This is a genomic window from Streptomyces sp. NPDC002446 (genome assembly GCF_053595675.1).
On the sequence record NZ_JBSFYC010000020.1, the window covers coordinates 1 to 57,671 of the forward strand.

At 71.4% G+C, this 57,671-nt stretch carries 35 protein-coding genes (1 of these 35 running past the window's edge); 9 read left to right on the plus strand and 26 right to left on the minus strand.

The genetic code is table 11. From position 1 onward, the window contains the following. Positions 1–270: 270 nt before the first annotated feature. Positions 271–471, minus strand: a complete 201-nt coding sequence (locus ACWD6P_RS14170) for an acyl-CoA carboxylase subunit epsilon (protein ID WP_451444349.1) — start codon at positions 469–471, stop codon at positions 271–273. Between the two features lie 493 nt (positions 472–964). On the opposite strand from ACWD6P_RS14170, the gene ACWD6P_RS14175 reads away from it, so the two are divergent. The 3 genes from ACWD6P_RS14175 (at position 965) to ACWD6P_RS14185 (ending at position 4,682) form a co-directional block, all read left to right on the plus strand. Beyond that, positions 965–1,666 (plus strand): ScbR family autoregulator-binding transcription factor, encoded by a 702-nt coding sequence (locus tag ACWD6P_RS14175; protein WP_451444350.1) that lies wholly within the window; start codon positions 965–967, stop codon positions 1,664–1,666. 393 nt (positions 1,667–2,059) lie between these two features. Further along, positions 2,060–3,820: an acyl-CoA dehydrogenase gene (locus ACWD6P_RS14180; RefSeq protein WP_451444351.1), complete on the plus strand. Its 1,761-nt coding sequence runs from the start codon at positions 2,060–2,062 to the stop codon at positions 3,818–3,820. A gap of 70 nt (positions 3,821–3,890) precedes the next feature. Continuing rightward, complete coding sequence (locus tag ACWD6P_RS14185) at positions 3,891–4,682, plus strand: 4'-phosphopantetheinyl transferase family protein (protein WP_451444352.1); 792 nt, start codon at positions 3,891–3,893, stop codon at positions 4,680–4,682. Positions 4,683–4,752: 70 nt separating this feature from the next. On the opposite strand, the gene ACWD6P_RS14190 is transcribed toward ACWD6P_RS14185, so the two are convergent. The 9 genes from ACWD6P_RS14190 to pqqA form a co-directional block, all read right to left on the minus strand. Further along, positions 4,753–8,622: an amino acid adenylation domain-containing protein gene (locus ACWD6P_RS14190; protein WP_451444353.1), complete on the minus strand. Its 3,870-nt coding sequence runs from the start codon at positions 8,620–8,622 to the stop codon at positions 4,753–4,755. 28 nt (positions 8,623–8,650) lie between these two features. Then, positions 8,651–9,556: an EamA family transporter gene (locus ACWD6P_RS14195; RefSeq protein WP_451444354.1), complete on the minus strand. Its 906-nt coding sequence runs from the start codon at positions 9,554–9,556 to the stop codon at positions 8,651–8,653. Positions 9,557–9,847: 291 nt separating this feature from the next. Further along, complete coding sequence (locus tag ACWD6P_RS14200) at positions 9,848–11,128, minus strand: SGNH/GDSL hydrolase family protein (RefSeq protein WP_451444355.1); 1,281 nt, start codon at positions 11,126–11,128, stop codon at positions 9,848–9,850. Between the two features lie 268 nt (positions 11,129–11,396). Continuing rightward, the gene (locus ACWD6P_RS14205; RefSeq protein ID WP_451444356.1) at positions 11,397–12,383 is read right to left on the minus strand and encodes a helix-turn-helix domain-containing protein; all 987 of its coding nucleotides are present in this window, start codon (positions 12,381–12,383) and stop codon (positions 11,397–11,399) included. 234 nt (positions 12,384–12,617) lie between these two features. Continuing rightward, positions 12,618–13,514 (minus strand): pyrroloquinoline quinone biosynthesis protein PqqB, encoded by an 897-nt coding sequence (pqqB, locus tag ACWD6P_RS14210; RefSeq protein WP_451444357.1) that lies wholly within the window; start codon positions 13,512–13,514, stop codon positions 12,618–12,620. Next, positions 13,511–14,605 carry a pyrroloquinoline quinone biosynthesis protein PqqE gene (pqqE, locus tag ACWD6P_RS14215; protein WP_451444358.1) on the minus strand — a complete coding sequence of 365 codons (1,095 nt, stop codon included), beginning with the start codon at positions 14,603–14,605 and terminating at the stop codon, positions 13,511–13,513. Before pqqE ends, pqqB begins: the two co-directional genes overlap by 4 nt. Further along, positions 14,598–14,870: a pyrroloquinoline quinone biosynthesis peptide chaperone PqqD gene (pqqD, locus tag ACWD6P_RS14220; RefSeq protein WP_451444359.1), complete on the minus strand. Its 273-nt coding sequence runs from the start codon at positions 14,868–14,870 to the stop codon at positions 14,598–14,600. The genes pqqE and pqqD overlap by 8 nt, the downstream gene beginning before the upstream one ends. Continuing rightward, positions 14,867–15,583 carry a pyrroloquinoline-quinone synthase PqqC gene (gene pqqC / locus ACWD6P_RS14225; RefSeq protein ID WP_451444360.1) on the minus strand — a complete coding sequence of 239 codons (717 nt, stop codon included), beginning with the start codon at positions 15,581–15,583 and terminating at the stop codon, positions 14,867–14,869. Before pqqC ends, pqqD begins: the two co-directional genes overlap by 4 nt. A 39-nt stretch (positions 15,584–15,622) precedes the next feature. Next, on the minus strand, positions 15,623–15,727 hold the full coding sequence (gene pqqA, locus ACWD6P_RS14230) for a pyrroloquinoline quinone precursor peptide PqqA (protein ID WP_451444361.1): 105 nt from the start codon (positions 15,725–15,727) through the stop codon (positions 15,623–15,625). A gap of 514 nt (positions 15,728–16,241) precedes the next feature. Here pqqA and abc-f point away from each other — a divergent pair. Together abc-f and ACWD6P_RS14240 are read left to right on the plus strand one after the other, a co-directional pair. Beyond that, positions 16,242–17,879, plus strand: a complete 1,638-nt coding sequence (gene abc-f, locus ACWD6P_RS14235; protein WP_451444362.1) for a ribosomal protection-like ABC-F family protein — start codon at positions 16,242–16,244, stop codon at positions 17,877–17,879. Then, complete coding sequence (locus ACWD6P_RS14240) at positions 17,872–19,581, plus strand: ABC-F family ATP-binding cassette domain-containing protein (protein ID WP_451444363.1); 1,710 nt, start codon at positions 17,872–17,874, stop codon at positions 19,579–19,581. Before abc-f ends, ACWD6P_RS14240 begins: the two co-directional genes overlap by 8 nt. Before the next feature lie 40 nt (positions 19,582–19,621). Here ACWD6P_RS14240 and ACWD6P_RS14245 read toward each other — a convergent pair whose 3' ends face one another. From ACWD6P_RS14245 to ACWD6P_RS14280, 8 genes are all read right to left on the minus strand, one after another. Continuing rightward, positions 19,622–20,176, minus strand: a complete 555-nt coding sequence (locus ACWD6P_RS14245; RefSeq protein WP_451444364.1) for a hydrolase — start codon at positions 20,174–20,176, stop codon at positions 19,622–19,624. Positions 20,177–20,237: 61 nt separating this feature from the next. Then, positions 20,238–23,075 carry an alpha/beta fold hydrolase gene (locus tag ACWD6P_RS14250; RefSeq protein WP_451444365.1) on the minus strand — a complete coding sequence of 946 codons (2,838 nt, stop codon included), beginning with the start codon at positions 23,073–23,075 and terminating at the stop codon, positions 20,238–20,240. A gap of 27 nt (positions 23,076–23,102) precedes the next feature. Further along, positions 23,103–30,155, minus strand: coding sequence for an SDR family NAD(P)-dependent oxidoreductase (locus ACWD6P_RS14255; protein ID WP_451444366.1), 7,053 nt, complete (start codon positions 30,153–30,155; stop codon positions 23,103–23,105). Positions 30,156–30,261: 106 nt separating this feature from the next. Further along, positions 30,262–31,572 (minus strand): FAD-dependent oxidoreductase, encoded by a 1,311-nt coding sequence (locus ACWD6P_RS14260; protein WP_451444367.1) that lies wholly within the window; start codon positions 31,570–31,572, stop codon positions 30,262–30,264. 5 nt (positions 31,573–31,577) lie between these two features. Next, positions 31,578–32,459 carry an ACP S-malonyltransferase gene (locus ACWD6P_RS14265; protein ID WP_451444368.1) on the minus strand — a complete coding sequence of 294 codons (882 nt, stop codon included), beginning with the start codon at positions 32,457–32,459 and terminating at the stop codon, positions 31,578–31,580. A gap of 11 nt (positions 32,460–32,470) precedes the next feature. Continuing rightward, positions 32,471–38,047 (minus strand): beta-ketoacyl synthase N-terminal-like domain-containing protein, encoded by a 5,577-nt coding sequence (locus tag ACWD6P_RS14270; protein ID WP_451444400.1) that lies wholly within the window; start codon positions 38,045–38,047, stop codon positions 32,471–32,473. Positions 38,048–38,165: 118 nt separating this feature from the next. Beyond that, positions 38,166–39,008, minus strand: a complete 843-nt coding sequence (locus ACWD6P_RS14275) for a polyketide synthase dehydratase domain-containing protein (protein WP_451444369.1) — start codon at positions 39,006–39,008, stop codon at positions 38,166–38,168. Next, a complete protein-coding gene (locus ACWD6P_RS14280) occupies positions 39,005–43,876 on the minus strand; it encodes a beta-ketoacyl synthase N-terminal-like domain-containing protein (protein WP_451444370.1) in 4,872 nt (1,623 codons plus the stop codon). The genes ACWD6P_RS14275 and ACWD6P_RS14280 overlap by 4 nt, the downstream gene beginning before the upstream one ends. Positions 43,877–44,183: 307 nt before the next feature. On the opposite strand from ACWD6P_RS14280, the gene ACWD6P_RS14285 reads away from it, so the two are divergent. Further along, entirely contained in the window at positions 44,184–45,680 is a 1,497-nt protein-coding gene (locus ACWD6P_RS14285; protein WP_451444371.1) for an SDR family NAD(P)-dependent oxidoreductase, read from the plus strand. A gap of 74 nt (positions 45,681–45,754) precedes the next feature. Here ACWD6P_RS14285 and ACWD6P_RS14290 read toward each other — a convergent pair whose 3' ends face one another. Next, positions 45,755–47,026, minus strand: coding sequence for an MFS transporter (locus tag ACWD6P_RS14290; RefSeq protein ID WP_451444372.1), 1,272 nt, complete (start codon positions 47,024–47,026; stop codon positions 45,755–45,757). A gap of 362 nt (positions 47,027–47,388) precedes the next feature. Here ACWD6P_RS14290 and ACWD6P_RS14295 point away from each other — a divergent pair, with 362 nt between their 5' ends. From ACWD6P_RS14295 to ACWD6P_RS14305, 3 genes are all read left to right on the plus strand, one after another. Beyond that, a complete protein-coding gene (locus ACWD6P_RS14295) occupies positions 47,389–47,688 on the plus strand; it encodes an acyl carrier protein (protein ID WP_451444373.1) in 300 nt (99 codons plus the stop codon). Continuing rightward, positions 47,685–49,307 carry an HAD-IIIC family phosphatase gene (locus ACWD6P_RS14300; protein ID WP_451444374.1) on the plus strand — a complete coding sequence of 541 codons (1,623 nt, stop codon included), beginning with the start codon at positions 47,685–47,687 and terminating at the stop codon, positions 49,305–49,307. The genes ACWD6P_RS14295 and ACWD6P_RS14300 overlap by 4 nt, the downstream gene beginning before the upstream one ends. A gap of 157 nt (positions 49,308–49,464) precedes the next feature. After that, on the plus strand, positions 49,465–51,096 hold the full coding sequence (locus ACWD6P_RS14305; protein WP_451444375.1) for an outer membrane protein assembly factor BamB family protein: 1,632 nt from the start codon (positions 49,465–49,467) through the stop codon (positions 51,094–51,096). Between the two features lie 71 nt (positions 51,097–51,167). On the opposite strand, the gene rfbB is transcribed toward ACWD6P_RS14305, so the two are convergent. The 7 genes in view from rfbB to ACWD6P_RS14340 are tightly spaced (at most 54 nt apart) and all read right to left on the minus strand, a layout consistent with a single transcriptional unit that may run on beyond the window. Further along, positions 51,168–52,154 (minus strand): dTDP-glucose 4,6-dehydratase, encoded by a 987-nt coding sequence (rfbB, locus tag ACWD6P_RS14310; protein ID WP_451444376.1) that lies wholly within the window; start codon positions 52,152–52,154, stop codon positions 51,168–51,170. A gap of 14 nt (positions 52,155–52,168) precedes the next feature. Further along, positions 52,169–52,951 (minus strand): thioesterase II family protein, encoded by a 783-nt coding sequence (locus ACWD6P_RS14315; protein ID WP_451444377.1) that lies wholly within the window; start codon positions 52,949–52,951, stop codon positions 52,169–52,171. Next, positions 52,948–54,168: a cytochrome P450 family protein gene (locus tag ACWD6P_RS14320; protein ID WP_451444378.1), complete on the minus strand. Its 1,221-nt coding sequence runs from the start codon at positions 54,166–54,168 to the stop codon at positions 52,948–52,950. Before ACWD6P_RS14320 ends, ACWD6P_RS14315 begins: the two co-directional genes overlap by 4 nt. Before the next feature lie 32 nt (positions 54,169–54,200). Next, positions 54,201–55,436 carry a class I SAM-dependent methyltransferase gene (locus ACWD6P_RS14325; protein ID WP_451444379.1) on the minus strand — a complete coding sequence of 412 codons (1,236 nt, stop codon included), beginning with the start codon at positions 55,434–55,436 and terminating at the stop codon, positions 54,201–54,203. A 14-nt stretch (positions 55,437–55,450) separates the two neighbouring features. Further along, positions 55,451–56,263, minus strand: coding sequence for a class I SAM-dependent methyltransferase (locus ACWD6P_RS14330; RefSeq protein WP_451444380.1), 813 nt, complete (start codon positions 56,261–56,263; stop codon positions 55,451–55,453). A 54-nt stretch (positions 56,264–56,317) separates the two neighbouring features. Next, positions 56,318–57,325: an aldo/keto reductase gene (locus ACWD6P_RS14335; RefSeq protein ID WP_451444381.1), complete on the minus strand. Its 1,008-nt coding sequence runs from the start codon at positions 57,323–57,325 to the stop codon at positions 56,318–56,320. After that, a protein-coding gene (locus ACWD6P_RS14340) for a glycoside hydrolase family 3 C-terminal domain-containing protein (protein WP_451444382.1) crosses the window boundary here: on the minus strand, positions 57,322–57,671 show its final stretch. The gene runs 1,975 nt beyond the window's last position; only the last 350 of its 2,325 coding nucleotides appear in the window; its start codon lies off the right edge, out of view; it ends in the stop codon at positions 57,322–57,324. Before ACWD6P_RS14340 ends, ACWD6P_RS14335 begins: the two co-directional genes overlap by 4 nt.

The following is a 57,671-nucleotide window of genomic DNA, read 5'->3' on the forward strand; positions in this document are numbered from 1 at the left end:
TCGCGCGCCGTCAGCTTGCCCTTCGCACGCTGCGCCTCGGTCGCCCGCTCACTGGGCCCTCGCCGGACCTGCTCACGGATGGCGTGCAGCTCGGCCAGCCGGTCGCGCATGCCCTCCCGATGCTCCACGGCCGGAGCGGGGGCGGCGGCTGGGTTCGGTACGTCTGCGAGCTCCGTCACGTTCAAGTCCTAGGTCATTTCGGCAAAGTGGTGAAAGTGCCACGAGGGGTGGCGGACGCCCTTCGCCTGCGCTCGGGATCCCGCGAGAGCGTCACTGCCAGCTGTGCGGAGACCGGAAAGCGGTCCGGCGGTCGGGACGGGACCACCGCGCAGCGGAGCGCTCTTCGCCCACCACGGTGGCCGAGTCGGCGCCGGCGCGCACGCGAGAGAGCAACACGGCCGATACGGCGGCCAGTTCCTCGCGGTCGGGGCACCCGCGCTCCACACGGATCAACGCGTCGTCATCGTGCATGGTCAAGAGTCCTCATCTCCCCTGCGGCCACGTCCGGGCGGGCGCCACGCTGTGCAGGCGATGCTCGTCCGCGCCGCTCAAGCACGCCTGGACTGCCCGTGGAACGGGCAGGCACCGGTCTCCGGCACACCGGCCGTCGCGTCGGACGTGCGCAGCGGTTGTCCCAAACCGAAGTGCCGGTTTATTGCCTCCCCGGCCGCCACGCAGGACGGGCAGCTCCTTGCCGCCCAGCCCGCACAACCCCGAAAAGGCAGCCATATGGCCTCACTTCGGCTCTCCTTCAGCCGTCCACGTCACACGCTCGCGCTCGACTCCTGACGGAATTTTCAAGCCGAAATATGCGCCAATCGGTCACCAGCCTAGAAAAGAAACCAGCGAGTTGGTTTGATGCCGTCATGATGCCGCGCTACACTCCACCTCTCCCCGCATCCGGCGTGCTCGCCGCTGCTCGGCTCGGACCGTCCTGGATGGCGATCCGCGGCGGGGGTCACCGATGACGATGCAAGACAGGGCCAGAGCCACTCGTCATGCTCTGATTCGCTCTGCGGCTCAGACCTTCGACCACCACGGCTACGCCCAGGCGAAGCTCTCGGGTATCAGCTCCGGCGCCGGCGTGAGCCCTGGGGCGCTGCACTTTCATTTCGACACCAAGTCCGCGATGGCGGCGGCCGTCGAAGCCGAAGCGGCAAGTACGCTGCGCGGCCTGGCCCGCAACATTCCGCGCAGAGGGACGTCGGCCCTTCAGGTCCTGATCGATGTCACCCATGCGTTCGCGCAGCAGATCCGCTGGGACGTCGTGGTCCGGGCGGGCCTGCGCCTGAACTGCGACGCCTCCCATGCCACCGACGTGAACCTCAACGGAATGTGGTCCACGTGTGTGCAGGAGATCATCGCGGATGCGGCGAACGAGGGCGCGGTGCTCTCCGGCGTCTCCCATGAAGACATGACGGCCACGGTTGTGGCGGCGACCATCGGGGTCGAAACGCTCGGCCTGCAGAACCCGGACTGGTTGTCGCGGCCCTCTCTCACCGGCCTCTGGCGGATGCTGCTGCCCGGTCTGGCCGCGCCGGCGCTGCTCGATCAGCTCAACCCCGCCGGAACCGAATCAATGATCAACGTCGATGGGGGCGTCATCGGCCCGGACCCGGCTCCCGTGAAGCCGGTTCCCCGGCCACGGCGGACTCCGTCCGGCTGAGGCTCGTACCGCAGGCCCTGAAAGCGAAAGAGAGCTGCCGCCGTCCGACCGTGAGGCCGGACTGCGGCAGCTCTGTGCTGTCCCGGGCTGAGGACGGGGCGGGCAGCGTTTCGCCTCCTGTCGAGTGGTTCTCGATCGGCTGTCGCCTGAGGGTGAGCTGACGGTCCAGTGCCGCTCAGCGGCTGGATCACGCAGCCCGGCCGGGGGCGAACGGGCTGGTCACCGGCGGCAGCGGGCCGCACCGGGGATCCGCTGCGGTGTCCTTGGGCGGCGCGGCCGCGGTCCGGCCACAGGGGATGCCGGACCGCGACGCGAGCGTCGCCCGACCCGTTCTCAAGCGGCCGGCGGAACAGTCAGCTCCACCCCGTACGGAGGGAGCCGACCATCACAGCTGTGACCGCCGCCGCCACGCGCCCTGCCCGGCAGAACGCCGACGAGTGCGGCCGGGACGAGGCCGCCGCCCTACTCCGGGCGACCCGTCTCGACGAGCTCCTGGGTGACCCGTACGACCCCGCCAACCCCCATGGGCTCAAGTCCGTCTTCGCCGCCGACGAACGCCGGCAGCCGCCCTCGGAGACGGAACTCCTGCTGCGCGACTTCGGGCTGGGGGCCGAGTTCGTCCCCGCCGAGCTGGGCGGCCGGCTCACCCGGGCCGATCTGCTGGCCCGGGTGCTGCGGCCGGTCTTCCGCCGCGATGTCGCCCTGGGCTTCAGTTCCGGCATCACCTCGCTGTTCGCCACCGCCGCGGTCTGGTCCGCAGGCGACGAACGCCAGCGCGCGGCCACGGCCGAGCTGCTGCTCAGCGGCGGCCGGGCCTCGATCGTGCACCACGAACTCGCCCACGCCAACGCCATTCTGCGGGGCGAGTTCACCGCCCGCCCGGTGCCGGGCGGCGGCTTCTCCATGAGCGGGCGCAAGGACGTCATCCTGAACGCGGCGCGGGCCGACGCCTATGTCGTCTACGCCCGCACCGCGCAGGACCGTGGCCCGCGCAGCCATTCGGTGCTGCTCGTCGATCCCGCCGAGGTGCCCTCCGGTACCTGGAGCCGCCTGCCCCGCGTCACCACCACGGGCATGCGCGGCGGTCTCTTCTCCGGCCTGGAGTTCACCGCGTCCCCGGTTCCGGGGGACGCTCTGGTGGGACGGCTCGGCGACGGTGTGGCCTTGGCGCTGCGGACCTTCCAGGTCAACCGCGCGCTCATTCCGGGGGCCGTGATCGCGGCCGCGGACACCGTCCTGCACTCCGCTGTGCGCGCCGCCACCAGCCGCACCGGCCCGGTGGCCCGCCGCTGGCACAGGCCGCTCGCCGGTGTCTTCGCCGACCTGCTGGCCTGCGACAGCATGGCGACCGTCGCGCTGCGGTCGCTGAGCCTGCTGCCCGATCGTGCCCATCTCCTGGCCGCGGCCGTCAAGTACGTCGTGCCCGACCTGCTCCGTGAGGATCTGGAGGAACTGGCCACCGTCCTCGGGGCGCACGGGTACGACTTCGGCAGCCCGCAGTACGGCGTCCTCGACAAGCTGATGCGCGATCTGCCCGTGGCCGGACTCGGCCACGCGGGGGCCGCCGCCTGCCAGGCGATGATCGTTCCGCATCTGCGCAGGCTGGCCGAGGATTCATGGTTCACCGGCGACGAACCCGATCCCCGGCTCTTCGCCCGGCACGCCGCCTTGTCGCACTTCGACTACCGGTCCCTGGGCATCGCCGGCGGCCGCGACGGCCTCGCCCGCACACTCGTGGGAGCAGCGGCACGACTGTCCGCCCGTCGCGGCACGGACCAGCAGCTGGCCGACCTCAGCACGCTGGCCGAGGCGTGCGTCGGCGAACTGCGCGAACTGCGCCGGCGCTGCCGGACGCTGCCGTCCTCGGCTGCCGCTTCGCCCCCCGATCCCGTGGCCTGTCAGCTCGCCGACCGGTACGCGCTGCTCCTGGCCGCCGCGTCCGTCCTCGGCACCTGGGAGGCCCAGGACGGCACGGACCCCTTCCTCGCCGACCCCGCGTGGGCGGTGCTGGCCCTGTCCAGGCTCGCCGAACGGCTCGGCATCGCGGCGCCCGTCCCGACCGGAGACCACCTCGGGCGGGTGCTGGAGGAACTGATTCGCCGCTTCCACAACGGATACAGCTGTGACCTCTATGCCGCAAAGCTCACCCAGTAGCCCGGTCCCCCGCGCTGGGCGGGGGCCGTGGACGGTACCGGCGGCGGCCGGCCGGTCGATCGCGCCGCCCGTGCACATCGCCGGGCCCGACGGGCCGTGGGACGCGGTGCGCCACAGCATGGAGCACCAGGGAAACGCCGTGGTGCACACCACGTGGGAGGAGTGGCTGCCCGCCATGCTCGCCACCCCCGCCCTGCGCCCGCTGCTCGGCCGGGACTGGCAGCGCTACCGGCGCACCGGCGACCCGACGGTCCGCTACCGTTTCGTGGCCTCCCGCATGGCCGTCAAGTACACGGCCGCGGCGGCGCTGCGCACCGACCCGGTCGACCTCGATCTGTCGTACGGGATCGGCGGACGGCCGTATCTGCGCGGCCTCGGCCAGATCGATGTGAGTCTGACCCACACCGACGCGCTGATCGCCGTCGGCATCAGCCGCAACGGCAGGATCGGCGTCGACGCCGAGCCCGCCTCCCGCCCGATGTCCTTCGATCTGCTGCGCGATCATGTGTGTGCCCCCGGCGAACGGGCAGCGCTCGCGCTGCTTCCGCCGCGGGAACAAAGCGCCCAGCTGCTGCGGCTGTGGACGCTCAAGGAGGCCTACACCAAAGCCCTGGGCCAGGGGCTGCAGCTGGAGTTCACGGAATTCGGCTTCGACGTGGACGGCGGCGGGCTGCTCGGTCCGGACGGCGTCGCCGTGGCACGTGACGAGTGGGAGTTCGCCACCTTCCGCGTCCCGGGCGGCTACCTGCTGAGCGTCGCCTGCCACGACAACGGGCTCGACGCCGCGCGCGACGGCGCCGTGGCCAGCATGCTCGACCAGGGATTCGTGAGCGTGGTCACCGAAGCGCTGGAGCAGATCTGAGCCGGGCCGCGACGACGACCGGGGCCGGTCCGACGGGTCAGGGTCGGACCGGCCCCGGGGCTACGGGGACCTACCGGAGCGAGGGGGTGGTGTGCATGCCGAGGTGGGCTCGGATCGCCGACACCAGTTCGGCGACGCCCCGCTCCTTCAGCACGCTGTAGTGGTCGCCGTCCAGGTCGACCACCGCGGGGGGCGCGGCGGAGTAGCCGGAGCGGCCCTCGATGAACGAGTAGTCGTCCCCCGCGGCCTTGAAGACGGCCACGGGAGCGTTCAGGCGCCGTTCGGCCAGTTCGCGGAAGCTGTACTCGAACTCGTATGTCTCCCCCACGATTCGGGTGATCCTCCGGATGAGAGGCCCGTCGAGGGCGGGGAAGACACTGTGGACGACGGCCACGAAGCTGTCCTCGTCCCGCGTCGCCTCAAGGCACCGGTCCAGCTCGGGCCCGCTGACGGAGCCCGCGAAGACGGAGAACAGGATCGTCACATACGCCGGGTTGCGGTACGAGGCCGTACGCCCGTGGCGGTCGCCGTCGGCCTGGCGGACCTTCGGGTTCCCCGGGCAGAGCAGCAGCAGGTTCTCCACCTGCTCGCCGGCCTGCTCCAGTTGCCAGGCCGCCTCGAAGGCGACGCGTGCGCCGAAGGAGTACCCCCACAGCGTGTACGGGCCCTTGGGCTGCACGCGCCGGATCTCGGCCACGTCGGCGGCGGCCATCTCCCGGATCGTCGGGTGGGGTGTCTCTCCGGCGTTGATGCCGTGGGCCTGTATGCCGTAGAAGGGCCGGCCGATGCCTGCCTGGCGCCCCAGGAGGCGGAGGTTCATCGGATAGCCCCCGAGTCCGGGCCAGCAGAAGACCGGGCTGTCCGTACCCTCGTTGTTCAGCAGTACCAGCCGTGAGGACGGTTCGCTGCCGTCGCTCCCGATGCGGGCCGCCAGGTCGGCCAGCTTCGGGTGCTCGAAGACGGCCTGGAGCGGCAGCTGCGTACCGAACTCCTTGTTGATCTTGTTGATGAGTGCGACGGCGGTCAGCGAGTTCCCCCCGGCGGCGAAGAACTCGTCCTCCACCGACACGTTCTCGTACTTCAGCGCCTTGCCCCACTCCCCGGCGAGCCAGCACTCGGTCCGTGTCGCGGGGGCGACGTAGGGGGCCGCCGTATCGGCCGAGCGGACCGCGTCGGAGGCGGCCAGGGCCTTGCCGTCGATCTTCCCGTTCGCGGTCAGGGGCAGCTCGTCGAGCACCAGGACCCGGTTCGGGATCATGTAGTCGGGCAGGAGATGAGCCAGCTCATCCTTGATCATCTCCGCCGGGCCCTTCATGTGGACCGCGTCCTCGTGCATGCCCTCGCTGCGGATCTGCTCCTCGCTGACCTTGCCGCCGAGGAAGAAGTACGAGGCGCCCGAGCCGGTTCCGCAGGCGGCCAGGATGTCGTCCATGCGCCGCGCCGCCGGCAGCGGATGGCCGGTCCTGGAGCTGTAGCCCGATGACATGAAGCCCAGCCCGAGGCCGTTGCGCTGCAGGTGGTGCAGCTTTGCCCCCAGGCTGACGTACTCCAGCCACTCCTGGTCCGCCCGGCTGACGGCGGTGATGCCGAAGCCGGCCCGGTCGTACACCTTCTGGTTGATGGCGATCACATGCTTGCGCAGGACCAGCTCGTCGGAGATCCGCACCAGGTCGCCACGCGCATGACAATACTGACCGGCGGGCAGGCCGGCCACGCCTCCGGGGTGGGCCTGCACATAGATCTCGGTCGGGTCCTGCGGGGGCGTTCCGTCGTTGCGGTGGATCTCGAAGGTGCCCAGGTAGTAGTCCTCGTCGGCGACGTCCAGGCCGTCCTTGACGGACGAGCGGTGGGCCAGCGGGCGGATGTTCAGCCCGAACTCGGGCAGCACCTCCTCGAACAGGCCCACCATGTGCCCGGTCTCGAACTCCAGCACTTCCTGGATGTTGTTCTTGTACACCGGCTCGATCGCCCGCTTCTTGCCGACGAAGTGCACGGCGAGGGGCGTACCCGAGGGGTCGGCCGCATCGCCGATCCGGATCAGGGTGTGGTCGACGGGATGGTAGTAGTACACGCCCGGCGCCAGGCCGGCCACGCCGCCGGCCCCGCCGGCCTCCAGGTACATCTGCGTCGCGTACAGCGCGCCGGGGGAAGCGTAGGCGTACTTCGGCAGCAGCCGCTCTTCACTGCGGTACTGGCCGAACCACCTGAGGATCTCGCCGAGTTCGGCGAACGTCACCTCGTCGAGGCCGCGGGAGAAGCCGCTGACGGTCCGCGGGGCGAGAAGTTCCAGGACTTCTTCGCGGGTGGCCTGCCCGCCCTCGTAGAAGCGGTAGGTCTTGCGGGCGAAGGTCTCGAGCCGCTGACGCTGGGACTCCTGCTTTCCGGGCAGTTGCGCCACCGGTCGTCCGTGCAGCTCCTCGGGGTCCCTGACGCCCGGGTTGGACAGCTGCGCCTTCACCTGGAGCTTGGTCGCCTTGGACTGGTGGTGACCGCCGTGGTTCCCCTGGTCCATCAGCGCCGCTTCCTTCGGGTTCAGCTCGACGCACGCCACCAGGTTCTGGAAGCCGGTCCGCGCGTCGTCGGTGACGAGGACCGCCGCGCGCTTGACCCAGGTGTGCTCCTCGATGGCCAGGGCGATCTCGTCCAGCTCGACGCGGTAGCCGCGCAGCTTGATCTGGTTGTCGGTCCGGCCGGAGAACTGGATGGTGCCGTCGGGGTTCCAGTAGGCCAGGTCCCCGGTCCGGTACAGCCGCTCCGTCGGGACGAAGGGCGAGGGGACGAAACGCTCCCGCGTCTGGTCGGGCCGCTGGAGGTAGCCGCGCGCCAGCTGGACGCCGCCGATGTACAGCTCGCCGGTCTCGCCGATGTCCACCGGTGCGAGGTTCTCGTCGAGGATGAAGCACTGGGTGTTGTCGACGGGCACGCCGATCGGGATGGTGCCGGCGCCTTCGCCGATCTCGTCCGGGTCGACCAGATACGCGGTCGCGTTGATGGTGCACTCGGTCGGGCCGTAGAGATTGACCAGGGAGGCCCACGGAAGCTCGTCGGCGAAGGCCCGTGCGAGCTGCCGGGACAGTGCCTCACCGCCGGAGAAGACCCTCCTGAGCGAGGTGCACAGGGAGAACTCCTCGTTGTCCAGGAGTGCTTGAAGCAGGGTCGGCACGCACTGGAGCGTGGTCACCTCGTGCTCGGTGATGGTCTGGATCAGGGCCTGGGGGTCCCGGTGGATACCGGGCGCACCCACCACGACCCGGCCGCCCACGGCAGGGGCCAGGATCTCCCACTGCGCCGCGTCGAAGCTCATCGGCGTCTTCTGCAGCACCGTGGTGCCCTTGCCCAGGTGTCCGCAGGCGTGCATCCACCGCATCTGGGACATGATGCTGCGGTGCTCGATCAGCACGCCCTTCGGTCGGCCCGTGCTGCCCGAGGTGTAGATGACATACGCCAGGTCGTCCGGCCGGGGCACCGCGGGAGCCGCCTCGGTGCTGTGCTCCTCATGGCGAGCCTCGGCCTCGGCCAGGGTGACCACCCGGGTGCCTCGCGGGGCGAGCTCGGCCAGGCGCGCGGCCAGGTGGTCCTGGGTGACGATGACGCGGGTGCGGCTGTCCTCGATCATGTAGCGCAGCCGGTCCTCGGGGTACTCCGGGGACAGCGGCAGATAGGCGGCCCCGGCGAACAGGATGCCCCACGCGCCGGCCATCAGGTCCAGGGACGGTTCGACGTACAGACCCACGGTGTCGTCAGCACCGATGCCCATCTGCTGCAGGCGGACGGCCAGCCGGTCGCCGGCCTGCACCAGCTCCCGGTAGGTGAGGCTCTGGTCGCCGCAGGCGGCCGCGATGGCCCCGGGCCGGGTCTCCGCCTGCTCCCTCAGCAGGCCGGGGAGGCAGTTGCCCAGGTGCGTGCCGCGTATTCGTGCGCCGAACGGTGCGGTCTTCACGGGTTCCTCCCCGCTCACTGATACATCGTCACGAGGCATGGGCTACGGGCTCCTCAGTCGATACCTGGGCTCTCGGCCGCTGCCTGGGCTGCGCCAGGACGACGGCGGCGACCACGGCCGCGGCACCGGCCAGCTGCAGCGGCGACAGTTCCTGGCCGAGGAAGGCGTATCCGAGGACCGTTGCGGCCAACGGGCTGGCGAACCCGAGGATCGATACCGCCAGTGCGGGCAGCCGCTCGATGCCCCTGAACCACATCGCGTAGGCGAGCAGGGCCCCGATCACGCTCAGGTACCCGAACCCGGCGAGGTTCGAGCCGGTGATGTGGCCGGGGAGTCCTTCGGCGGCCAGGGTGGCCGGCACCAGAACGAGGCCCCCGACGGTCAACTGCCAGCCGGTGAAGGTCAGTACGTTCACACCCGCCGGCCGGCCCCAGCGTTTGGTGAGCACGATGCCGGTCGCCATGCAGACCGCGCCCGCCAGGCCGGCCAGCACACCCACGGTGTCCAGACCCGCCTGCGGCTGCAGCACCAGCAGCGCCACCCCCACCACGCCGAGCACGCACGCTGCCACTTGCACCGGCTGGATGCGGTCCTTCAGCAACGCTGCCGCCAGCAGCAGCACCAGCATCGGCTGCACCGAGACCACCAGGGCCGCAACGCCGCCGGGCAGGTGGTACGCGGCCACGAACAGCAGGTAGAAGAACGCGCCGATGTTCAGCACACCCAGCACCAGGGCGCGCCACCACCACACCCCGCGCGGCAGCACCCTGCCGACCGCGAGCAGCACCAGCCCGGCCGGCAGGGCCCGCACGGTGGAGGCCAAGAGCGGTCTGTCGGGCGGCAGGAGCTCCGTCGTCACCAGGTAGGTGCTGCCCCAGACCGCCGGGGCCAGGGAGGTCAGGGCCGTGTCCCACGCCAGCCGGTTGCCCCTCACTTCGCCCCCCGCGCGGCCGGGGGCCATGAGGCGGACAGGGCGGCAGCGCCCATGACGGGTATGGATCTGAGCACGGTGATTTCTCCGATTCGGGCAGGATGACGCAGCAACAAGGCCGGACCGGCCGCACGTTCGGGTGCGCGGCAGTAACCGACCAGTGAGACCATAAGGCAAGGCTTACCTAATTAGGGCGAGTTCCGCAGAGTCCTGGTCTTCACCGGCCCCGGCGAGCGCCTGCCGGCGGCCTTCCTGTCCGCACCGCCCGCACCTGTGCGGCTGCGCGCGTGGTGTTCAGCGCAGGAGCTGCAGCGGGAACGCCTTGGCCATCGCGGCCATACCCGCGTCGTTGGGGTGCAGGCCGTCGCCGCCGTTGTAGGCGGGGAGCAGCCGGCCGGGGTGGGCGGGGTCGCGGACCACGGCGTCGAAGTCGACGACTCCGTCGAATGCGCCGCTCGTGCGGATCCATTCGTTGACGGCCTGCCGGGTCGACTCCCGCTGCGCGGTGTAGTAGCCGAGGGTGTTGCCTTCGAAGGGCAGGATCGTCGCGCCGAAGATCTTCAGGCCGCGCTGGTGGGCGCGCTGGATCAACTGCTTGTAGCCGTCGATGAGTTGGGGTGCGGTGACCTCCTCGGAGGCGGGCGCGGCGATGCCCGGCACACCCAGGTCGTTGATGCCGAGGAGCACGGTGACGGCACGTGCCCCCGGCTGACGCAGCACGTCCCGGTCGAACCTCTTCAGACCGCTCTCGCCGAAGTACGCGGCGAAGGACTCGGCGGGTGAACCCGGGACCGGGTTCGGGTCCCGCAGCAGGCGGTTTCCGCCTATGCCGGCGTTCACGACGCCGGTGCCGGCCAGCTTCTCGTCCCCGCGCAGGCGTTCGGCGAGCAGGTCGGGCCAGCGGTGGTTGGCGTCGGCCTGGGTGTGTTCGCCGTCGGTGATGGAGTCGCCGAGCGTCACCAGTGCCGAATCCGCCTTGCCGCCGGCGCTGTCGACGGCCACGCCCGACAGGAAGTGCCACGACGTGGTGGTGGCGGTCGGTGTGAGGTCGGGCTTGCCCGTGACGTCGCCGTTCGCGACGAAGTTGCGCTGGTACGCCGCCGAGTGCACGGTGCTGCCGGGGGTGCGCTGCGGCAGATACAGGCTGATGACGAGGTCGCCGCCCGCGGTCGTGGGCAGCTCGATCGGGTCGCTCCAGCGCTGCGTGCCCGGCGCGAGCGTCGTCGATGCGCTGCCGTCGAAGCGCAGTACCCGGTCGGTGCCGGGATCGATGGCCGTCGCCGGACCGCCCGCCGACGGACGTGCGGCATGCGCCCCGCCGATCACCAGCGGCGACGAGCCGAACTCGTTGGTGAGCCGCACGCGCAGGCTGCCCCCGGCGACGGACAGGTGCACCTTCTGCCGCAGGGTCTGGTCCTTGTACTCCGTGGAGTCGGAGGCGGGCACAGCGGTGGGCGAGGCGGCCCAGGTGCCGATGAACGGCTCGGTCGCGGCGTGTGCGGCGGGCGTCGGGGCGAGCACGGCGACGAGAGCCGTGAGGGGCAGACTCAGCAGAGCTCGGATGCGTCTGCGCATGGGGGATCGTGCCTTTCCTGGGTGGGTGGGGTGGTTGCGAGCGAACGTATGGAGACGGCCGGGGCACGTCAACAGCTGTACGGAGCGCTGCTGACGCCTCTGACCAGGCCCGATGGCCGCTCCGGTCAGCTCCGACCGTGTCTCGTGTGCCGCTCCGGCTGTCCTTGAGGCCGTGTGCCGAGGGCCGGATCCGCGGCGGAGCCGTTGTCCTTGCCGCCCCGCCGCGTCAGGTGTTCAACTGACCGCCGGGCGGCAGTTGAACGTCTTCTCAGTGGTCGGCTCCCCCGACCCCTCGCGCGAACTCCGCCCACATGTCCGCGTACTTGCTCGCCAGGTCGGCCACCAGGTCCGTACAGTGAGAGGGCACCGCCTCAGCCATCGTCAGCAGTTCCCGTCGCTCCACGGCGCTGCGTTGCAGCAGGCGCAGCAGCTGGCGGCCGCTCTCCTTGTGCCGCAGTGACGGGTCGCGCAGCAGCTTGTCCATCGGCGAGACGTCGATCGAGCGGATCGGGCGGACCACGCCCCCCGTTTCCCTGGCCGCGCTGTCCCGCGTCGGTGCGCAGTTCTTGGTGCCGGTGGTCGGCCGTCTCTCCGGCACGTCCCGTTCCGGTACGGGGGAGCGGCCGGCGGCGAGTCGTTTGCGGACGTCGCTGACCGTCGCCGGTGAGATGCCGACGTGCCGGGCCACCTCGCGCAGGGAGGCGCCGGGGTGCTCCGTCAGCAGTTCGGCGGCCTTGCGGCGGCCCTCCGCGCCGTCCAGCGGCCGGACCTTGCCGTCCTTGCCCTTACGGGCCTGCGGGTAGGGCGTCACGCCGGTCGAGGTGGCGCGCAGTGCCGCCACGGTCTTGGCGCTGGTTCCCGTGGTGCGTGCCACTGCCCGGTCCGACAGGTGCGGCCACTGGGCGAGGATGCGCTCGGCCGCGGCCCGGCGGTCTTCCCGGGAGAGGGGGAGGCCGTGCGCCCTGTTGGACTGGACCGCGAGCAGGAACGCCTCCTCGGCCGCGCCGTCGAAGAATCGCACCTCGATGGTGGTGCGGCCCTTCGCGCAGGCGGCCATGATGCGGTGCATGCCGTCGATGACCCGCATCGTGGACCGCTCCACGAGGATCGGCGGCAGCGAATCGTCGAGCTCCGCCAGCCGGGCGACGTGCTCGGCGTCTTCTCCTCGCAGGCGGGGAGAGTAGCCGGGCACAAGCGACGAGATCGGTACGGATTCGATGTCCTGGTCGACGGTTCCGGCCGCGGCCGCGGTCATTGTCGGGGCGTCAGTATCCTCTCGCGCTGATCCGAGAAGAAGTGCACTGGAATTGGGCATGTGACGGACTCAGCTCCCCCAGAATTCGGCTTCTTGACGCACCGCTGAACCGGGCCGGCCGGCCGTGAGTTCTGCTGGCTTCTGCACGGTACACAGATTCAGCCTGCACCGGTGACGAATGGCATGGAGCTGGAAGCCAGAACGGTTAGAGCCGCGCTTGAGAACGGCTAGCGCTCACAGAATGATTTCACTCCCGTCCGGCAAAACCTCCGCGCCGGTCTGCCGCGCCAGCGCGCTGGCGGAAGAGGAGGGGTCGAGAAGGGGGTTGGTGTTGTTGAGGTGGGTGTAAATCCGGCGCAGGCCCCGATGGCGGGCGAGGGCGGCGAGGCTGCCGCCGGGGCCGGCCACGGGCAGATGGCCCATCAGGGGCTGCCCGGCGTCTTCGGAGCGCACGGCCGTGCCCAGTTCGTCGGCGCTGAAGAAGGTTCCGTCCAGCAGGGCGCAGGAGGCCGAGGCCAGCAGGTCGTCGAACCCGTCCGGCCAGGCGGCCAGGCAGGGCGCGTAGACCAGTGCTCCGCCGGTCGCCGGGTCTTCGATGCGGTAGGCGCTCACCCAAGGGGCGTCCGGGGCCGGGCTGCCGACGTATTTGGGGGCCTTGGCGCTGACCGGGTGGGCGGTGACGGTGAGCCCGCCGGCCAGTTCGAAGCCGCCGGGGACGGTGCTGTCGTGCCAGTCCCACGGCGCGTAGCGGTCCAGCAGGCCGCGCAGTGGCAGGTCGGCGGTGAGGGCGCCGCGCACCGGGGGCGCGGCGTGCACGGTCAGGCCCGTGCCGCCGCGCATGATGGTCAGACCCAGGGCGTGGTCGACCTCGGCGTCGGTGAGCAGCACACCGCGCACGGGGGTGTCGCGCGGGCCGGGGCCGGGCGCCAGGGCGGGCGCGGCGAGGAGTTGGGTGCGGATGTCGGGGGAGGCGTTGAGCAGCCACCAGTCGCGTCCGTTGCCGCTGACGGCGGCGCACTCCTGGGTGCGCGCGGGCAGTTCGCCGCGGTGGCAGCGGGCGCACAGCGGGCAGGCGCAGTTCCACTGCGGGAAGCCGCCGCCGGCGGCGGTGCCGAGCAGGATCACCTTCATGGCGCCACCGGCCCCCGCATGACGAACTCCGGTGCCGGGCCGTCGGTGACCTCCGCCAGTGCCGCGTCGACCAGCTTCCGGTGCGGGGAGAGGCCGCAGGCCGGGTCCGTGGCCGCTGCGTCGCCCGTGAGCTGGAACGCCTGGCAGCGGCAGCCGCCGTGGTCGGTGTGGCGCTCCGGGCAGGTGCGGCACGGTCCGCGCATCCAGTCGGTGCCGCGGTAGGCGTTGAACGCCCTGGACTCGTACCAGATCTCCGCCAGCGGGCGGCGCAGCACGTTCTCCACCGGGAGGGTGGTGATGGCGGACGCCGCGGGGCACGGCAGCACGTCGCCGGTGGGGGTGACGGTCAGCTGGGTGTTGCCCCAGCCGTCCATGCAGGGTTTGGGCCGGTCGCCGTAGTAGTCGGCCGCCACGTAGACCAGGTCGGGGCCGCCCGCGTGCTTGGCGCGGACGCGCGCTACGGCCTGGTCGGCGGCGGCGAGCTGGTCCGCGGTGGGCATCAGCGCGGCGCGGTTGCGCAGCCCCCAGCCGTAGTACTGGGTGTTGGCCAGCTCGATGCGGTCGGCGCCCATCTCGACGGCGAGGTCCGCGATCTGCTCGACCCGGTCGATGTTCCTGCGGTGGAGGACGACGTTGACGGTGAGCGGGAGTCCGGTGGCGGTGACCGCCTTGGCGGCCTTGAGCTTGGCGGCGTGCACCCGGGCGCCGGCGACCTGGTCGCCCAGGCGCGCGTCGGCGTCCTGGAGGGAGAGCTGGACGTGGTCGACGCCCCGCTCCGCCAGGTCCCGTGCGCGCTCGGCGGTCAGGCCGACGCCGCTGGTGACCAGGTTGACGTAGGCGCCGAGCTGCCGGGCGTGGCCGACCAGGTCGGGCAGGTCGGGGCGGGCCAGCGGCTCGCCGCCGGAGAAGTGCATCTGCACGATGCCCAGCTCACGGGCCTGGGTGAGGATGTCCGTCCACTGCTCGCGGGTCAGTTCCTCGGAGCGGCGGACGAGTTCGAGGGGGTTGGAGCAGTAGGGGCAGTGCAGCGGGCAGCGGTGGGTCAGCTCGATCAGCATCCCCAGCGGAGCACCAGGGGTCGGGTCAGCCATCGAGGTCCACCACCCTGCGCTCCGCGAGCCGCGCGAACAGCTCGGAGATGTCCTCGGTGCTGACGCCCTCGTACTCCTCGGCGAGGCGCTCGGCGATGCGGCCGACGCTGGAGGTGCCGTCGCAGTGGGCGAGGGCCGCCGCGGCGGTGTCGTTGAGGACCACGACGCGTTCGGGCAGCAGGGCCAGTTCGCCGCGTGCCGGATCGCTGGTCAGCCGGACTCCGGTCCGCAGGCGCGGCACGGTGGCCTCGGGCAGGCTGGTCATGAACGCGGGGCTCCGTTTCCCGTGTGGTAGTCGAGCGAGTCCAGGACGGCGTTCAGCACGCTGCACTTGAACGCCAGCGCCTTGACGCAGGCCTCCTGCTGTGCGCGGGTGACGGCGTGCCGTGCGACCAGGTCGAGCAGGGAACGGCCCTCGGGTCCCACCACCTCGATGCGCGCGGTGAAGTACTCGAAGCCCTCCTCCGCGATCCACGGGTAGTGCTCCCTGAGCCGGCCCAGCCGGTGGGCGAGCAGGCCCGGGGAGAAGAGCTCGGTCAGCCCTGACGCGGCCGCCTCCAGCCAGGGGCGGCGCCGGGCGAAGTCCACGTAGGCGTCCACGGCGAAGCGCGTGCCCGGAAGGACGAGGCTCTCGTCGAGCACCTCGTCCTTCCGGAGCCCGACCGCTTCGGCCAGACGCAGCCATTTCTCCGCACCGCCCGAGGAGGCGTCCGTCCCGTCGTGGTAGACGATCCTGGACAGCCACTGCCGCCGCACGTCGGGCAGGGGGCAGTTGGCCATGATCGCGGCGTCCTTCTGCGGCAGGCACCGCTGGTAGTACCAGCGGTTGGCCGCCCACAGGCGCAGCTCCCCCTCGTCCAGCAGCCCGTCGTGCATCCGCTGGTGGAACGGGTGCCGGTCCCAGTACGACGACTCCAGCGCGTGGAGCGCCTGCCTGAACTCGGCCTCGCTCCAGGGGGCATCGGCCTCATGCGTCACGGACATCAATATGCCTGCGTCCTTTCCTGCAGCGGTGTGTCAGCGGCTGAAGTAGGCGGTGACTTCCATGCCGGTGTCGATGGAGACGAAATCGGGACGGTGCCATGCCTTCTTGGCGCGGAGTTCCTTGTCGGAGATTCGCATGCCATTACTCCTTTTCGTAGAACGGTTTTTTCCGAAAGAGCGATGGCGAGCGTAACGAGGCCCGTGACGGAACCGCAATATCCGGCCCTGGTGTTCGAGACCAGCTGCACTTGAATGGCACTAGATTTTCGACGGAGAGGGCCGGGAGTGGACGGGTTTCGGGAAAACCGCAGGCATACGGGTCCGTTACGGGGGAAGCAAGTGGACAATGCCGCGTCCGGTGGAAGGTGCGGGAAGGCGTGAGCGTCCGTGGCTCCGGGGCCAATTGGTGTGCGTTCGGCGGACCCGGCGTCAACAGCCCCTTCTGGTACGGTGAAGCGCGGATGGTGTACACAACGGAGAGGTAGCCGTGGTTATTGCGGGTGACGACGACATCACCGGGTGATCCCCGGATGTCGACTGCCACCGCTGTGCACGGAGAGTGCGCAGTGCCGTGGCCGTGCCCCCACGTGCTGTGACCACCCATCCCTTGGGCGCCTTTGGTGCGCCCGCATTGTTTGCGAGGCCTGCGTACATGTCCGACGCCAGCATCGTCTGCTCGAATCTCTCCTTCTCCTGGCCCGACGGCACTCCGGTGTTCCAGGACCTGTCCTGGTCCCTGGGGGACGGCCGCACCGGTCTGGTCGCGCCGAACGGTGCGGGCAAGTCCACCCTGCTCAAGCTGATCGTGGGCGCGCTGCGGCCGAACCGCGGATCGGTGACCGTCCAGGGCCTGCTCGGCTACCTTCCCCAGAGCCTGCCCCTGACCGGCGACCTGACCGTGGCCGAGGTGCTCGGCATCGCCCCGGTCATCGAGGCGCTGGACGCCATCGCGTCCGGGGACGTGAGCGAGGAGCACTTCGCCACGGTCGGCGACGACTGGGACATCGAGGAACGCAGCCGCGTCCACCTCGACCGCCTGGGGCTCGGCGACATCCCGCTGACCCGGCGGCTGCACTCCCTCAGCGGCGGCCAGGTCGTCTCCCTCGGCCTGGCGACCCAGCTGATCAAGCAGCCCGATGTGCTGCTGCTGGACGAACCGACCAACAACCTCGACCTGGACGCCCGCCGCAGGCTCTACCAGGTGCTGGAGGGCTGGAACGGCGCTCTGCTGGTGGTCAGCCACGACCGGGCGCTGCTCGACCGCATGGACGGCATAGCCGAGCTCGAATCGGGTGACATGCGGTTGTACGGCGGCAACTACACCGACTACGAAGAGGCGGTGCGCGCCGAGCAGGAGACCGCCGAGAAGAACATCCGCACCGCCGAGCAGCAGGTCAAGCGGGAGAAGCGGGAGATGCAGCAGGCCCGTGAGCGGGCCGCGCGCCGGGCCGGTGTCGGTGCCCGGGCCGCCGCGAAGGGCAGCATCTCCAAGATGGCCGCGGGCACGCTCAAGCGGCGCGCCCAGGAGTCGGCGGCCAAGGCGAACGACACGCACGGCCAGCGCCTGGCCGACGCCAAGGCCAGGCTGGATGAGGCGAGCCGGATGCTGCGGGACGACCGCAGGATCTCGCTGGAGCTGCCCGACACCAATGTTCCGGCGGGCCGCACCGTCTTCCTCGGCGAGGGCATCGGCGTCCGGTACGGCGACCGGGAGCTCTTCGCGGGCGAGGGGGTCGACCTCACCATCCGGGGGCCGGAGCGGATCGCGCTGACCGGCCGCAACGGCGTCGGCAAGTCCACGCTGCTGCGGGTGATCAGCGGGGAACTCGCCGCGGAGCGCGGGGAGTTCAAGCGGGCGGACGGGCGCGTCGCCTATCTCTCGCAGCGGCTGGACACGCTGCCGCTGGACCGCACCGTCGCGCAGTGCATGGCCGACTACGCGCCGCACAAGCCCGAGGCGGAGCGGATGAACCTGCTGGCCCGCTTCCTCTTCCGCGGGGCCGCGGCGCACCTCCCGGTCGGGGCCCTGTCGGGGGGCGAGCGGCTGCGCGCCACCCTGGCCTGTGTGCTGGGCGCCGAGCCGGCGCCGCAGCTGCTGCTGCTGGACGAGCCGACCAACAACCTCGACCTCGACAGCGTCGAGCAGCTGGAGGGGGCCCTCAACTCGTACGAGGGCGCGTTCGTCGTGGTCAGCCATGACGAGCGGTTCGTCAAGGAGATCGGGGTGAACCGCTGGCTGCGGATGTCCGACGGCCGTCTGCAGGAGACGGGGGCGCCCGGTGATGAGTGACGCGGCCCCGCAGCCGGCCGGCGGGCAGGACATCCTGTCCGCCGACCACCGCTCGGCGCATCTGCTCGCCGAGAACCTGCACTGCGTGCTGGGGGACCGCGTGGTGCTGCGCGATGTGTCGCTCACGGTCGCCCGGGGCGAGCGGGTGGGCCTGATCGGTGAGAACGGCCGGGGGAAGTCCACCCTGCTGCGCGCCTTCGCCGGTGAACTCGCCCCGCAGCGCGGCCAGGTGGTGCGCGCGGTGACGGGCCGGGTGGGGTTCCTGCCGCAGCAGCCGGACTTCCCGGCCGACGCCACCATCGAGGACGTCCTCGCGCGGGCGACCGCTCAGATCGGGGAACTGTCCGCGCGGATGCGCGCCGCGGAGGAGCGGATGTCGTGTGACGAGGGCGGTCTCGACGCGGTGCTGGAGGAGTACGGCCGTCTCCAGGAGGAGTTCGACCGCCGCGGCGGCTGGGAACTGGGCGCCCGCATCGGTGAGGTGCTGGACGTGTTCGGCCTGGCCCGCCTGGACCGAGGCCGCCGCGTCGGGGCCCTCTCGGGGGGTGAGCGGGCCCGCCTCGCCCTGGCGTCGCTGGTACTCGACGAACCGGCCGGGCTGCTGCTCGACGAGCCCACCAACCACCTCGACGACCGGGCGGTGGACTGGCTCGTCCAGTGGCTCGCGTCGTACGAGGGTCCGTGTCTGATCGCCTCGCACGACCGGGTGCTGCTGGACACGGCCGTCACCGCCATCGTCGATCTGGACGGCCCCCGCGGTGCCACCGTGCGCTACGGCGGCGGCTACCGGGACTACCTCGCCGAGCGCGCCGCGGCCCGGGAGCGCTGGTGGCAGCGGTACCGCGAGTGGAGCAAGGAGCTGGCCGAGGCGCGGCGGCGGCTGCAGCGGGCCCGCGCGGGCGGGCGCGTCTTCAGCGGCCGGGCCGACAACGACAAGCTGTCCTACGACGCGGCCGGCAGCGGCGCCGAGCGGGCCGTCGCCCGTACGGGCCGCGCCGCGCAGCTGCAGCTGCGGCGGCTGCTGGACGATGCGGTGCCGCGTCCGCCGGAGCCCCTGGACTTCGCTCCCCCGCAGTCCGCGGACCCGGCCGAGGAGGTTCCCCGGCCGGCCGACGGTGTGCTGTTGCGGGCCACCGGTCTGGCCGTCGGGGAGGTGCTGCGCGGTGCGGACCTGGTGCTGGCCGCCGGCAGCCGGTATGTGGTCAGCGCTCCGAACGGCGCGGGCAAGTCGACGTTGCTGTCGGTGCTGGTGGGCGAGCGGGACCCGGACGCCGGGGCGGTGGAGCGCGCGCCGGGGCTGCGCATCGGGTATCTGCCGCAGGACAGCGACTTCGGTGCGGAGCGGCGTGGTCTCCTCGACGCGTTCGCCGCGCGCCGCGCGGTCCATGCCGAGGACGCCGCGGCCGAGCTGACCAGGTTCGGCCTGTTCGGTCCCGAGGACTTCGGCACTCCGGCGAACCGGCTGTCGGTGGGTCAGTGGCGGCGCCTGGAACTCGCGCTGCTCTTCGCCCGGCGGCCGCATCTGCTGCTGCTCGACGAGCCCACCAACCACCTCAGCCTGGTCCTGGTCGAACAGCTCCTGGCGGCGGTGGAGCGCTTCACGGGGCCGGTCGTGATGGTCACCCACGACCGTGCCCTGCGCGAGCGCCACCGCGACCGGCTTCTGGAGCTGTCCGGCGGACGCCTGGTCCCGATGGCCTGAGCGCCTGGGACCCCGCGTCCGCCGGAGGCCGCACCGCGGCTCAGCGGATGTAGCGCCCGTCCAGGTACTTCTTGGCCAGTTCGAGGTAACGGGTGTCCTCGGAGTTGCGGATCAGCTCGAAGAAGAGCATCTCCCGCGTGATCAGGTGCACCCCGAGCTGGCGCAGGCGGGCCAGGCCCAGCTCGTGGTCGGCCTGGTTGCGGGCGGAGACGGTGTCGGCGAGCACGAACACCGTCTTGCCCTGCTCCAGCAGGCTCAGCGCCGACTGGAGGATGACCACGTGGGTCTCCGCGCCGGCCAGCACGTACTGGTCACGGCCGGAGGCCGCCACGTGGTCCGCGATGGGCTGCTCGCGCAGGAAGTCGAAGTGCTCCTTCTCCAGCCGGGGCGCGCCCTTGGCCGCCTCGTCGAGCGACAGGGAGGGCCCGCCCAGCTTCTTGTGCTCGGTCAGCAGCAGCGGAACGTCGAACTCCCGCGCCACCTCGGCCACCCAGCAGGTGTTGTGCAGCAGCTGGGTGCCCTCAAGCAGCAGTGGGATGAGCTCCAACTGCATGTCGAAGAGGACGACCGCCGCCTTGTCCTTGCTTACCAGCATGTCCCGCAACCAATCTGTTTCCGTGAGGAGTTGAGCATCCGGATGTCTGCGGCGTTCCGGGTCAGTCCCGTTCCGCCCAGAACTCCGTCAGCGTCTTGTTGAAGGCCCGCGCCGCGGTGAGCGGCACGTAGTGCCCGTGGTCCTCGAACTCGCGCACCTGCACCCCGGGGATCTTGGAGTACTGGGCGACCGCCTCCGCGTCGAGGACACAGTCGTGGACTCCGCGGATCACGAGGCAGTCCGCGGTGATGTCCGGGAGCCGGTCGACGACGTCGAAGCGCGTCAGGTCCGTGTAGTAGCAGCGCAGGATGTCCATGGAGGCGTTCCCGCTGAACTTCTCGGCCAGGTTGCCGCCGGCGCCGAACACCGCTTCCAGCAGGCCCCCGTGCACACGCAGCTCCTCGCGCAGGTCGAGGGTGCGCTCGAAGGCGTCCTCGCCGTAGCGGGGCGCGCAGCTGACGAGGGTCAGCGAGCCGACGTGCTCCGGGTGCCGCAGCGCGGTCAGCGTGGAGACGCAGCCGCCCAGGGACCAGCCGACCAGGTCGGCCCGGCCGCCGACGGTGTCCCGCAGGAAGTCGGCCACCTCGTCCGCGAGCGCCTCGAAGGAGAAGCGCCCCTCGTCGAAGGGGACGTCCTGGTGCCCCGGGTACTTGGGGACGTAGATCTTGCGGCCCGCCCGGAGCAGCGCCGGGATCTGCTGGGTCCACGCCCGCCGGTCGCAGTTGAGCGGGGGGAGCAGCAGGGTGGGCCGCCCCGTGTCGCCGTACTGCGACCACTGTGTCTGCGGTGGCGTGTGGCGCGCGCGGCGCGGGGTGTGCGCCGCCGCGCCGCCGCGCTCGCCGGTGGCCGGTGCCTGCTTCTTCGGCCCGGCCGGCCTGCCGCCGATGGCGGCGGCGAGGTCGGCGACCGTCTCGTGGCGGAAGAGGTCGTGCGCCTTGATGGAGCTTCCGGCCTTCTGGTAGGGGCTCAGCAGCTGAACGGCCGAGAGTGAGTCCAGGCCGAGCGAGACGATCTTGGTGCCGGGCAGGACCTGGTCCTTCTCCCCGTCGAAGCCCAGCAGGTCCGACAGCTGAGCGCACAGTTGCCCGACGAGGGCCTCGTCCACGGGCTCCGGCTCAGGTTCCGGTTCCGGTTCCGGGGCCGCCTGCGCCTGTGCCTGCGGAGGGGCCGGGGTCCCGGCGGGAGCTTCCTCGATCACCCAGTGCCGCCGTTTCTCGAAGGGGTAGGAGGGCAGCGCGATCCGGGCCAGGTCGGCCGGTGCGTCGAGCCGCCGGTTGAGGGCGGGGGTGTCCTGCTCCCGCCAGAGGACGACCAGGTCGCGCAGGTCGTCGCCGAGACGGTCGGTGTCCACGGTCCGGGGTGCCGGGCCGTCCTCCCCGTCCCGCGTCAACGCGTCGAGGCCGGTGCGAAGTTCGTCCCGGGTACGGGCAATGAGCACCTGCTCATGGGTGTGGCGCGGGCGCCGCAGCAGAAGCTGGGAGAGGTCCCAGAGCCGGTCCTGCGGCAGCTCGGCGACCAGCTCCCGCAAGCGGTGGGCCAGCGCCGCGAGGCTGTCCGGTGACTCGGCCGACAGGCAGAAGGGCAGCGCCCGCCCCGGGCGCCGGTCCACCGCGGCCTCGTCCGCCGGCGTGTCCGGCAGCTTGCGCAGGACCACGTGCCCGTTGGAGCCGGTGAAACCGAAGGCGCTGATGGCGCACAGCGGCTTGTCCTGCGGCCACGGCAGCGGTTCCCGGTTGACGCTGAACGGCGCGACGTCGAGGTAGGAGACGTCCTCGTCGGTGGCGGCCACCGGCGGGATCGTCTCGTGGTGGAAGGCGAGCAGCGCCTTGATGACGCTCGCCAGCCCCGAGGCCACCAGGGTGTGCCCGATGAGCGGTTTCACGGCACCGAGGTGGCAGCCGTCGCTGCCGGCCCGGCGGAAGGCGGACTTCAGGCCCTCCAGCTCGATGGGGTCGCCCAGCGGCGTCCCGGTGCCGTGCGTCTCCAGATAGGCGATCTGCGAGGCGTCGATCTTCTCGCGCTCGTAGAGCTCGGCGATCAGCCGGCCCTGTGCCCGGGAACTCGGCGCCATCAGGCCGTTGGTGGTGCCGTTGTGGTTGGTGCCGGTCGCCTGGACCGCTCCGTAGATCCGCAGTCCCCGGGCCCGGGCCTCGTCGTAGCGCATGACGACGAGCGAGGCGGAGCCCTCGGCCGGTACGAATCCGTCGGCGGCGTCGGTGAAGGGCAGCGACGCGCCCTCGGGGGAGCTCATCCGGGAACGCTGCGCGAAGCGCAGCACCTCCGGGGTGCTGAAGACCGACACGGCGCCGACGACCGCGCCACGGCACTGTCCGGCCCGGATGTTGAGCGCCGCCTCGTGCAGCGCCGCCAGCGACGAGGAACACGCGCTGTCCAGCGTGATCGACGGGCCGTTGATGTCGTAGAAGTAGGAGATGCGGCCCGACAGCGTCGAGGGCGCGTTGCCCAGGAAGCTGTGGGTGCCGTAGACGATGTCGCTGCGCTGCGCCACCAGGGAGCGGTAGTCGCCGGGCAGGCCGGCGACGAACACCCCGCAGTCCAGGTCGCGCAGGTCCGCGGCCGTCAGATAGCTGTCGTCGACGGCGTGCTGCACGGTCTGCAGCAGGATCCGCTGCTGCGGGTCCATGCACTGCGCCTCGTTCGGCGAGACGCGGAAGAACCGCGCGTCGAAGTCCTGGTGTCCGTCCAGGAAGCCGCCGCCGAAGGAGGCGGCGTCCTCCTCCCCCGCCCAGCGCTCGGTGGTGCCCAGGGCGCTGCGGCCGAGCCGCAGGCGTTCCCAGTACTGCTCCAGGCCGTCGCTGCCGGCGAACCGACAGGCCATGCCGACCACGACCGGGGTGTTGTCCTCAAGCAGCTCGTACATGCCCACTCTCGATTCCATGGCGCGCCGTTGCCTTGCCGGTACCGGTCACTCGAACCAGAACCGGTTCTGTTCGAACGCGTAGCCCGGCAGATGCAGCCGGCTGAACCGCCCGTCGTCGAACATCGTTTCCCATGCGAACTCCTCCCCCTCCACATAACGGGCCCGTAGGGCCTCCAGCGCCGTGCGGTGCCCGGGGTCCGCCGGGTCGGGCAGGGTCACCGGGTGCGTGGTCAGCCGCTGGGGCCGGCACTTGGCCGCCTCCTCGGGCCGGGCCTCCGCCAGCAGCCGACGCAGCTCCGAGGCGCTGGAGACGATCCAGGCCATGCGGTACTCGAAGTGGTCGCGGCCGGCCGCCAGGGTGTGGGCGAGGTCCGCGAGGTCCGCGCGCTCCGCCTCGGGGCCGCGCAACCACTCCAGCAGGTCGTCCCGCATCCGGGTGAGCGAGCCGCGGGAGCGGGCGCTGAGCGTGATGAGCCAGTGCGGCCGCGACGGCCTGCGGGCCGGTGGCGGGGCGGGCGCCTCGGAGAGGACCGCGTGCGCGTTGGACCCGCCGAACCCGAAGGAGCTGACGCCGGCCACCAGCGGTGCGCTCCGCTCCCACGGCTCGTTCTCCAGCAGCAGCCGGAAGGGCGATCCGTCGAGCTCGACGAGCGGGTTGCGCTCCTTGAAGTTGATGTTCGCCGGCAGGCGGCGGTGGCGCAGGCACAGCAGCAGCTTGAGCAGCCCGGCGATCCCGGCGGCCGGCTCCAGGTGGCCCACGTTGGTCTTCACCGCGCCCAGCGTGATGCTGCCCGGCTCACGGTGCGGAGCCAGTTGGCCGAACGCGGTCCGCAGCGCGCTGGTCTCGATGGGGTCGCCCAGGTTGGTGCCGGTGCCGTGCGCCTCGATGTGGGAGACGCGGGCGGCCAGCTCCGGTGTGTAGACCTTGTTGAGCAGGGCGACCTGGGCTTCGGGGTTGGGGGCGGTCAGCGAGTTGGAGCGGCCGTCGTGGTTCTCGGCGACCGCCTCGATCACCGCGAGGACGGCGTCGCCGTCCCGCAGGGCGTCGTCGAGCCGCTTGACCACCACACAGCCCACGCCCTCGGCCCGCACATAGCCGTTGGCGTCCTTGTCGAAGGTGGCGCAGCGGAAGTCGGGGGAGAGCACCCCCAGTTTGCTCGCCGCGTCGGTGGCGGCCGGGTCGACGAGCACGCTGACGGCGCCCACGAGAGCCACGTCGCACTCCCCCGCCGCGAGCGAGAGCACGCCCCGGTTCAGCGCCACGAGGCCGCTCGAACAGGCGGTGTCGACCGTCTGGCTGGGGCCGGTGAAGTCGAGCAGGTGGGACACGCGGTTGGCCAGCATGGCGTGCGCGTTGCCCGTGACGGTGTACGGGTGGGCCCAGTCCTCGCCGTGCTGCAGCGCTGCCTGGTACTCGCTGAACTGCACACCGGCGAAGACGCCCACCTCGCGCAGTGCTCCGGGCGCGTAGCCGGCGTCCAGCAGGGCGTTGTAGGCGCTCTGGAGGAAGAGCCGGTGCTGCGGGTCCATGAGCATCGCTTCCCGGGCGGAGAGCCCGAAGAAGGAGTGGTCGAACGCGTCGAAGTCGTCGATGGTGCCCGCGAAGTACTGCTTTTCGCGGTCCTTCCAGCGGTCGACGGCGCGGATGGCGTTGCCGTTCTCGACGAGCAGCTGCCAGAAGTCCGCCAGGTTCGCGCCTCCGGGCATGATGCCGCTCATCCCGATCACGGCGTAGCGGCCGCGTCCGGTGGCCGCCGGGCCGCTGCCGGGGTCCGTCCGCGGGGCCGTGGCGGTGGCCGTGGCACCGGTGACGGCGGCGGTCCGCGCCCCGGCGGCGGACGGCGACGGCTGCGGCACGGTCTGCTCCGGCGCCTTCGCCGGTGCGCCCTGGTCCCTCAGGTAGGCGCTCAGCGAGGGGACGCTGCTGTATTTGAAGAGGGCGTTGGGCGGGGTCTCCACACCGAAGTGCGGGCCCAGTTCCTGGGCCAGGCGCTGGAGCATCACCGAGTCGTAGCCGAGGTCGCCCCAGGTGCTGTCGAAGGCGACGTCCTCCGGTCGCAGACCGGTCTGTGCGCATACCAGCTCCACGAGCCGTTCGCTGATCTCCTCCAGCGTCGCGCCGGGGCGGGCGGCCGTGCCCTCCGCCTCCGCGGCCGGGGTCGCACCGTCCGTGCGCGGTGTCGGCCCTGCGGCGCCGGGCAGCAGCCGCTGCCGCATCCGCGCCACGTCGCCGACGCAGGGGATGACCTGGTGGCACCCCTCCGGCAGGCCGTCGAGCAGGTCGAGGAAGAGTTCCGCGCCGCGCCGCGAGGAGAGCGGCTCCATCCCGAACTGGCCGCGCAGGAATGCGGCGAGCGCCTCGTACTGCTCGCGCCGTTCGTCCTCGGCGTCCAGCCACAGCGGCCAGTTGACCGACAGGCTCAGGCCGCTGCGCTCGCCGTCGGCCACGCGCCGGGCGCGCTCGGCCGCGAACTCGTCGAGGAAGCGGTTGGCGGCGATGTAGTCGCTCTGCCCGGTGTTGCCCATGACGCTGGAGATGGAGGAGAAGACGCAGAAGAAGTCCAGGCCCAGCTGAGCGGTGTACCGGTCCAGGTTCAGCGTGCCCTGCACCTTCGGGGCGAGCACCGCCTCCGCGTCCTTCGCCGACTTGTTCTGCACCAGGGCGTCCTTGATGACGCCGGCGGAGTGGATGACTCCGTCGAGGCCGCCGAAGCGTTCGCGGATCTTCTCGATCAGTTCCCGGGTCCGGGCCGCGGAGACGATGTCCGTCTGCTCGTAGTGCAGCCCCGGCGACGCGGCGATCCACTGCTGCTGCTCGGCGTTGGGCGCGGAGCGGCCGACGGCGATCACCGTGGCCCGGTGCCGCTCGGTCAGGAGTTCGGCGATGGCCCGGCCGACCTTGCCCAGGCCGCCCGTGAGGAGGTACGTCCCCCCGGTGCGCAGCCGGACGCCGTCGGCAAGGCCGAACTCCGTCAGCTCGCGCGTCTGGCGGGTTCCGTCCGCCCACCTGACCTCGGTGAGCGGCCGGCGGGCGGCGCGCAGCTCGTCCAGCAGCGGCTCCCAGCCGTCGGCGAGCGCGTCACCGGTACCAAAGCGGCGGGCCTGGACGGTGCGGACATGCGGGTTCTCCTCCGCCAGTCCGTGCAGGAATCCGGCCCTGGTGTGCACCTCGGCCGCGTCGGCCTCACGGGTCACGCCGAGGAGGGTGGACGGGGTGCGGCAGCCCTGCAGGGCCTTGGCGAAGGACAGCTGCGACGCCACCGTCCCCTCGCGCCGGAGATCCACCCAGTACAGGTGTTCCAGGCCCAGTTCGCCGGTGAGGTGTTCCAGGGCGCGCCGGGCGGCGGTGTCGTCGCCGTCGGGCAGCTCGATCCGGTCCGCCTCGATGACCAGTGCGTCACCGGGTGTCACCCGGATCAGCCGGGTCCCCTCGGGCGGGTCGGGAAGCCGGGGCTCCTGGCTGCGGTCGGTGAGGACGAGGACGCACAGCACCGGGGTGTCTGCCGGGCCGTCCGCCGGGTGCGGCCGCCACACCGGAGTAAGCAGCAGTTCGGCGGCGTCGCCGGCCGTGCCGGGGGCCGGTGCGGCCAGGGCCGCGCGGGCGGGCCGGTTCGCGTGGTCGAGGGTGTCGGCCACGTACCGCTCGCGCTCGAAGGGGTAGAGCGGGGCGTCCACCAGCATGCGGACCGGGAACAGCGCCGTGAAGTCGGGGTTCTCGCCGTCGAGGTAGGCCGAGGCCGCCTCGGCCCAGGGGTCGCCGGCCGGTGGGGCGGCCGGGGAGGTGGTGTCCGTGTTTGCGAGCAGGTCGGCCAGCTGCTGCGGGCTCTGGGCCCAGTAGCCGCGCCGGACCCGGAAGTGCTGTCTGGCGCAGCACAGGGTGTAGCTCAGCCCGTACAGGTACGAGGCCGTGTCGGGCGCGTCGCGCAGCGCGGCGAGCAGCTGGTCGGCGCGTCGCCGCACGGCGGCCTCGTCCCGCCCGGACAGCGGGATGAAGTAGCGCGGGAACTCGGGGGCGGGGCCGGTGTGGCGGGGTGCCGCGAACTCCTGGATGATCGCGTGCCCGTTGGCGCCGCCGGCGCCGAACGAGCTCAGTCCGGCGAAGCGCGTGGGTGCGCTGCCCCGGGGCCAGGGCTGGACCTCCTTGACCAGCGCGAAACGCGAGTCCTCCAGGTGCAGGTCGGGGTTTTCGAGTGCGCAGTGGAGGGTGGGCGCCAGGGTCCGGTGGGTGAGCTGCTTGACGACCTTGACGAGCCCGGCCATCGCCGCGGCGGACTCCAGGTGGCCGATGTTGCTCTTCACCGAACCCAGGTAGGCGCGGCCTTGTTCGGTCCCGCCGTAGGCCTGCCGCAGCGCGCGCGCCTCGATCGGGTCGCCGAGCCGGGTGCCGGTGCCGTGCGCCTCGACGTAGGTCACCGCGGACGGTTCGATCTCCGCTTCGGCCAGGGCCGAGGCGATCACGCGGTGCTGGGCGCGTTCGGACGGCACGGTGAAGCCGGCCGTCCTGCCGCCGGAGTTCACCGCCGTCGCCCGGATGACGGCGTGCACCCGGTCCCCGTCGCGCAGCGCGTCGGACAGCGGCTTGAGGACCACGGCGGCGGTTCCCTCACCGGGGACGTAGCCGTCCGCCTCCACTCCGAACGCCTGGCAGTGGCCGGTGGGGCTGAGGAACTTGCCCTCGGACAGCAGGCGGTACTTCCCCGGGTGCGTCATGAGGTTGACGCCGCCGGCCACGGCCAGCGCGCAGTCCCCGGAGCGGATGCTGCGGACCGCGAGGTGCAGGGCGGTGAGCCCGCCGGAGCACATGGTGTCCAGGGCGACGCTGGGGCCGTGCAGGTCGAAGGCGTAGGAGACCCGGTTGGCGATGGCGGCGAAGGAACTGCCGATCACCCGGTCGGGCGCGGTGAGGTCCTGGTAGTGGCCGAACATGGCGGCCACGAAGACGCCCACGTCGTCGGTGGGCCGGGCGAAGTACCCGGAGTCCTCCAGGGCGTGGTAGACGGACTGCAGGAAGCGCCGCTCCTGCGGGTCCATGAACCGTGCCTCGCGGGGCGCGATGTTGAAGAAGACGGGGTCGAAGTCCAGGGCGTGGTCGAGGAATCCGCCGTGGCGGCCGTAGGAGGTGCCCGGCTCGTCCGGCGCGAAGGAGTGGCTCTCGCGCCAGTCCCAGCGGTCGCCGGGTATCACCCGTACGGCGTCGTCGCCCCTGAGCAGGGCCTGCCAGAACGCCTCGGTGTCGGCGCCGCCGGGGAACTCCCCGGCCATCCCGACGATGGCGATGTCGTCGGGGCGGTAGGCGTCCGCGGCGGGGGTGTCTTCGGGAAGGGCGGGGGTGAGCGGTGCGGGCGCGAACTCCCGCTGTGTGACGGCGACTTGGGATGCCGTTTCGGCCGCGTGGTCCGCCGGGGCCGTCGGCGCGGGGGCCGCGGCGGGCTCCGGTGCCTGCGGCTGATCGAGGGCGAGGGCGGGTTCCAGCTCGGCGGCGAAGTTCTCGACCAGGTGCGCGCCGAGCGCCGCGACGGTCGGGTACTCGAAGAGGACCGCGCGGCTCAGCCGGGACGACCCCGCGATGTCCAGGCGGTTCTCGATGTCCCTGCTGACGCGGATGCTGCCGACGCTGTCGAGCCCCCGGTCCAGCAGGTTGTCGTCGTCGCGCAGGTTCCGCAGGCCGCTGTGGCGGATGATGAGTTCCCGCAGCCACTGTGCGGTGCGGGCGGGCAGGTCCGGGGCGGGGGAACCGGCACCGGCGGGTGCGTCCGCGGCGGCCCCCGGCGACACGGCCGGCGGTTCGGTGTCGGCGTCGGCGTCGGCGTCGGCGTCGGCGTCGAGGCGCACCTGTCCGTCGTAGGCGACCAGGTGACGTGTCCCGGTGGCGAGGGCCGACAGCAGGAGGTCGCAGGCCTGCTCGGGGGGCATCGCCCGCAGCCCGGAGCCGTCGTCCGGCATCTGCATGCCGTCGGTGTCCCACAGGCCCCAGTTGATGCTGTACCAGTCGGGCCGGTGCGCGGACAGCCGGTCGAGGAACGCGTTGGCCGCTCCGTAGGCCGCCTGGCCGACGTTTCCCGTGACGCTCGTCAGCGAGCTGAAGTGCACCACCGTGCCGGGCCGGTGCGGACCGGTCAGGGCCGCCAGGTTGAGGCCGGTGGCCACCTTCGGCCGCAGGACGTTCTCCAGGCGGTCGGGGGTCAGGTTGTACAGCAGGCAGTCGTCCAGCACTCCGGCGAGGTTGAACACCGCCTTGACCGGCCCGAACCGGTCGTGGATGTAGCGCAGCGCGCCGTCGAGCGCCTCGGGGTCGTGGGCCGCGGCGCTGAGGTAGCTCCGCACGCCCGCTTCCTTCAGCGCCGCCTGCGCTTGGGGGCCGGGCGTGCCGCGCCCCAGTACAAACACCTGGGCGCCGCAGTGCCGGCTCAGGTACCGGCACAGATGACGTCCGATGCCGCCGGTACCGCCGATGACCACGACGGGGTCGCCGTCGCCGAACACCTCGTGCGGCCGCACGCTCTCCAGCGGCTGCGGCGCGTGTTCACGGCGCGCGATCCGGTCGCCCTCGGCCCGCAGCACGGCCCCGGGGTGCCGGGCACCGGCCGCGATCCATGCGCGCAGCCGCTGTGCGGTGACGGGGTCACCACACTCGACCGCCGTGTGGACGAGCGGGCACTCCAGCGCCGCCGTCCGGGCCATGCCGTCGAGCAGCGAGCAGAGCACGTCGCCGGTACGGGACAACGTCACGAGGTGGACGCGGCGCCCCGACTCGCGCACGGCCTGCAGCAGGGCCAGGGCGGCGCGGGCGAACCGCACCGCCGGGCCGTACTCCGGCGTGCCACCGGACGGCCCGTCGCCCCATGCCACCACCAGGGTGGTGGTGGGACTCCCCCCTGCTCGTCCGGGAGCAGGGGGGAGGGCGACGCGCCGTCGCAGTTCCTGCCCGATCCGGTCCTCGCTCTCCGTGGCGGGGTCGGCGTACCAGCACTCGGCGCCGATGGAGCGGGCCGCCGACGCGATGTCCTCCCGGTCGGTGACCACCACAGTGGTGCCGGCCTGCTCGCCGGGCACGTCCGAGGCGGCGAGGTCCTTGTACCGAGGTGCTAGCGATTCCATGGGTCATCCCCGTTTGAGAAAGTGATGGTGCCCACCGGGCGGTTCATGCGCGACGCCGGTGCGGGCTCCGGCTGCGGCCGGTCGGATCGGGCCGGAAGGTGTCCGCTCATACACCCATGAATTCCTTGATGCCGCGGAACTGCCCGAGGGCAGGAGCGTCGTCCGGGAACGGGTGCGGAACGCCCAGCCGGTCCGCGATCACCATGCCGGAGACGATCGCTCCCTCGTGGCCGGTGACGCTGGTGTCGGTGCCGCAGAACCAGAGGTTGTTGCGGCCCTGGATCTCGCTCAGCCGCTTCTTGCGGCGCACGTCCACCGGGCGGAGCTGGGGCAGCTTCCACGTGCGGCGGGTGAGGACGCGCTCGGGGTCGACCTCCTCCTGCGGGTCGAAGGTGATCAGGATGGGCGAGTCGACGTTCCGGTAGGGGTGGAGCACGTTGCAGTTACGGGTGAGGCTGCCCATCTGCTCCTCGGCGCGGGCGAGTTCGAAGCCCTCCGGCATCCGGAACTGGCAGTAGGCGTCGCGGCCCACCGGGCTGAGCCAGCTCTCGTCCTGGTGCAGCACGCTCTCGACCGGTACGTACGCGAAGTCCCCGAGCAGCTCCCGGTACGTCGGGTCGGAGGTGCGCAGCATCCCCAGCGTCACGTCCGCGTGGGTGGCGAACACGACCTGGTCGAACTGGTGCTCCTGCCCGCCGGCCACCACCGTCACCCCGTCGTCCGTCGGGATGACGGCCTCGACGGGCGTGTTCAGGCGGACGCGGTCGCCCAGCTCGCTCTCGATCCTGGCCAGGTAGCTGTGGATGCCGCCCTGTGCCTTGCGCCAGTAGCCGGCGGCGAAGAAGGAGAGCAGGTTCATGCTGAAGGACAGCGCGACGTACATGAGGTTGTAGTCGAGGGACGGCGCGTGACAGCCCGAGTAGATGCTCAGGATCGGGTTCATCGCCTTGTACTTGAAGCTCTTGGAGTACCCGTTCTTGTCCAGGTACTCGCCGATGCTCATGTCCTTGTACGAGTCGTCGCCCGAGGTGGGCAGCTGGTTCATCTCCTGATGGAACCGGTCGAACTCCTCGTGCAGCTCCTCGCGCAGCTCGCCGAGGAAGTTGAGGTTGTTCCACGACTGCTGCTCACCGGGGAAGTCCACGTGCACCGAGGACGGGGCGACGTAGGTGCCGATGCCGAAGTCGGTCAGCAGCCGGAACAGGTTGGGCGAGAGCTTCTCGTTGAAGTGCTCCACGCCCATGTCCACGTGGAGGGTGCCCTGGTCGGTCTCGACCGGGTGGCTGTAGGCGTGCCCGCCCAGGTACGCGCCCGCTTCGAAGAGCGTGACGTCGTGCTTTCGGGCCAGCTGCCAGGCCGCGACGGTGCCGGATCCGCCACCACCGATAACGGCGATCCTGCTGTTTGCTGTTTCCACGGTCATCACTTCCTGGGCTCGGCCTGCGGCGAGGATTCGTCGCCGAGGATCTCTGCGCTCAATTTGGTCAGCACCCGGCCGGGACCGATCTCGTCGAAGGTCCGGTGTCCCGTACGGGCTAGATGGGTCACGGTCTGCCACCACCGCACCGGCTTCACCAGCTGGAAGACCATCTCCTCCAGCAGGTGCTCGGCGCCCAGCGTCCGGCCGCTCGTCGTGGAGACCACGGTCTTGGTGGGCGGCGCGAACTGCCGCTCCCGCAGGAACCGCGCGAACTCGCGCCGGGCCGGCTCCATGTGGCGGGAGTGGAAGGCCCCGCTGACCGGCAGCCACACACAGCGGTGGCCGATCTCTTCGAGGCGCGGCACCAGCTCGTCCAGGCTCGGCCGCGCCGCGCTGAGGACGACCTGCTCCGGGCTGTTGTAGTTGGCCACGTCGACGTCGAAGGACTCCAGTTTGGCGAGGTGTTCGTCGATGTCGTTCGCCTGCGGTCCGAGGACCGCCACCATCGCCCCGCCGCGCGCCTCCTGCATGAGGGCGCCGCGCCGCGAGACGATCTCCAGCCCCTCGAAGAGGTCGAAGACGCCGGCCGCGAACAGTGCCGGGTACAGCCCCAGGCTGTGGCCCGTCACGCAGCGCGCCCGCTCGTCCCCGTGCTCCTCGGTGTACGCCAGGTACATCAGGCAGCTGACGAAGTAGATCGCCTGCTGTGTGTAGGAGGTCTCGCTCAGCAGTCCGTGCGGGTCCTTCAGGCACAGCTCGCGCAGCGAGTAGCCGACGATCTCGTCGGCCCTGTCGCACAGCTGGGGATAGGCGTCGAACACCTCCTTGCCCATGCCCAGGCGCTGTGAGCCCTGCCCGGGGAACATCACCACATCGATGGCCATCGCCGCCCCCGTCAGTTCAGCTCAAGGACGGTGAAGGGCGCTGCGGCGGACCCGGAGGCCGGGGCCGGGCGCCGGGCCGCCGGGGCGCTGCCGTCGATGGCCACGGACACCACTTCCTCCAGGGCCACGAGGACGTCGCCGTGCTCGTCGGTGAAGAAGAAGTCGTACGTACGGGTCCGCTGGGAGCCGCCGCCCGGCCGGGCCACGCAGTGGCAGAACACCGCCTCGTCCCGCGGGGCCCGGACCACGGTCAGCCGGCCCAGGTGGTAGGGGACGAACACGGGCCCGTCCGGCGCCTCCTCGGCGGCCAGCAGGATGGACAGCTGCATACCGCAGTCGAGGAGCGCGGGCGACAGGCCGTGGCCCCAGTCGCGGTCCACGTGGAGGAAGGCGCGTACCGCACCCGGTCCGACCTCGGCCCAGCGCACGCCGCGCAGCGGTGCGCCGTAGTCGTAGCCGAGCCGCCGGAAGGCGTCGTAGATCTCCGGCCCGTACTGCCTGCGGGCGGTGGCGGGCAGGTCGGGCGGGCCGGCGACCGTCTTCGGCGCGCAGATCTCGGCCGTGCAGTGCACGTCACCGGTGGCCCGGTCGACGAGCGACAGCTCGGTGCCGCGCTCGCGGACCTCGACGGCCTCGGGGTCGGTGATCCGCTTCTGCCACAGCACGTTCCCGAGGGCGCGGCCCTCCGCCCGTCCGGCGAGGACCGCGAGCGTCCAGGCCGCCGGCGCCATGGTCACGCCGTCGATCCGGTGGGCGGCCACCAGCGAGGAGAGGGAGTGGAAGCCGGACTCCGCGGAGTCGATCCAGTGACGGTGGCGCAGGAACGGGTAGGCGGGCAGCTGGAGGGGGGTGGCCTTGGGGTAGTAGCTGTCCCAGGCCGGGGAGCCGCCGGACTCGTACAGGGCCGCGATGTCCTGGGCGGTGCGGGCGGACAGCTCCTCCACCGCCCGTACCGTCGTGGCCTTGGGCGCGGGGCGGCGCCGCAGGTCCTGTTCGAGGCCGCGGATCAGCTCGTCCTGGTCGCGGCAGACGATCGCCACGCGGTGCGAGAAGCTGTCGCGGCAGCAGGCGAGCGTGTAGGCCAGGGCGTCCATGTCCACCCGGCGCCCGCTCAGCCACTGGCGCAGCTCGTCCATGGCCGACTGCAGCCCGGCGCCGCTGTGGTGGGAGAGCGGGATGACGTAGCAGTCCCGCTGCGCACCGGTGGCGGCCGCCGCGGTGGCGGTCTCCTCGGGCACCCCGCGCAGCACGACATGGGCGTTGGCTCCGCCCGCGCCGAACGAGCTCACGGCGGACACCAGGGGAAGGTCCGCGGGCCAGCTCTGGCGCTGGGTGCTGAGCTTGAAGGGGGTGGCCTCGAAGTCCAGGTGCGGGTTGGTGCGCTCCGCGTGCAGCGAGGGCACCAGGGAGCCGTGGCGCATCTGGAGCACCGCCTTGAGCACGCCGCTCAGGCCGGCCGCCGACTCCAGGTGGCCGATGTTGGACTTCACCGAGCCCAGCCGGATCCGCTGGAGGCCGGCCGCGGCGTAGGCCTTGGTGAGGGCCCGCAGTTCGATGGGGTCGCCCAGCGCTGTGCCGGTGCCGTGGGCCTCGACGTAGCCCACCTCCTCGGGGGAGGTGTGGGCCGCCGCGAGGGCCTTGGTGACGACCGCGTGCTGGGCCTCGGGGTTCGGCGCGGTGTATCCGTTCGCCCGGCCGCCGGCGTTGACCGCGGAGCCGCTGATGACGGCGTAGACGCGGTCTCCGTCGCGCAGGGCCTCCTCGGCGGGCCGGAGCACCAGGCTGATGACGCCCTCGCCGTCCACGAAGCCGTCGGCTCCGGCGCCGAAGGGCCGGCACTCCCCGGTGCGCGACAGCATCTCCAAGCCGCACAGCAGCTCGTACTGGCGGGGGTGCGTGATGAGGTTGACGCCGCTGACGACGGCGCGGTCGCACTCCCCCGTGCGCAGGGACTGGCAGGCGAGGTGCAGCGCGGTCAGGGATGCCGAGCAGGCGGTGTCGACGGCCATGCTGGGGCCGTGCCAGTCGAAGTGGTACGAGGCGCGGTTGGCCATCGACCAGAACACCGAGGTGGGCGGCTGCGCGCCGGGTTCGGTGGCCGTGTGCCAGGCGTACCCGCCGTTCATGACACCGACGAACACGCCGGTGTCGCTGCCGGCGAGCCTGGCGCGGCTGTATCCGGCGTCCAGGATCGCCAGGTAGGTCTGCTCCAGGACGAGGCGTTCCTGGGGGTCCATGCGCGCCGCGTCGTGGGGCGTGATGCTGAAGAAGGTGTGGTCGAACGCGTCGATGTCGTCGATGAAGGCGCCGCGTGCGGTGTACGAGACGGCCTCGGGGCCGTCCGCCAGGGGCGCGCTGAAGCGCTCGGCGGGCACGGTGGACGTGCAGTCCAGGCCGTCGACGAGGTTGTCCCAGAACTCCTTGGCGTTCGACGCCTTGGGCAGTCGTGCGGCGATGCCGACGATGGCGATGTCACCGGGCCGCGCCTGGAAGTCGCCGGTGTGCCGGACGGTCTGGTCGGTCCGCTCCGCCCGCTCCCGCGCAGCAGGGGCCTCGGCGGTCTCGGCAGTCTCGGCGGTCTCGGCGGCCGGGGTCGCGGCGGCGGGGAAAGCCTCGGCGACCGTGTCCGCGTTCTCGGTGACCAGGTACTCCACCAGCCGCGCCACCGTCGGGTACTCGAACCACACCGTCGCGGGCACATACCCCACCCGCTCACGCAACGGCTTGAGCAACTCCATCGAGATCAACGAATCGATCCCCATGTCCCGGAACGGACGATCACGCTCGACCTCGGCCACATCGAAACGCATCGTCTCCGCGATCACCTCACGGACGAACCGCTCCACCTGCTCCCGCACATCAGCAACCCCGCCGCCACCGGAAACCTCAGCAGCCTCGGCGGTCTCGGCGGTCTCGGCAGCCGGGGCGGCCGGGGCGGCGGCTACGGGGAACGCCTCGGCGACCGTGTCCGCGTTCTCGGTGACCAGATACTCCACCAGCCGCGCCACCGTCGGGTACTCGAACCACACCGTCGCGGGCACATACCCCACCCGCTCACGCAACGGCTTGAGCAACTCCATCGAGATCAACGAATCGATCCCCATGTCCCGGAACGGACGATCACGCTCGACCTCGGCCACATCGAAACGCATCGTCTCCGCGATCACCTCACGGACGAACCGCTCCACCTGCTCCCGCACATCAGCAACCCCGCCGCCACCGGGGACCTCAGCGGCCTCGGCGGCCTCGGCGGCCGGGGTCGCGGCGGTCTCGGTGCTCGGCTCGTCCGCCGGGCCGGCCAGCGCGACCAGGACCTGCTGGCCGTCGCCGCCGTGCGGCCGCACGGCGCCGAAGCCGGCCTCGTGCATGAGCGAGCGCCACTGGTCACTGCTGAGCAGGGGGCTGTGCTCGATGCGGTACGGGTCGTTGCTGAGCCACCAGCCGTCGGTGAGGCCGAAGGTCAGCGTGGCGTAGTCCTGCCGTGTCGTGATCTCGTTGAGAACGAGGATTCCGCCCTCGCGCAGCGCCTTGCGCACGTTGCGGAGCGTGCCGGGGACGTTCGACGTGGCGTGCAGGACGTTGGTGGCCACGACGATGTCGAAGGACCCGGTGTACTCCTCGGGCGGGTTCTCGATGTCGCAGATCTCGTAGGAGAGGAACGGGTAGTCGCCGCCGAAGGCGTCCCGGGCCTTGTGCAGGAACGCGTACGACAGGTCGGTGAAGTGGTAGCCGACGTCCCGCGGGTCCAGCTTCGGCAGCACGAACTTGGTGGTGCTGCCGGTTCCGGCGCCTATCTCCAGGATGCGCAGCGGGCGCCCCGCCGAGCGGCGCTGGTAGGCCGCGACCACCTGCGCGCAGATGCGGTTGAAGTAGTCCGCGATGGGGTTGCTCTGGTAGACGGGCGCGACGAGCTCGAAGGAGCCCTCGGGGAAGAGCACCTCCACCGCGTCGGTGGCACCGCTCAGCACGTCGGGCAGGTGGTCCAGGCACCGCTCCAGCAGCGCGATGTGACCTGCCAGCTCCGGGTAGGCGCGCAGGAGCTCGGCCCGCGGCAGGGACTGCGCCGAGGGCATCGCGCCGATGGCGTCCCTCAGCTTCGCGTACTTGGGTGCGGTCGTCTCCGGCAGCGGCACCTGGCGCAGCCGCCACCGGGTGTACGCCTCAAGGCGCTCGGAGATGTCCCGGTTGCGGGCGACATCCGTGTCGTCGTCCCTGAAGGCCGGCACCACGTCCTCGAGAACCCCCGGGGAGTCGGCGGGCGATACCGCGGCGACACGCTTGTGCGGCGTGATTCCCATGCGCTCCAACGCCTCTTCCGTTCCTTTCACACATGTGATCCGTCGGTGATCGGCCGCGAGGATCCGCTCGATGACGGCCAGCCCCTCGGCCGGTTCGATCGAGCCGATCCCCAGCCCTGCCATCCGCTCCCGGTACTCCGGCTTCGCGACGACCCCGATCTCGCCCCAGTAGCCCCAGTTGATGACCTTGGCGTCGATCAGCAGGGCCTGGTCGAGGAGGTCCGCGTAGGCGTCCTTGGCCACGCAGGCGGCGGCGTAATTGCCCTGTCCCGCGCTGGCGATGTAGGCCTGGACGGAGGAGAAGAAGAGGCAGAAGTCGATGTCCCTGCCGCGCAGCGCCTCCACCAGGTGGTGGGTGCCGTGCAGCTTCGGGCGCAGTACGTCGTGCAGTACCTGCTCGCTCATGGTGGCGAGGGTGGAGTCCTGGAGCAGGAGCGCGGAGTGCACGACGCCGTTGATGACCTCGTGGGCATCGAGCGCGCGCTTGAGCGCCGGTCCGTCGGCCAGGTCGGCCTGGTGGTAGTGGACGGCGCGGGCGCCCAGCTCCCGCAGGCGCTCCCCGGTCGGGGCGAAGTCCTCGGCCCGGCGGCGGCCGATGACGACCACCTCGGCCTGGTAGACGGCGGCCAGGTACTCGGCGAGCAGGCCGCCGAGTCCGCCGGTGCCGCCCAGGATGACATAGGTGCCCCCGGTCCGGAACGCCGAGCGGGCCGGCCAGCCCGCGAGGGTCGCGGGTTCCATCGACGCGACGGCGTACTCGTCACCGCGGACGCAGACGGGCTTGCCCGGCACGGTCGGCAGGGGCCGGTCCAGGGCCGCGGACAGCGACGACGCGTTGAGGTCCGCGAGGCAGAAGCAGCGCACCGCCCAGTCGGGCCGCTCCTTGGCCAGCGCCTGTGCCAGGCCGACGTACACGCCGTCCACGGGGTGCGTGGCGGCGGTGAACAGCGGGCTGTGCACCGCCTTGTCGGTGAACACGTCGAGGCGGACCCGCGGCCATCGGTCGAGGGCGTGGACGAGTTCGAGGAAGGCGGTGACGTCCGCGTCGTGGATGCCGTCGGCCCATGAGGTGCGGCTGACGAACACCAGGTGCTCGTCGGCGGCCGGGGCGGCGGCGAGTTCGGCCACCGCCGCGCCGTCGAGCAGCACGACCCTGCTGTGCGGGAACCGCTCCGTCAGCTCCCGGTGCAGCCGGTGCTGTCCGGGTGGCACCACGAAGGTCCGCGGGCCCTCGTCGGCGGCTCGCGGCGGGTCCAGTCGACCGTGCGTCCACTGCGGGGCGAACACCATCGAGTCCACGGCGGCACGACGAACCAGCGAGACATCGGGGCGCGCTGTACCGGACGCGGCATTTCCGCTTCGCCATTCGTTGCGACTCAACAAAATCCCCTATGCCTAGGACGTCGGGTTAAAGAGCGGGTTTCACGCCGAGGTCGAAAACCGAAAGAAGCGGTTCGTAATCCTCGTCAAATACCGTGAAGTTGGTCCTGAAGGGAGAGAGTTTTTCCGTCAGGACAAAAGCGGAGGGCGCCGGGAAACGCGCCGGAGCATGAAAGATCATATGCCCCATGGAGAAAGGCATCAAGCTATCACGGTGTTCACCGATGGAAATGGCCATGCCCGATTGGAAGGAGCAGTCGAGGAGGTTGACCAGCCCCATCGGCGTGCCGTCGTTGTGCGACAGCCAGGCCAGCGACCGCTGTCCGTACCGCTGCACATAGGTGTTGCGGCGGAAATACGGGCCGTAGTCGATTCCCATGTTCGAGAACTCTGCGTAGATTTCCCGGCGGGTGAGGTGGGACCGGGTGTTCACGCAGATCTCGTCGCGCACCTCCAGGCCCACCGCGGGAGCACGGTCCTGCCTTTCGAACAGGAGCGTGCCCATGCCGCAGGTCGCGCCGCGGTTGGTGACCGTGTAGTCCACCGATTGCGCGTTTGGCGCGGACCGGAACGTCACAGAGAGGTCGTCCAACGGCTCTTCACCGGAGATCGGCCGCAGCCAGGCGGCGTCCCTGATGGCGAACGTCCGTGCGTCGGGGTGCAGGCGAGCGGCCCCGTGCAGCGCCATCTCCAGGCAGGCGACGCCGGGCAGCACCCGCCTGCCACCCACCAGGTGCTCCCTCAGGTAGGTGTGGTCGGGGCTGATCTGTGCCCGGAAGGTGCCCGGCCGGTCGGCCGCGAGCAGCCGTATCGGCTCCACCGCGGCGGGGTGAGCGCCGGGGCCGGTCGCCTTGTCGACTTCGGTCGTCATGCCGTCCGTTCCTCATCCGTGAACCAGAGATCCGTCTCTTCGAACGGGTAGCCGGGCAGCCGCAGCCGGCGCGGCGTGTGCTGCGCGAACAGCTCCCGCCAGTCGACCGGTTGACCGGCCAGGTACCGCTCGCGGGCCAGCTCGGGGGTCGGCTGCCGCACGTCCCCCGCCCGCTCCGCCGGCCGCGCGTGGACCGCATCGCCCGCCGTGCGCAGTGCGTGCACCAGCTCGTCGGAGGAGGACGGGCACCACGCCAGGCGGTATTCCAGGTGCTCGCGTCGGCACAGGGTGTACGACAGGTCGAGCAGGTCCTGGTCCGACAGCGGTCCGGTCCGCTCGATGTGGTCGAGCAGCCGGGCCGTCAGCCTGCGCAGCGCCTGCGGGGTGCGCGCCGACAGCGGTACGAGCCGGGGCGCCGCGGCGGTGGGGCGCCGGAGCGGGGGGTTCGGCGGCTCGGAGAGCACGACGTGCGCGTTGGTGCCGCCGAAGCCGAAGGAGCTGATCCCGGCCACGCGTCCGGCGCCGTCGTCGTCCCACGGGATGTTCTTGCGCAGCACCTCGAAGGGCTGGTCGTCCAGGGCGATGCCGGGATTGGGCTCGTGGAAGTGCAGGTTGGCCGGGAGGGTCCGGTGCTCGAAGGCCTTGATCACCTTGGTCACGGAGGCGACGCCCGCGGCGGGCTCCAGGTGCCCGATGTGGGACTTGACCGCGCCGAGCCGGACGCGGCGGCCCGCGGGCCGCGGCACCAGGTGCTCCCAGGCCCGCTTCAGCGCGTCGATCTCGATGGCGTCGCCCAGCACCGTGCCCGTTCCGTGGGTCTCGATGTACCCGGTGCGGGAGGCGAGTTCGGGGGTGTAGGCGTCCAGGAGCAGGCTGTACTGGGCGTTGGGGTTCGGGGCGGTGAGCGAGTTGGCGCGGCCGCCGTGGTTCTCCGCCACGCTCTCGATCACCGCGCGGATGTCGTCGCCGTCGGCGAGGGCGTCCTCCAGGCGCTTGACCAGGAAGCTTCCGTAGCCCTCGCCGCGGACGTAGCCGTTGGCCGCGGCGTCGAAGGCCGCGCAGCGGTGATCGGGCGAGAGGAACCGCGCCGAGTGGAGCCCCTCGTTGATCTGGGAGTCGAGGATCAGGTTGACGCCGCCGACCACGGCCGCGTCGCAGACTCCGGCGCGCAGGTCGCGGCACGCCTTGACCAGCGCCACCAGGGATCCGGAGCAGGCGGTGTCGAGGACCGTGGAGGGTCCGTGCCAGTCGAACCAGGAGGAGAGGCGATTGGCGATGAGGCTCATGGAGTGCCCCACCAGCGAGTACGGGATCTGCCGTGCGTCCGCCCTGGCCTGGAGCAGCGCGTAGTCGTTGCCGGTGGCCGCCATGTAGCAGCCGGTGCGCGAGCCGCTCAGCTCGGAGGCGGCGTACCCGGCGTCTTCGAGCGTGTGCCAGACGGACTGCAGCAGCAGCCGCTGCCGCGGGTCCATCCAGCTCGCCTCCCGCGGCGAGGTGGAGAAGAACCTGGCGTCGAACCCCTTGATCCCGGGGAGGAATCCGGCGTACTCGCCGGGCAGTTCGCGCTCGGCGGGAGCCGGGCCGACGCAGTCCCTGCCGTCGAGCAGGGTCTGCCAGAACGCGTCGGGGTCCGGCCCGCCGGGCAGCACCGCCGAGTAGCCGACGATGGCCAGACGGCCGTCGGCGCCGGAGCGGTCCGCCGACACGGGGCGCGAAGCGGCCGCCGGCCGGGCGTCGTGCTGGTCCTCGGGCCGGCCGGCGCGGCCGCCGGAGAGCCGTGCGACGGTCTCGGCGACGTTGCGCAGGGTGTTCATGCGGTAGAAGTCGTGCGCGTGGACGACGACTCCGTACCGCTCGCTGATCCGCGCGGCGAGGACGTTGTAGCCGAGCGAGTTGACGCCCTGATACCCCAGGGGCCGGTCGACGTCCGGTTGCGGGAGGCCCAGTTCACCGGCGACGAGCCGGCGCAGCTCGGCGAGCAGGTCCTGCCCGCTCGCTTCGCCGGTGTCCGGTCCGGCCCGCTCCTCGTCGGCCGCCGGCGCGGGCGTCTCGTCCTGCGGGTACAGGTCCAGCGAGGACAGGGGTGCCTCGCTCAGCTTCTTGACGTCGGTCTTGCCGTTGGGCGTCAGCGGGATCTCGGTCAGCCGGTGCACGGCCTGCGGCACCATGTAGTACGGGAGGGTGTCCCGGCACCGCTCCCGTACCGCCGCGGCGTCGAAGTTCTCGGTGGCGGGCAGCCACACGAAGCAGCGCAGGTGCGGCTCGGGCTCCGGCCGCACGACGGCGACGACGGTCGCGGCCGGGGCCTGCGCCGCCACCGCGGCGGCCACCTCGTCGAGTTCGATGCGGTGGCCGTTGACCTTGCGCTGGCCGTCCCGGCGGGAGACATAGGTGAGGTGCGACGGGCCTTCGTGGCGGACCAGGTCGCCGGTCCGGTAGGAGGGCGTTCCGTCGGGCAGCGTGCCGAAGGCGGTCGCCGGGGCGTTGAGATATCCCTGGGCCACGCAGTCGCCGGCGATCATCAGCTCGCCCCGCATGCCCGGGGCTACGGACCGCCCGTCGGCGTCCACGACGTAGTAGCGGGTGCCCAGCGCGGGCTCTCCCAGGTGGATGCGCCCGGCGTCGGTCACGCGCTGCCAGCTCGCCCAGATGGTCGCCTCGGTCGGGCCGTACATGTTGTAGACGGCCGCGCTCTGGCTCAGCAGGTACTCCGCGAGGTCGCGGTCCAGGGCCTCCCCGCCGCACAGCAGGGTCAGGGGCCGCTTGGCCCGCCAGCCGACGGCCTTCAGGATGCGCCAGGTGGACGGCGTGGCCTGGACGACGGTGGCTCCGCTGCCGTCGATGCGCTCGGCCAGCAGGGTGCCGCTGGTCCTGGCTTCGTCGGACAGCACCTGGACGCTCGCACCGCACAGCAGGGGCAGGAGGATCTCAAGGAGCGAGATGTCGAAGCCGATGGGGGTCAGGGCCACGATGCGGTCGTCGGGCCCCATACCGGGGTCCTGGCCCACGGAGTGCAGGAAGTTGACGAGGTTGCCCTCGCTCACCGCCACGCCCTTGGGGTTGCCGGTCGACCCCGACGTGAACATCACGTAGGCGGTGCGGTCGGCATCGGCCGGGGCCGCCGGAAAGATGCCGCGCGGCTGCGGGCCGGGCGCCCCGGGGGACGCGGACGGCAGCGCGCCGTCCACCTCCCGCGCGGGTATGTGGGGGAAGAGCCGTGCCGCCCGGTCCCGGGTCGCCGCGTCCACCAGGATGGCGCCCAGATCCGCGGTCTCGGCCATGTACGCGAGCCGGCTGTCCGGCAGCCGGGGGTCCAGCGGTACGAACGTGCGCCGCAGCGCCAGCGCGGTCAGGTAGGCGACGGGGACCGCGGCCGACCGCTCCAGGAAGATGCCGACCGGCCGCTCCTGTGCCCGCGCGCCGTCCGCGGCCGGCGCACCGTCAGGTGCCAGGTCGCGGCCCAGTCGGTGGGCGGCGTCGAGCAGTTCGCCGTAGGTGAGCGACCGGTGGTCGTCCACGACGGCCACCCGGTCCGGGTCCGCTGCTGCGGTCTCGACCAGGGCCGCGCCCAGGCCCTGAGGGGCCGGGGCGGTCCGGGCGGCCCCCTCGGCCACCGGTTCCAGCGGGCGCGACAGGTCGCACTGCGACGGCGGCCGGTGCGGTTCGGCGATCGCGAACCGGGCCATGCGCAGGAAGTTGGTGGCCAGCGCCGACAGGGCCTGCGGCGACAGCACCCGCGTGGAGGAGTCGAAGGAGAGGTGGATGCCCTGCTCGTCGGAGCTGAAGTTGACGCTCAGCTCGCTCGAACTGCCGGTGTCGGGCTTGCGGACCCAGGAGACGTCCGCCCCGCTCAGCTCCGGCACCGCCGTCGGCAGCATCGCGGAGGAGGAGTTCACCACGAGATTGAGCGCGCTGCCGCCCTGGTCCACCGTGCGGCCGTGTTCGGTCGCGGCCAGGGCGAGCAGGTCGAACGTCGGGAAGTCCTGGTGGTCGCGCAGCTCCTCGCGCTGGGTGCGCACCTGCTCGAACAGCGACAGCGCGGACCGCTCCGCCGAGACGTCCAGCCACAGCGGCAGCAGGTTGGTGTGACAGCCGTAGGGGGCTCCGTAGCCCCGCGTGTCGACGGTGTGGGCCACCACGACGCTCTGGTCGTCGTCGCCGTAGGAGTGCACGAGGGCACCGGTGACGCCGACCACGAACTGGAGCAGGCTCAGCTCGTGGTGGCGCAGGAACCGGTGGATGCCGTCGGCCAGTTCGCCGGTGATCGTCTCCTTGACCGCGATGCGGCGGCCGTCCTGGTGTGGTGCCGCGGCGGAGAAGGGCAGCGGCTGGTGCAGCCGGCGGCCCGCCAGCATCGACCGCCAGTAGGACGCGTCCTTTGCGGCATCGGACCGCGGCAGGACGCCGAAGGACCGTTCAAGGACCGGGGCGTCGCCCCGCCAGCAGGCAGCGAGGGCGGCGCAGAACGGCGCGTAGCACCCGCCGTCGAAGACCACATGGCTGAAATCCAGGCGGAGCAGAAGCTTTTCCGCGGATTCCCGCCAGTACCGGAAGCGGAAGAGCTCCTGGCCGGTGGGGTCGATGCCGCCGGGGTCGAGGAGGTCGTCTTCCCGCTCGCAGCGCCGCAGCACCCGCCGGGGAACCGGGCGGCTCTTCGCCATCAGCTTTCCGCCGACTTCGGTGAAATAGCTGAGAAGTCGCGGGAACGCGGTGGAAACCACTTCCCGCAGTGCGTCGTCGAGACGGTCGGTGTCGACGTCGCCGGTCAGTGCGTACACATAACTGACGGTGAGTCCCGGGTCATCGGGATTCTGCTGGTACCGATACCACTGAAAGCGCTCGTAGGCGCTTGCCTGACGCTCCGTCATGCACATACAGACCTTTCAACCGTCGAGGCCGTCGAATAATTCGTACACCGCTCTGGTATAACGGCACTCGAATTCCGGTCGATCTTGTGGGGCCACCCCCCACCGCGCCCATAATGCCGTGCGGGAATGATGTGTCACCAGCATGCACGGGACCCGTGGTGCTGCCGGGTGTTCAACTGCTTCCGGACCGCGATTGAACACCCGTGAATTTAGCGATACTCAAGCGTCCGGCCTTGCGGAAATTCCGCCTGAGTGTTTTTCACCCGTCCTACGGCGTCCGTTCGACGCGCTCATCGGAGGTACACACGTGCTGCTCTCGGAAGACGACGTGGCGCTGTTCGCGCGGGTCAGCGGCGACCGGAACGCGCTGCACTGCTCGCCCGACTACGCCCGCCGCACGCCCTTCGGCCGGACCGTCGCCCACGGCGTCCTCGCGGCCCTGGCCACGCTGGAGGAGCAGGCGCCGGACGGGGCGGGCACCACGGCCGTCGAGATCGACTTCGGCAACCCCGTCTTCCCCGGGGTGCGCTACCGCTCCGAACCGCTGGACGGGTCCCGGGCCGGCTCCGGCTACCGGCTGCTCGACGGGGACCGCGCCTGCCTGACCGTACGGGTGCGCCCCGGCACCCCGCCGGACCTGGACCCGCTGCCCGCACCGCCGGCGCGCTCCGCGCCGCAGCACACGATCGCGGACCTGCCGCGGGGCACCGCGGTGTCCGGCGCGTACGGCCCGGACGGGATCGACGCGCTGCGCGAGCGGTTCCCGGCCGCCTCCCGGCTGCTCGGGCGCACGCCGCTGGCCTGCCTGCTGTGGTCGAGCTATCTGGCCGGGATGTCCCTGCCGGGAGAGAACTGCCTGCTCGGCCGGGTGGCGCTGCGCTTCCACCCGGTCGCCGCGAGCGGCCCTGCGCGGCTGTCGTACACCGCCCGCGTGGTCCACGCCGACCACCGCTTCGGACTGGTGTCGATCGTCGGGGAGATCACGGCGGACGGCGCGGTCGTCGCCGAGGCCGAGATCGAGGCGATGGTCCGCACGCCCGCTCCGCTGGCCACCTCGGCCGCGCTGGGCGCGCACCTGAGCCCGTCCGACCGGCTGCGGGGCGCCTCGGCCGTCGTCGTCGGGGGCAGCCGCGGACTCGGCGCGGCCCTGTCCCTGGCGCTGGCGTCGCAGGGGTGCGAGGTCTTCGTCGGGCACCGGGGCGCGCTGCCGCAGAGCCTGCTGGCCGACGGCGACCGGCTGCCGGGGCACCTGCACTCCGTGCCCGGCGACGCCGCGGACCCGCGCTGGAGCAGCGAACTGCGCTCCCGTGTCGAGCGCGAGCACGGCCGGCTCGACTTCCTGGTGTGCAGCGCCGCCCCGCCCCTGCGCACGCTGGGCCTGGCCGCCACCGACCTGGAGCGGATGGACGCGTTCCTGACCGCCTCGCTGCGGCTGGTCAGCGCGCCGCTGGCAGGGCTGCTCCCGGCCCTGGAGCCGGGGCGGGGCACCTGCCTGGTGCTCTCCTCGGCCGCCCTGCGCGAACCGCCGCGCGACTGGCCGCACTACGTGGCGGCCAAGTCCGCCGTCGAGGGCCTGGTCCACTGGGCCGCCCGGCACCACCCCGGCGTGGGGTTCCTCCTCGCGCGGCCCGGGATGCTGTGGACCGAGCAGACGAACTCGCCCAGCGCCCGGGAGACGGCCGGGCCGGTGGAACCGGTGGCGGCGCAGCTGGTGCACCGCCTGCTGGAGCCCGTGCCCGCCGACGGAGTCCCCCACCTGGTCGGTGAGGAGACCGCCGGCCCGCTCCCGGCAGGCCGGCGGTGAGAAGGGCCCGGTGCCGAAGACGGTCACCGGGCCCAGCGCTGCTCCTGTCCGGGCGCTTCGCCCGGGAGCGGCGCTCAGAGTGCGGGCGCGTGGTCCGCGGTCTGCTGCGACTCCTCGCCGGAGCCGGTGCCGGCGCTCATCCTCTGCACGGCGAACAGCAGGAAGGACAGGAGGACGAAGACCGCCGCGGAGAAGATGGGCAGCGCGCTGGAGCCGTCGATGAGACCGAAGACGACACCGGACAGACCCGCGGAGATGGCCGCGATGGCACCGGCCGTGCCCATGACGGAGCCCTGGTGGCTGTCGTCCACGGCGCCCGACATCATGCCCACCAGACCGCTGTAGGAGATGCCGTAGGTGGCCGCGCCCACCAGGCACAGGGCGTAGAGCACGGCCTGCGAGCCGGTCAGCGCGGTGCCGGCGATGCACAGGGTCATCACCGCCAGCGCTCCGGCCACCGCGGTCCGCGGCTTGAGGTACTTCATCGAGAGCGGCACCAGGGAGAGGAAGGCCGCCGCGAGGCCGACGCCGACCACCGAGATGAGGTTGGTGACCGCGCGCTGGTCGAAGCCCTCGTTCGCCGTCAGGTACAGGCCGATGAACTGGAAGAAGGCAGTCCAACCCAGGGACATCAGCAGCAGGGCGGCGGAGAGCAGCCTGACCCCGGGGAAGGCGAGGGACTCCATCAGGTGCTTGACCGGGTTGGGGAAGGCCATGCGCCCGGCCGGCCTGGGAGCCGGCTCCTCACGGTAGGAGACGAGCAGGACCAGCAGGTTCAGCAGCGTGATGCCGGCCACGAAGACGAACGGGGTCTTGAGGTCGAACCAGGAGACCAGGGTGGAGTCGCTGAGGTAACCGCCGATGAGCGGGCCCACCACGTACCCGGTCGACACGCAGAACATGATCAGTCCGATGGAGTTCACGCGGCGTTCCTTCGGCGTGACGTCCAGGATCGCCGCCTGGGCGACCGGCAGGCTGCCGGAGAACAGGCCGCCGATCACCCGCCCGGCGACGAACAGCGCCACGTCCCGGCGCAGCAGCGCCGCGATGGTCAGCGCATAGCCCGCGGCCAGCCCCAGCAGGCACAGCATCAGGGTCTTCTTGCGGCGGAAGTGGTCGGACAGCGAGCCGAGCAGCGGGGCGCCCAGGAACATCGCCAGCGAATAGCTGCCGATGGCGACTCCGTAGAACAGGTCACGGGTACCGGTTCCGCCGCTGCCTATGAGGCCGATATCGGAGTCGTAAGAGATGGGAATCAGCACAGGAATGATGAGGCTGACGCTCAGGTTGTCGATCAGGATGATGAAGTAAAGAGGGATGAGACTGGCCAACCCGCTTTTACGCACGGTTGTTTCTCCTTGTTCAGTTCGGGTGGTGCCAGTGGACCGCCGGGCCCGGCAAAGCGGTGGACGGGGCAGCGACCGCGGGCGGCATCGTAACGCACCTGGATTCGCGGGGTGTTTGGCGGATTGGGCTGCCGAAGGACCGCTCAGCCGTCGCTCTAGTTCCGGCACTTGACCGAAACTCACTGACATGGTGCACGCTACACCGAAGAACCTGAACAGGTACGATCCCGAATCCGTCGTGCGGTGCCCAAGAGCGGCCCCCAGGGCCTATATCCGGCCGCCAGGATTCGACCGTTGGGTCTGTTTCACCTTTTCTGCCATAAGCGTTGGCCGGTCACGGCCGAAACGAGGGTGCTCTCGAGATGGAAGCGAACGAACTGAAGGCCATACCCGGCGAGGCCCCCGAGCGGGTCGTGGCCTCCGCTGAGCAAGTGGAAAGCGCGGTCCTTGAGGCGTTGTGCGGGGTACTGGGCCAGGACGTGGTCGCCCCCGACGTTCCCTTCGCCGCGCTGGGCGGGGACTCCATGCGGGCCGTGCGGGTGCTGTCGCGGCTGTGGCGTGACCTGGGCGTGGAGCTGCCCGTGCACGCGCTCGGCAACGACACGACCGCCGCCGGACTCGCCGCGGCCGTGCGCGCCCACCTGGACGGCCGGGCCGCATGAGCGACACGAGCAATCAGGGCATCGCCCTCGCCGCGACCTTCACCTCGGACGGGCTCAGGGACGCCGTGGCCCGGCGGCTGCGGGAGAGCGGACGCGAGGTCCAGGCGGCACCGTACGGCCAGCTGGTGGAACCGCTGCTGGACCCCGGCAGCGTGCTGCTGGCCCACGCCGGGGTGAACGTCGTGCTGCTGCGGGCCGAGGACCTGTACCGGGGCGCCCCGGAGCCCTCGGCCGGTGACCGGCTGCTGGACGAGCTGCTCTCGGTGCTGTCCGCCGCCCCCACCCGCAGCGCGGCGACCTGGCTGGTGGCCCTGACGCCGCCGTCGCCGGGCGCCCTCGCCGACCCCGTCGCGGCGCGGTGGGTCGAGGCCGCCACCCGGCGGATCACCGAGGCCGTCGACCCGCTGCCCGGCATGCACCTGGTCCCCCTCGACGACCTCACGGACCGGTACGACGTGCCGGAGACGCACGACGAGTACGCCGACCGCCTCGCACATCTCCCCTACACCGACGGGTACTTCGACGCGCTGGCCGACTGGCTGGTGCGGTTGGCCGCCACGACGTGGACCAGGCCCCGCAAGGTCGTGGTGCTCGACTGCGACAACACCCTGTGGGCCGGGGTGTGCGGCGAGGACGGGCCGCTCGGGGTGGAGATCGGCCCGGGGCGCCGCAAGGTCCAGGAGTTCATGCTGGACCAGCGTGCGCGGGGCCGGCTGCTGTGCCTGTGCAGCCGCAACGAAGAGGCGGACGTCCAGGCCGTGTTCGCCGAGAACCCCGACATGGTCCTCACGATGCGGGACGTCACCGCCCACCGCATCGGCTGGCAGCCCAAGGCCCAGTACCTGGCCGAGCTCTCGCAGGAGCTGGGGCTCGCGCTGAACTCGTTCGTCTTCGTGGACGACGACGCCGTGGAGTGCGCGTCGGTACGCGCGCAGCTGCCCGAGGTCGCCGTGGTGGAGCTGACCCGGGACGCGGACGCGGCACCACGGCAGCTGGCCCGTGAGACGGCCTTCGACCAGCTCACGGTGACCGACGAGGACCGGCTGCGGGCCGACTGGTACGGGGCCGAGCCGGAGCGCCGGGCCCTGGAGCAGTCCGTCGCGGACTACGAGGAGTTCCTGGCCCGCTGTGCCATCGAGGTCACGATGGAGGAGCTGTCGGACGCCGCGCTGGACCGCGCGGCCCAGCTGACGACCCGTACCACGCAGTTCACCCTGGCGGGCACCGCCTTCACGGTGCCGGAGCTGCGGCGGTTGCTCGACGACGGCGGCCGGGGCTGGACGGTGCGGGTCCGCGACACCTTCGGCGACTACGGCACCGTCGGGCTGGTGCTGGCGCAGGCCGACGGCGATGTGCTGGACGTTCCGGTCTTCCTGCTCAGCTGCCGGGTCCTCAACCGCCGTGTGGAGACACGGATGCTGCGGATGCTGAGCGCCAAGGCCGATGCGGCCGGCTGCCGCACCCTGCGGCTGCCCTACCGGCCCACCCGGCGCAACGCGCCCGCGCGTCAGTTCCTCCAGCAGCTCTCCGGCACGCCCATCGGCGCCGAGGACGCCGCCGGCACCGTCGAGGTGCGGGTCGCCGACTGGATCGACGCACCCGTGGCGACCGCGCCGTAGCCGCGGCCCGCGCAGACCACACCACACGTGGCAGGCGATCCGGCCGGCCACCCGCCCAGGCGCGGGCGACGCGGGCGAAGGGCCGGGAGTCGCAAGACGACTCCCGGCCGCCGCCCGCACCGCCCGCGCCGGTACAGAGGAACGAGGGAATCACCCCATGACCACCAGGACCAGAGGGTCCGCACAGAGCCGAAAGCTGTGGCGGCGCGTGTCCGTCGCGGCGACCGGCTGCACCGCCCTCATACTGGGCACCGTCGCGTTCACCGCGACCGGCGCCCCCGCCGCGAGCGGCTCCAAGCCCGCCGCGGCCCACAGCGTCCCCGTGCAGTCCCAGTGGACCAGCGCGGGCCAGAACAACCACAACACCCGTCATGCCGCCACCGAGCGCACCATCGGCCCGAAGAACGTGGGCAAGCTGGCGCCGAAGTGGACCTTCACCACCGACGGCGATGTCTCCGCCACCCCCACCGTCGTCAACGGCACCGTGTACGTGCCCGACTGGGGCGGCAAGCTGTGGGCCATCGACGCCGACAGCGGCAAGGAGATCTGGTCGAACTCCATCTCCAGCTACGACGGGGTCGAGGGGCACATGTCCCGGACCAGCCCCGCGTACTGGAAGGGCAACCTCTACGTCGGCACCGGCACGCTGACGACGACCGCGCTGAAGAGCGCGTACGTCATCTCCGTCGACGCCAAGACCGGCAAGAAGCAGTGGATGACCAAGGTCGACGACGACCCGACGACGGTCATCACCTCCTCCCCCACCGTGGACAACGGGATCATCTACGTGGGGACGTCCTCCAAGGCGTCGACCCTGCACGACAAGCCGAGCTTCCGCGGCGCGGTCCTGGCGATGGACGCCCGCACCGGCAAGATCCTGTGGAAGACCCACACCGTCCCGAAGGGCTACACCGGCGCCGCCGTGTGGGGCAGCCAGCCCGTGGTCGACCACAAGACCGGCCTGGTGTTCGTGGGCACGGGCAACAACTACACCTCGCCGGACGGGGTGTGCCTGAACCCGAAGCAGACCAACTGCACCCCGCCGGACAAGGACGACCACTTCGACAGCGTGCTCGCGCTGGACCTGAAGACCGGCAAGATCAAGTGGGCCCATCACACGCTGACGGCCGACACCTGGATGATGTACATGCAGAACCAGGCCCCGGACTTCGACTTCGGCTCCGCTCCGAACCTCTACACCACCAAGATCGACGGCAAGCCGAAGGACCTCCTCGGCATCGGCCAGAAGAGCGGCGTCTACTACGCCCTCGAACCGGCCACCGGCAAGGTCGTGTGGCAGACGCAGGTCGGCCCCGGCGGTCCGCTGGGCGGCATCCAGTGGGGCTCCGCCACCGACGGCAAGCGCATCTACGTCGGCATCGGCAACGGTGCTCACCTGCCCTGGACCATCACCGCCGCCGACGGTACGAAGTCCACGGTCAAGAGCGGCTTCTTCGCCGCGGTCAACGCCGCCACCGGCAAGATCGAGTGGCAGACCGCCGACCCGCAGGGCAAGGAGGGCCAGTGGCTTGACGACTCCTTCGTGACCAGCGCCAACGGCGTCATGTACGCCGGCTCGTCGGCGCCCAAGGGCACCAACATGTACGCGCTGGACGGCAAGACCGGGAAGATCCTGTGGGACTTCGCCAGCGGCGGCTCCGTCTTCGGCGGCGCGGCCGTGGTCGACGGCAGCGTGTACTGGGGCTCCGGCTACTACATCTCCAATGTGGGCGAGGGCCTGAGCGGCCACAACAACAAGCTCTACCGCTTCACCCCCGACGGCCGCTGACACACCGTCCGTCCATGCGAAACGGCCCGGGCAGAATCTGCCCGGGCCGTTTCACGGCTTGGTGCGGCGCCTCAGGCCGCGACCGCCAGCGCGCGGCGCAGCGGCTGCCACCACTGCGGGTTGTCGCGGTACCAGTCGACCGTACGGGCCAGGCCGTCGCGGAAGGGGACGCGCGGGGCGTACCCGAGCTCCCGGATCTTGCCGTCGTCGACGGAGTAGCGGCGGTCGTGGCCGGGCCGGTCGGGTACGTAGGTGATCCGCTCGGGACCGGCTCCGCACTCCTCCAGCAGCAGGCGGGTGAGTTCGACGTTGGTCAGCTCCTCGCCGCCGCCGATGTTGTAGGCCTCGCCGGGCCGGCCCTTCTCCAGCACCAGCTGGACGCCCCGGCAGTGGTCGTCGACGTGCAGCCAGTCGCGTACGCACAGACCGTCTCCGTACAGCGGCAGCTGCCCGCCCTCCAGCAGGTTGGTCACGAAGAGGGGGATGAGCTTTTCGGGGTACTGGTAGGGGCCGTAGTTGTTGCTGCAACGGGTCACGCTCACGTCCATCCCGTAGGTGCGGGCGTAGGAGCGCGCCAGGATGTCGGCCCCGGCCTTCGACGCGGCATAGGGCGAGTTCGCCAGCAGGGCGCAGTCCTCGGTCCAGGAGCCCGCCTCGATCGACCCGTACACCTCGTCGGTGGAGATGTGGACGAACCGGGGCACCCGTGCGGCTCGCGCCGCCGACAGCAGGGTCTGCGTGCCCAGGACGTTGGTGCGTACGAAGTCGTCCGCGCCGGCGATCGACCGGTCCACATGGCTCTCGGCGGCGAAGTTGACCACCGCGTCGTGTCCCGGGAGGAGGTCGGCGAGCAGCGCGGCGTCGCAGATGTCGCCCCGTACGAAGGTCAGGCCCGGGTGGTCGCGGACGTCGGCGAGGTTGGCGGTGTTGCCCGCGTAGGTGAGTTTGTCCAGGGCCGTGATCCGCACGTCGCCGGCGTCGCCGTAGGCTCCGGCGAGCATGTTGCGCACATAGGTGGACCCGATGAATCCGGCGGCGCCGGTGACGAGCAAACGCACGGGACTTCCCTTTCTCAAGCGGCGGTCGCGCGTGCCGGGGCGGCTTCCGGCGTACGGAGTCCGAGGTCCGTCAGGACGGCCCGGGCCACCTCGGTGACGCGGTCGTGCAGATAGAAGTGGCCCCCCGTGAAGACCCGCGAGCGCCCGGGGACGACCGACAGGCGCAGCCAGTCGGTCGCCTGCTCGGGGGCGCACAGGGGGTCCTGGGTGCCGGTCAGCGCCGTGATCGGGCAGCGCAGGCCGGGCCCGTCCTGCCAGGTGTAGGACCTCAGGGCCCGGTAGTCGGCGCGCAGCGCGGGCAGCGCCATGGCCTGTACTTCGGGGTCGTCGAGCGCGTCGCCGCCGCCGAGTCTGCGGACCTCGGCCAGCAGCGCGGCATCGTCCGCCAGTTCGTCGGTCGGCCCCGCCCCGGCCGTGGGCGCGCAGCGGGCCGAGACGAACAGCCGGTGCGGTGTGCTGCCCGACCGGTCGAGGCGCCGGGCCGTCTCGTAGGCGACGAGCGCCCCCAGGCTGTGGCCGAAGAGGGCGTACGGTGCGTCGTCGAGGGTGTGCAGCGCCTCGGCGATCCGGTCGGCCAGCTCGCCCAGCCGCGGCAGCGGCGGCTCGTGCCGCCGGTCCTGCCGTCCCGGGTACTGCACCGCCACGACCTCCGCCGCGGGGCCCAGGGCACGGGCGAGGGAGTGGTAGCTGCTCGCGCCGCCCCCGGCGTGCGGGAAGCAGACGAGCCGCATCACCCCGTCGGCCGGCGGGCCGAACCGCCGCAGCCAGGTCTCGGACAGCGGGGCTCGGGCGGTCACCGGCCCAGCCTCACGGGCAGGCTCTCGATGCCCCGCAGGAAGGACCTGCGCCAGCGCACCTGCTCCGCCGGGACCGCCAGGGCGAGGTCGGGGAAGCGCCGCAGGAGGGCGCGCAGCGCGATCTCGCCCTCCAGGCGTGCCAGCGGGCCGCCCACGCAGAAGTGGATGCCGTGGCCGAAGGACAGGTGCCCGCTCGCGTCACGCGTCACGTCGAACCGCTCGGGGTCGGGGAACCGGCGGGGGTCGCGGTTGGCCGCGGCGCCCGCGATGAGCACGGTGCTGTGCGCCGGGATGAGGACGTCGCCGATCTGGACGGGTTCGAGCGACCCCCGGGTGGTGATCTCGGCGGGGCCGAGGAAGCGCAGGACCTCCTCCACGGCGTTCGGGAGGAGCGACGGGTCCTGGCGTACCTTGGCCAGCTCCTCGGGGTGGGTGAGGAGCAGGTAGGTGCCCATGGCGATGAGGCTCACCGAGGTCTCGAAGCCCGCGATGAGCAGGATCAGCACCACCGAGGCGAGTTCCTGGGTGCTGAGCCGGTCCTCGTCCTCCTCGTGGACGTTGATCAGCGCCGACAGCAGGTCGGGGCCGGGGTCGGCACGCCGGCGTTCGATCAGTTCGAGGATGAAGCCGACCAGTGCCCGGGCCGCCTCCTCGCGCTGTGCCACCCGGTCGGCGTCGATCACCAGGAACTCGTTGCTCCACCGGCCGAAGTCGCCCTGGTAGCGCTCCTCGACGCCGAACAGCTCGCTGATGACGGTGATCGGCAGCGGGTAGGCGAAGCGCTCGACCAGGTCGGCCTCGGCCTCGCCGGTGAGGCCGTCGAGCAGCCCCTCGGCCAGTTCCTCGATCCGGGCGCGCATGGACTCCACCCGGCGGGCGGTGAACTCCCGGGCGACGAGCCGGCGAAGCCGGGTGTGGGCCGGCGGGTCGTTGCTGCCCATGTTGTTGGCGAAGTAGGGCCGGACGTCCTCGGGGATGCCGTGGAAGGTCGGCAGCTCCACCTCGGGGGGCTGCTTCTTGAAGTCGTTGCTGAGCCGCAGGTCGCCGAGGGCGGCCCGGGCCTCGGCGTGACGGGTGATCAGATACGCTTCCCGGCCGATGAAGCTCACCTTGCTCACCGGCCCCTGCTCGCGCAGCGCGGCGTAGGCCGCGTACTGGTCGATGTGGAAGAGGTCGCTGTCCAGGCTGGGGAGTGCGGCTTGGGTGTCGGTCGGCACTGCGGTGTCCTTTCCGTCGGAGGTGTGCCGGGTCAGGCGGTCACCGTGGTGAGCGTCGGCATCGGGAAGACGAGCTTGCCGCCGCCTTCCAGGTACGCCCGCTCCCGCTCGACGAAGCCGTCGCGGTGGATCCAGGGCAGGACGAGCAGCTGGTCGGGGCGGCGGGCCTTGGCCTCCTCCTCGGACACGATCGGTATCCGGGAGCCGGGGGTGAAGCGGCCGGCTTTCTCCTCGCTGACCTCGCCGATGCAGGGCAGGTCCTCGGGACCGATGCCGCAGTACTGCAGGGTCACATTGCCCTTGGTCGACGCGCCGTACCCCAGGGTGAGAAGGCCGGCCGCGCGGGAGTCGGCGAGGAATCCCCGCAGGTCGTCGCGCTGCTGGCGCACCCTGCGGGCGAACGCCTCGTAGGGGGCCATGGTGTCGAGGCCCGCGGCGGCCTCGCGCTCGCGCAGCGCGACCAGGGAGCCCTCGTCCCGCGGGTGGCGGCCCGGGTTCTTGGCGAGGGTCACATAGAGGCTGCCGCCGTAGACGTCGGTGACCTCGGCCCGCAGGACGGTGAAGCCCACCTTCTCGGCCATCCACTCGATCTGCTGGAACCCGTAGTACTCCAGGTGCTCATGGCACACCACGTCGTACGCGTTGGCTTCGAGCATGGCGGGCATGTAGCTCTGCTCGGTCACCCAGATGCCGTCCTCGTCGAGGATCGCGTGGATGTCCTGCATGAACTGCAGCGGGTCCGGGATGTCGTAGAACATGCCGGTGGTCGTCACGACCTTCGCGCGCTGCTTGCCGTACCGCTCGGTGAAGACCTCGCGGGTGAAGAACTCGGGGATCAGTTCGGCGGGCGGGTAGTGCTCGCGGAACTTCTCGCCGGAGGGGTCGATGCCGACCAGGCGCAGCCCCTCGACGGGGTACTGGTGCAGCAGCGTGCCGTCGTTGCTGCCGATGTCGACGACGATGTCGCCCGGCTCCAGGCCGGTCAGTTCGGCCGCGGCGACGGCCTTGCCCCGCAGGTGGTTGACCATGAAGGGCCGGATGCCCGGCCGGTATCCGTAGCCGTCGCCGTACATCAGGTCGAGGTCCGGGGTGTGCCGCAGCTGCAGGAGGCCGCAGCCGGCGGGCGAGCACTTGACCAGCTCCAGCGGGACCGCGGGCACCTCCTCGTCGAGGCTCTTGGGGAAGACGCAGGTCAAAGCCTGCTCGCCCAGGTCGAGGACCGGAAGCAGTTCGTGATTGCCGCAGACGCGGCACTGGGTGATGACCATCTTCTGCCCGTTTCTCAGTCGGTGGTGACCGTGGCGAGGAGGTATCCGTAGGCCTTGGGGACCCGCACGCCGTCCACCATCCGCTCGAACTCCTCGGGGCCGGTCATGGGAATGACGTCGTCCTTGCGCGCCAGCAGATCGGCGGCGATGCTCTCCCGCACCGGCTGGGGGGCCAGGGTGTTGGACGTGATGTCGGTGAACTCGCGGACGACGAGTCCCGCCTGCTCGATGACGGCGCGGTAGTCGCCCATCTCCGGGCTGGTGATGATGTCCTGGAAGGTCAGCTCCGTGTCGGGCTGGCTGAACATGTCGGCGAGGACGAGGGTCGCGCCCGGGCGCAGCACGCGCTTGATCTCGCGCAGGACCTTCTCCTTGTCCGGCATGTGGATCAGCGACTCGAAGGCCCAGGCGCCGTCGAACGACGCGTCGGGGAAGGGGAGTTCGGCCGCGTCGGCGTGCTGGAAGCTCACCCGTTCGGCCAGCCCGAGATCGCGCGAGCGCTCATTGGCGCGGCCGACCTGGTACGAGCTGATGGAGACGCCCACGACCTCGACGTCGGCCGACCGGGCGAGCCGGAAGGCCGGCTCGCCGACGCCGCAGCCCACGTCCAGGATGCGCTGGCCCGGCCGCGGCGCGAGCCGTGCGATGAGCTGGTCGGTGAGCTGGTCGGTGGCCTTCTCGATGGGGGCCTGGTCGGAGTCGTCGTGCCAGTAGCCGACGTGGAGGTTGTCGCCCCAGATCTCCCTGAACACCTCGGTGAAGTTGTCGTAGAAGTCGACGACCTTGTCCTCGACCTTGTCCTCGTTGGCCTGTGCTCCGGAAGTCATGCGGTCGGTCCCTTCGTTGAGTGGTCGCGGTGGTGGACACCGGCTGATGGGTTGTCAGGAGGCCCAGGCCTCGGGTGCCGGGCCGCCCCGGCCGACCGGCGGGAAGATGCGGTCGAGTTCGGCGAGTTCGTCGTCGCCGAGGGTGAGGCGGGTGGCGCGCAGCGCCGAGTCGAGATGTCCGACGGTGCGCGGCCCGATGACGGCGCCGGTGATGCCGGGCCGGGACAGCACCCAGGACAGGCCGACCTCCGCGGGGTGGTGGCCGATGCGGCGGCAGAACGCCTCGTACTCCTCGATGGCGGGGCGCAGCGAGGGCAGCAGCACCTGGGCCCGCCCCTGGGCGGACTTGACGGCGCTGCCGGCGCGCAGCTTGTCCAGTACGCCGCTGAGGAGGCCGCCGTGCAGCGGTGACCAGGCGAGGGTCGCCAGGCCGTGGTGGCGTGCGGCCGGCAGGACCTCCAGTTCGGCGTGGCGGACCGCCAGGTTGTACAGGCACTGCTCGGAGGCGAGGCCGAGCGAGTTGCGGCGGTGGGCGCTCGCCTGGGCCTCGGCGATGTGCCAGCCGGCGAAGTTGGAGGAGCCGACGTAGCAGACCTTGCCGCTCGCCACCAGGCGGTCCATGGCCTGCCACACCTCGTCCCATGGCGCGGCGCGGTCGATGTGGTGCATCTGGTAGAGGTCGATGCACTCGACGCCCAGGCGGCGCAGGGACTGTTCGCAGGCGGCGATGATGTGGCGGGCGGACAGGCCGCCGTCGTTGACCCGTTCGCTCATCTCCCCGCCGACCTTGGTCGCGAGGACGACCCGGTCCCTGCGGCCGCCTCCCTGGGAGAGCCAGCGCCCGACCAGTTCCTCGGTGTGTCCCTTGTGCACCCGCCATCCGTAGATGTCGGCGGTGTCCACGCAGTTGATGCCGCGGTCGAGGGCCTCGTCCATCAAGCGCAGGGCGTCGTCGTCCGCGACGCGGCCGCTGAAGTTGACGGTGCCGAGCCACAGCCGGCTCACCCGGGTGGCGAGGCGTCCGAGGCGGACGTACGGGTCCGGGGCTTCGCGGTCGGTCACGGCTTGCCGGTCCGGTCGGCCTGGACGGTCGCGCTGAGCCGGATCTGGTCCGAGGAGGAACCGATGAGGACGCGGCGCTCGCCGCCGGCGAGCTTCCAGGCGCCGGCCGATGTGTCCCAGTACTGGAGGGCTCGTTCGGCGACGTGGATGCGTACGCGGCGGGACTCTCCGGGCTTCAGCTCCACCTTCTGGTAGCCGGCCAGGGCCTTCTGCGCCTGGTCGACCTTGAGCTTCGGGCTGGGGCCGAGGTAGGCCTGGACGACGTCGCTGCCCGGCCGGTTGCCGGTGTTGCGCACGGTCACGTCGACGTCGAAGCCGTCCGCCGTGCGCTTGACGGCCTGGTCCT

What these genes read in the sequence shown, in the direction of transcription:
- ACWD6P_RS14265 (WP_451444368.1), bottom strand. Translation starts at nt 32,459, where the DNA reads ATGGCCATCGATGTGGTGATGTTCCCCGGGCAGGGCTCACAGCGCCTG.
- ACWD6P_RS14295 (WP_451444373.1), top strand. Translation starts at nt 47,389, where the DNA reads ATGGAAGCGAACGAACTGAAGGCCATACCCGGCGAGGCCCCCGAGCGG.
- ACWD6P_RS14240 (WP_451444363.1), top strand. Translation starts at nt 17,872, where the DNA reads ATGAGTGACGCGGCCCCGCAGCCGGCCGGCGGGCAGGACATCCTGTCC.
- ACWD6P_RS14175 (WP_451444350.1), top strand. Translation starts at nt 965, where the DNA reads ATGACGATGCAAGACAGGGCCAGAGCCACTCGTCATGCTCTGATTCGC.
- ACWD6P_RS14270 (WP_451444400.1), bottom strand. Translation starts at nt 38,047, where the DNA reads ATGGTGTTCGCCCCGCAGTGGACGCACGGTCGACTGGACCCGCCGCGA.
- abc-f (WP_451444362.1), top strand. Translation starts at nt 16,242, where the DNA reads ATGTCCGACGCCAGCATCGTCTGCTCGAATCTCTCCTTCTCCTGGCCC.
- ACWD6P_RS14330 (WP_451444380.1), bottom strand. Translation starts at nt 56,263, where the DNA reads ATGACTTCCGGAGCACAGGCCAACGAGGACAAGGTCGAGGACAAGGTC.
- ACWD6P_RS14245 (WP_451444364.1), bottom strand. Translation starts at nt 20,176, where the DNA reads ATGCTGGTAAGCAAGGACAAGGCGGCGGTCGTCCTCTTCGACATGCAG.
- pqqB (WP_451444357.1), bottom strand. Translation starts at nt 13,514, where the DNA reads ATGAAGGTGATCCTGCTCGGCACCGCCGCCGGCGGCGGCTTCCCGCAG.
- ACWD6P_RS14250 (WP_451444365.1), bottom strand. Translation starts at nt 23,075, where the DNA reads ATGGAATCGAGAGTGGGCATGTACGAGCTGCTTGAGGACAACACCCCG.
- ACWD6P_RS14300 (WP_451444374.1), top strand. Translation starts at nt 47,685, where the DNA reads ATGAGCGACACGAGCAATCAGGGCATCGCCCTCGCCGCGACCTTCACC.
- pqqD (WP_451444359.1), bottom strand. Translation starts at nt 14,870, where the DNA reads ATGACCAGCCTGCCCGAGGCCACCGTGCCGCGCCTGCGGACCGGAGTC.
- ACWD6P_RS14325 (WP_451444379.1), bottom strand. Translation starts at nt 55,436, where the DNA reads ATGGTCATCACCCAGTGCCGCGTCTGCGGCAATCACGAACTGCTTCCG.
- ACWD6P_RS14275 (WP_451444369.1), bottom strand. Translation starts at nt 39,008, where the DNA reads ATGACGACCGAAGTCGACAAGGCGACCGGCCCCGGCGCTCACCCCGCC.
- ACWD6P_RS14280 (WP_451444370.1), bottom strand. Translation starts at nt 43,876, where the DNA reads ATGACGGAGCGTCAGGCAAGCGCCTACGAGCGCTTTCAGTGGTATCGG.
- pqqE (WP_451444358.1), bottom strand. Translation starts at nt 14,605, where the DNA reads ATGGCTGACCCGACCCCTGGTGCTCCGCTGGGGATGCTGATCGAGCTG.
- ACWD6P_RS14305 (WP_451444375.1), top strand. Translation starts at nt 49,465, where the DNA reads ATGACCACCAGGACCAGAGGGTCCGCACAGAGCCGAAAGCTGTGGCGG.
- ACWD6P_RS14200 (WP_451444355.1), bottom strand. Translation starts at nt 11,128, where the DNA reads ATGCGCAGACGCATCCGAGCTCTGCTGAGTCTGCCCCTCACGGCTCTC.
- ACWD6P_RS14255 (WP_451444366.1), bottom strand. Translation starts at nt 30,155, where the DNA reads ATGGAATCGCTAGCACCTCGGTACAAGGACCTCGCCGCCTCGGACGTG.
- ACWD6P_RS14205 (WP_451444356.1), bottom strand. Translation starts at nt 12,383, where the DNA reads ATGACCGCGGCCGCGGCCGGAACCGTCGACCAGGACATCGAATCCGTA.
- pqqA (WP_451444361.1), bottom strand. Translation starts at nt 15,727, where the DNA reads ATGCGAATCTCCGACAAGGAACTCCGCGCCAAGAAGGCATGGCACCGT.
- ACWD6P_RS14170 (WP_451444349.1), bottom strand. Translation starts at nt 471, where the DNA reads ATGCACGATGACGACGCGTTGATCCGTGTGGAGCGCGGGTGCCCCGAC.